51 protein-coding genes and 3 pseudogenes (1 of these 54 only partly in view) are annotated in these 52,850 nt (G+C 53.4%); 18 read left to right on the top strand and 36 right to left on the bottom strand.

Annotated elements, in window-relative coordinates:
• Window positions 1-102: 102 nt before the first annotated feature.
• Complete coding sequence (locus tag RZA33_RS05670; RefSeq protein WP_317506876.1) at window positions 103-1,071, bottom strand: esterase-like activity of phytase family protein; 969 nt, start codon at window positions 1,069-1,071, stop codon at window positions 103-105.
• A gap of 244 nt (window positions 1,072-1,315) precedes the next feature.
• On the opposite strand from RZA33_RS05670, the gene RZA33_RS05665 reads away from it, so the two are divergent.
• Window positions 1,316-1,897 carry an NAD(P)H-dependent oxidoreductase gene (locus RZA33_RS05665; RefSeq protein ID WP_317506875.1) on the top strand — a complete coding sequence of 194 codons (582 nt, stop codon included), beginning with the start codon at window positions 1,316-1,318 and terminating at the stop codon, window positions 1,895-1,897.
• Here the strand turns inward: RZA33_RS05665 and RZA33_RS05660 are convergent.
• A pseudogene (locus tag RZA33_RS05660) lies at window positions 1,894-2,454 on the bottom strand (ATP-binding protein); the annotation flags it as partial. The gene RZA33_RS05665 and the pseudogene RZA33_RS05660 sit on opposite strands and share 4 nt — an antisense overlap.
• Window positions 2,455-3,169: 715 nt before the next feature.
• Between RZA33_RS05660 and RZA33_RS05655 the strand changes: the two are divergent.
• The gene (locus tag RZA33_RS05655; RefSeq protein WP_317506874.1) at window positions 3,170-3,736 is read left to right on the top strand and encodes a hypothetical protein; all 567 of its coding nucleotides are present in this window, start codon (window positions 3,170-3,172) and stop codon (window positions 3,734-3,736) included.
• A 68-nt stretch (window positions 3,737-3,804) separates the two neighbouring features.
• On the opposite strand, the gene RZA33_RS05650 is transcribed toward RZA33_RS05655, so the two are convergent.
• The 4 genes from RZA33_RS05650 to RZA33_RS05635 all read right to left on the bottom strand — a co-directional run bounded on the left by RZA33_RS05650 (window position 3,805) and on the right by RZA33_RS05635 (window position 6,278).
• The gene (locus RZA33_RS05650) at window positions 3,805-4,128 is read right to left on the bottom strand and encodes a hypothetical protein (RefSeq protein WP_317506873.1); all 324 of its coding nucleotides are present in this window, start codon (window positions 4,126-4,128) and stop codon (window positions 3,805-3,807) included.
• Window positions 4,115-4,441 (bottom strand): helix-turn-helix transcriptional regulator, encoded by a 327-nt coding sequence (locus RZA33_RS05645; protein ID WP_317506872.1) that lies wholly within the window; start codon window positions 4,439-4,441, stop codon window positions 4,115-4,117. Before RZA33_RS05645 ends, RZA33_RS05650 begins: the two co-directional genes overlap by 14 nt.
• Before the next feature lie 87 nt (window positions 4,442-4,528).
• Entirely contained in the window at window positions 4,529-5,938 is a 1,410-nt protein-coding gene (locus tag RZA33_RS05640) for a relaxase/mobilization nuclease domain-containing protein (RefSeq protein WP_317506871.1), read from the bottom strand.
• Window positions 5,919-6,278: a plasmid mobilization protein gene (locus RZA33_RS05635; protein ID WP_317506870.1), complete on the bottom strand. Its 360-nt coding sequence runs from the start codon at window positions 6,276-6,278 to the stop codon at window positions 5,919-5,921. The genes RZA33_RS05640 and RZA33_RS05635 overlap by 20 nt, the downstream gene beginning before the upstream one ends.
• A 338-nt stretch (window positions 6,279-6,616) precedes the next feature.
• Between RZA33_RS05635 and RZA33_RS05630 the strand changes: the two genes are divergently transcribed.
• Window positions 6,617-8,011, top strand: coding sequence for an Ig-like domain-containing protein (locus RZA33_RS05630; RefSeq protein ID WP_317506869.1), 1,395 nt, complete (start codon window positions 6,617-6,619; stop codon window positions 8,009-8,011).
• Between the two features lie 42 nt (window positions 8,012-8,053).
• Here the strand turns inward: RZA33_RS05630 and RZA33_RS05625 are convergent, their stop codons facing one another.
• The 7 genes and pseudogenes from RZA33_RS05625 to RZA33_RS05595 all read right to left on the bottom strand — a co-directional run bounded on the left by RZA33_RS05625 (window position 8,054) and on the right by RZA33_RS05595 (window position 16,325).
• Window positions 8,054-9,757 (bottom strand): recombinase family protein, encoded by a 1,704-nt coding sequence (locus tag RZA33_RS05625; RefSeq protein ID WP_317506868.1) that lies wholly within the window; start codon window positions 9,755-9,757, stop codon window positions 8,054-8,056.
• Window positions 9,758-9,807: 50 nt separating this feature from the next.
• Window positions 9,808-10,773: pseudogene (locus RZA33_RS05620) on the bottom strand (YifB family Mg chelatase-like AAA ATPase); the annotation flags it as partial.
• Window positions 10,774-10,888: 115 nt separating this feature from the next.
• A complete protein-coding gene (locus RZA33_RS05615) occupies window positions 10,889-11,788 on the bottom strand; it encodes an ABC transporter substrate-binding protein (RefSeq protein ID WP_317506867.1) in 900 nt (299 codons plus the stop codon).
• 154 nt (window positions 11,789-11,942) lie between these two features.
• Window positions 11,943-14,045 carry a TonB-dependent siderophore receptor gene (locus RZA33_RS05610; RefSeq protein ID WP_317506866.1) on the bottom strand — a complete coding sequence of 701 codons (2,103 nt, stop codon included), beginning with the start codon at window positions 14,043-14,045 and terminating at the stop codon, window positions 11,943-11,945.
• Between the two features lie 159 nt (window positions 14,046-14,204).
• Complete coding sequence (locus RZA33_RS05605; RefSeq protein WP_317506865.1) at window positions 14,205-15,203, bottom strand: helix-turn-helix transcriptional regulator; 999 nt, start codon at window positions 15,201-15,203, stop codon at window positions 14,205-14,207.
• A gap of 73 nt (window positions 15,204-15,276) precedes the next feature.
• Window positions 15,277-15,759: pseudogene (locus RZA33_RS05600) on the bottom strand (TonB-dependent receptor plug domain-containing protein); the annotation flags it as partial.
• A 194-nt stretch (window positions 15,760-15,953) separates the two neighbouring features.
• On the bottom strand, window positions 15,954-16,325 hold the full coding sequence (locus RZA33_RS05595) for an accessory factor UbiK family protein (RefSeq protein ID WP_317506864.1): 372 nt from the start codon (window positions 16,323-16,325) through the stop codon (window positions 15,954-15,956).
• A gap of 357 nt (window positions 16,326-16,682) precedes the next feature.
• Between RZA33_RS05595 and RZA33_RS05590 the strand changes: the two genes are divergently transcribed.
• From RZA33_RS05590 to glnK, 3 genes are all read left to right on the top strand, one after another.
• A complete protein-coding gene (locus RZA33_RS05590) occupies window positions 16,683-17,021 on the top strand; it encodes a P-II family nitrogen regulator (RefSeq protein ID WP_146872433.1) in 339 nt (112 codons plus the stop codon).
• Window positions 17,022-17,125: 104 nt separating this feature from the next.
• Entirely contained in the window at window positions 17,126-18,373 is a 1,248-nt protein-coding gene (locus RZA33_RS05585) for an ammonium transporter (RefSeq protein WP_317506863.1), read from the top strand.
• Between the two features lie 193 nt (window positions 18,374-18,566).
• Window positions 18,567-18,905 (top strand): P-II family nitrogen regulator, encoded by a 339-nt coding sequence (gene glnK, locus RZA33_RS05580; protein ID WP_027957942.1) that lies wholly within the window; start codon window positions 18,567-18,569, stop codon window positions 18,903-18,905.
• Window positions 18,906-19,018: 113 nt separating this feature from the next.
• Here the strand turns inward: glnK and RZA33_RS05575 are convergent, their stop codons facing one another.
• Complete coding sequence (locus RZA33_RS05575; RefSeq protein ID WP_317506862.1) at window positions 19,019-19,795, bottom strand: ferredoxin--NADP reductase; 777 nt, start codon at window positions 19,793-19,795, stop codon at window positions 19,019-19,021.
• Between the two features lie 180 nt (window positions 19,796-19,975).
• Here RZA33_RS05575 and RZA33_RS05570 point away from each other — a divergent pair, with 180 nt between their 5' ends.
• Window positions 19,976-20,902, top strand: a complete 927-nt coding sequence (locus RZA33_RS05570) for a LysR family transcriptional regulator (RefSeq protein ID WP_317506861.1) — start codon at window positions 19,976-19,978, stop codon at window positions 20,900-20,902.
• 14 nt (window positions 20,903-20,916) lie between these two features.
• Here the strand turns inward: RZA33_RS05570 and RZA33_RS05565 are convergent, their stop codons facing one another.
• The 7 genes from RZA33_RS05565 to phnD all read right to left on the bottom strand — a co-directional run bounded on the left by RZA33_RS05565 (window position 20,917) and on the right by phnD (window position 29,013).
• Window positions 20,917-23,034, bottom strand: a complete 2,118-nt coding sequence (locus RZA33_RS05565) for a methyl-accepting chemotaxis protein (protein ID WP_317506860.1) — start codon at window positions 23,032-23,034, stop codon at window positions 20,917-20,919.
• Between the two features lie 11 nt (window positions 23,035-23,045).
• Window positions 23,046-24,917: a methyl-accepting chemotaxis protein gene (locus RZA33_RS05560; RefSeq protein WP_317506859.1), complete on the bottom strand. Its 1,872-nt coding sequence runs from the start codon at window positions 24,915-24,917 to the stop codon at window positions 23,046-23,048.
• A 129-nt stretch (window positions 24,918-25,046) separates the two neighbouring features.
• The gene (locus RZA33_RS05555; RefSeq protein WP_317506883.1) at window positions 25,047-25,475 is read right to left on the bottom strand and encodes a host attachment protein; all 429 of its coding nucleotides are present in this window, start codon (window positions 25,473-25,475) and stop codon (window positions 25,047-25,049) included.
• A gap of 92 nt (window positions 25,476-25,567) precedes the next feature.
• The gene (gene phnE / locus RZA33_RS05550) at window positions 25,568-26,377 is read right to left on the bottom strand and encodes a phosphonate ABC transporter, permease protein PhnE (protein ID WP_317506858.1); all 810 of its coding nucleotides are present in this window, start codon (window positions 26,375-26,377) and stop codon (window positions 25,568-25,570) included.
• Window positions 26,371-27,183 carry a phosphonate ABC transporter, permease protein PhnE gene (gene phnE / locus RZA33_RS05545; protein ID WP_317506857.1) on the bottom strand — a complete coding sequence of 271 codons (813 nt, stop codon included), beginning with the start codon at window positions 27,181-27,183 and terminating at the stop codon, window positions 26,371-26,373. The genes phnE (RZA33_RS05550) and phnE (RZA33_RS05545) overlap by 7 nt, the downstream gene beginning before the upstream one ends.
• The gene (phnC, locus tag RZA33_RS05540; RefSeq protein WP_317506856.1) at window positions 27,170-27,967 is read right to left on the bottom strand and encodes a phosphonate ABC transporter ATP-binding protein; all 798 of its coding nucleotides are present in this window, start codon (window positions 27,965-27,967) and stop codon (window positions 27,170-27,172) included. The genes phnE (RZA33_RS05545) and phnC overlap by 14 nt, the downstream gene beginning before the upstream one ends.
• Window positions 27,968-28,023: 56 nt before the next feature.
• The gene (gene phnD, locus RZA33_RS05535; RefSeq protein WP_317506855.1) at window positions 28,024-29,013 is read right to left on the bottom strand and encodes a phosphate/phosphite/phosphonate ABC transporter substrate-binding protein; all 990 of its coding nucleotides are present in this window, start codon (window positions 29,011-29,013) and stop codon (window positions 28,024-28,026) included.
• 173 nt (window positions 29,014-29,186) lie between these two features.
• Here phnD and RZA33_RS05530 point away from each other — a divergent pair, with 173 nt between their 5' ends.
• Window positions 29,187-29,786, top strand: a complete 600-nt coding sequence (locus RZA33_RS05530) for a histidine phosphatase family protein (protein ID WP_317506854.1) — start codon at window positions 29,187-29,189, stop codon at window positions 29,784-29,786.
• A complete protein-coding gene (locus tag RZA33_RS05525) occupies window positions 29,768-30,091 on the top strand; it encodes a GGDEF domain-containing protein (protein ID WP_317506853.1) in 324 nt (107 codons plus the stop codon). The genes RZA33_RS05530 and RZA33_RS05525 overlap by 19 nt, the downstream gene beginning before the upstream one ends.
• Before the next feature lie 22 nt (window positions 30,092-30,113).
• Here the strand turns inward: RZA33_RS05525 and RZA33_RS05520 are convergent, their stop codons facing one another.
• The 8 genes from RZA33_RS05520 to RZA33_RS05485 form a co-directional block, all read right to left on the bottom strand.
• On the bottom strand, window positions 30,114-30,503 hold the full coding sequence (locus RZA33_RS05520; RefSeq protein ID WP_317506882.1) for a Rid family detoxifying hydrolase: 390 nt from the start codon (window positions 30,501-30,503) through the stop codon (window positions 30,114-30,116).
• 238 nt (window positions 30,504-30,741) lie between these two features.
• On the bottom strand, window positions 30,742-31,470 hold the full coding sequence (locus RZA33_RS05515; RefSeq protein WP_416337849.1) for an amino acid ABC transporter ATP-binding protein: 729 nt from the start codon (window positions 31,468-31,470) through the stop codon (window positions 30,742-30,744).
• 84 nt (window positions 31,471-31,554) lie between these two features.
• Window positions 31,555-32,655 (bottom strand): amino acid ABC transporter permease, encoded by a 1,101-nt coding sequence (locus RZA33_RS05510; RefSeq protein ID WP_317506851.1) that lies wholly within the window; start codon window positions 32,653-32,655, stop codon window positions 31,555-31,557.
• Between the two features lie 15 nt (window positions 32,656-32,670).
• Window positions 32,671-33,861, bottom strand: a complete 1,191-nt coding sequence (locus RZA33_RS05505) for an amino acid ABC transporter permease (protein ID WP_317506850.1) — start codon at window positions 33,859-33,861, stop codon at window positions 32,671-32,673.
• 115 nt (window positions 33,862-33,976) lie between these two features.
• Window positions 33,977-35,002, bottom strand: coding sequence for an amino acid ABC transporter substrate-binding protein (locus tag RZA33_RS05500; RefSeq protein ID WP_317506849.1), 1,026 nt, complete (start codon window positions 35,000-35,002; stop codon window positions 33,977-33,979).
• A 259-nt stretch (window positions 35,003-35,261) separates the two neighbouring features.
• A complete protein-coding gene (gene speE / locus RZA33_RS05495) occupies window positions 35,262-36,131 on the bottom strand; it encodes a polyamine aminopropyltransferase (protein ID WP_317506848.1) in 870 nt (289 codons plus the stop codon).
• Complete coding sequence (gene hemE / locus RZA33_RS05490; RefSeq protein WP_317506847.1) at window positions 36,131-37,243, bottom strand: uroporphyrinogen decarboxylase; 1,113 nt, start codon at window positions 37,241-37,243, stop codon at window positions 36,131-36,133. Before hemE ends, speE begins: the two co-directional genes overlap by 1 nt.
• A complete protein-coding gene (locus RZA33_RS05485; RefSeq protein ID WP_317506846.1) occupies window positions 37,240-37,512 on the bottom strand; it encodes a hypothetical protein in 273 nt (90 codons plus the stop codon). Before RZA33_RS05485 ends, hemE begins: the two co-directional genes overlap by 4 nt.
• Between RZA33_RS05485 and ribA the strand changes: the two genes are divergently transcribed.
• The 3 genes from ribA (at window position 37,496) to cheZ (ending at window position 39,658) form a co-directional block, all read left to right on the top strand.
• A complete protein-coding gene (gene ribA / locus RZA33_RS05480) occupies window positions 37,496-38,131 on the top strand; it encodes a GTP cyclohydrolase II (RefSeq protein ID WP_317506845.1) in 636 nt (211 codons plus the stop codon). The genes RZA33_RS05485 and ribA overlap by 17 nt on opposite strands.
• A gap of 44 nt (window positions 38,132-38,175) precedes the next feature.
• A complete protein-coding gene (gene trhA, locus RZA33_RS05475) occupies window positions 38,176-38,862 on the top strand; it encodes a PAQR family membrane homeostasis protein TrhA (RefSeq protein ID WP_317506844.1) in 687 nt (228 codons plus the stop codon).
• Between the two features lie 109 nt (window positions 38,863-38,971).
• On the top strand, window positions 38,972-39,658 hold the full coding sequence (gene cheZ, locus RZA33_RS05470) for a protein phosphatase CheZ (protein ID WP_317506843.1): 687 nt from the start codon (window positions 38,972-38,974) through the stop codon (window positions 39,656-39,658).
• 142 nt (window positions 39,659-39,800) lie between these two features.
• Here the strand turns inward: cheZ and djlA are convergent, their stop codons facing one another.
• Genes djlA through RZA33_RS05450 form a run of 4 tightly spaced genes read right to left on the bottom strand, consistent with a single transcriptional unit; the run spans window position 39,801 to window position 43,720 of the window.
• Window positions 39,801-40,565 (bottom strand): co-chaperone DjlA, encoded by a 765-nt coding sequence (djlA, locus tag RZA33_RS05465; protein WP_317506842.1) that lies wholly within the window; start codon window positions 40,563-40,565, stop codon window positions 39,801-39,803.
• 49 nt (window positions 40,566-40,614) lie between these two features.
• A complete protein-coding gene (gene dxs, locus RZA33_RS05460) occupies window positions 40,615-42,540 on the bottom strand; it encodes a 1-deoxy-D-xylulose-5-phosphate synthase (RefSeq protein ID WP_317506841.1) in 1,926 nt (641 codons plus the stop codon).
• A 2-nt stretch (window positions 42,541-42,542) separates the two neighbouring features.
• Window positions 42,543-43,436 carry a (2E,6E)-farnesyl diphosphate synthase gene (gene ispA, locus RZA33_RS05455; RefSeq protein WP_317506840.1) on the bottom strand — a complete coding sequence of 298 codons (894 nt, stop codon included), beginning with the start codon at window positions 43,434-43,436 and terminating at the stop codon, window positions 42,543-42,545.
• Window positions 43,430-43,720: an exodeoxyribonuclease VII small subunit gene (locus RZA33_RS05450; protein ID WP_317506839.1), complete on the bottom strand. Its 291-nt coding sequence runs from the start codon at window positions 43,718-43,720 to the stop codon at window positions 43,430-43,432. The genes ispA and RZA33_RS05450 overlap by 7 nt, the downstream gene beginning before the upstream one ends.
• Window positions 43,721-43,956: 236 nt before the next feature.
• On the opposite strand from RZA33_RS05450, the gene serA reads away from it, so the two are divergent.
• Window positions 43,957-45,201 (top strand): phosphoglycerate dehydrogenase, encoded by a 1,245-nt coding sequence (serA, locus tag RZA33_RS05445; RefSeq protein WP_317506838.1) that lies wholly within the window; start codon window positions 43,957-43,959, stop codon window positions 45,199-45,201.
• A gap of 84 nt (window positions 45,202-45,285) precedes the next feature.
• On the opposite strand, the gene RZA33_RS05440 is transcribed toward serA, so the two are convergent.
• Window positions 45,286-45,975: a pirin family protein gene (locus RZA33_RS05440; protein WP_317506837.1), complete on the bottom strand. Its 690-nt coding sequence runs from the start codon at window positions 45,973-45,975 to the stop codon at window positions 45,286-45,288.
• A gap of 186 nt (window positions 45,976-46,161) precedes the next feature.
• On the opposite strand from RZA33_RS05440, the gene RZA33_RS05435 reads away from it, so the two are divergent.
• From RZA33_RS05435 to ybiO, 4 genes are all read left to right on the top strand, one after another.
• On the top strand, window positions 46,162-47,130 hold the full coding sequence (locus RZA33_RS05435; RefSeq protein ID WP_317506836.1) for a rhodanese-related sulfurtransferase: 969 nt from the start codon (window positions 46,162-46,164) through the stop codon (window positions 47,128-47,130).
• 170 nt (window positions 47,131-47,300) lie between these two features.
• Entirely contained in the window at window positions 47,301-48,122 is an 822-nt protein-coding gene (locus RZA33_RS05430) for an IclR family transcriptional regulator domain-containing protein (protein WP_317506835.1), read from the top strand.
• A 17-nt stretch (window positions 48,123-48,139) separates the two neighbouring features.
• A complete protein-coding gene (locus RZA33_RS05425) occupies window positions 48,140-48,571 on the top strand; it encodes a YqaA family protein (RefSeq protein ID WP_317506834.1) in 432 nt (143 codons plus the stop codon).
• A 166-nt stretch (window positions 48,572-48,737) separates the two neighbouring features.
• The gene (gene ybiO, locus RZA33_RS05420; RefSeq protein WP_317506833.1) at window positions 48,738-51,134 is read left to right on the top strand and encodes a mechanosensitive channel protein; all 2,397 of its coding nucleotides are present in this window, start codon (window positions 48,738-48,740) and stop codon (window positions 51,132-51,134) included.
• Between the two features lie 82 nt (window positions 51,135-51,216).
• On the opposite strand, the gene RZA33_RS05415 is transcribed toward ybiO, so the two are convergent.
• Complete coding sequence (locus RZA33_RS05415) at window positions 51,217-51,975, bottom strand: SDR family NAD(P)-dependent oxidoreductase (RefSeq protein ID WP_317506832.1); 759 nt, start codon at window positions 51,973-51,975, stop codon at window positions 51,217-51,219.
• 161 nt (window positions 51,976-52,136) lie between these two features.
• Between RZA33_RS05415 and folK the strand changes: the two genes are divergently transcribed.
• Entirely contained in the window at window positions 52,137-52,583 is a 447-nt protein-coding gene (folK, locus tag RZA33_RS05410; RefSeq protein ID WP_317506831.1) for a 2-amino-4-hydroxy-6-hydroxymethyldihydropteridine diphosphokinase, read from the top strand.
• A gap of 160 nt (window positions 52,584-52,743) precedes the next feature.
• Here the strand turns inward: folK and RZA33_RS05405 are convergent, their stop codons facing one another.
• Window positions 52,744-52,850, bottom strand: partial view of a BCCT family transporter gene (locus RZA33_RS05405; protein ID WP_317506830.1) — the 3' portion only. 1,447 nt of this gene lie beyond the right edge of the window; only the last 107 of its 1,554 coding nucleotides appear in the window; its start codon lies beyond the right edge, outside the window; it ends in the stop codon at window positions 52,744-52,746.

Below are 52,850 nucleotides of genomic sequence, written 5' to 3'. Positions count from 1 at the left end.
ACCAAAAGGCTTGAGTGGGATTGAGTTCACGGCTCATGATGATCTCCAAAGCAAAAGAGACCACCAGTGTGATCAGCCAACGTTAATGTGGATAGATGGGTTTTATGGCGCGCTTACGATGATTAAGCCGCGAGTTCCGCCAATTAGATTGAAATCACCAATAGCATGATCCGCAGACTCCAAGGGGTAGTAGCGGGTTGTGTCGCCCCATTCGCCGGTTTCAGCATGGAGTTCGAACATTCTTAACACCGGGGTGCCATCAATGGTTTCCGGGGCGTTGGTGTTGCTGTCCCAGATTGGCTTTTCCAATAAGGGGTAAAGGGTTGTTTGATCTTCGGAGAGCGCCATGCCCTCGTAGCCGCCGGAGCGAAACACCACCACTTCATCAGCGAGAGGTGCGCCTGGGTTCGGGGTGAGAGCAAAGGCATTGTCAGGTGAGCGCATGGGCGTGCCATCAGGGTCTGTGGCCAGCACCTGCAGCACCTCGCCCTCACTATCGACCTGGATAATCCAGGGGCCGAACTCATCGCCAATCCAGTAGTTACCGCCCACCGGCTGTATCGATTCTAGGTCGAAATCAGCACCGGTTAAAAACCGACCAGGAGTAGCTTCATTCATAATTGGGAAGGGCACCTTGCGGTTAGGATCGGATAGTTGAACGGTCTCCTCAATGATGACACGCCCGGTGCCCCAGTCAGTCTTTATGATATTAAACATCAAAATGACATCAGAGGAGTTCGCCTTGGATCCAAAGCCGTTGTCAGTCAACACTAGGAAACGGTCATCGCCAAGCGAGCGAATACCTGAAAACCCCTGCAACGGCTGGCTAGGAAAGGGTAGCGCTAAACCCGTGGCTTGCACGTTCGTATATAACTTCTCAACGCGGCCTTCTTGGTCAGTAAAACGGCCTGAGACGTTGTAGTGCTCAGCGGCACCGGAAGGAGCCGCCACAAAGGTACTGCCGGGTAGCTGGGCATGGCCGGACAATGTAGCTGGAAATACCTGTTGGGCGTGGGCAACCCCGGTAAACGCCAGGGCAAGTAGGGCGGTAGACAGTATTGGCTTTATCATCGCTATTTCACCATTTAGGGAGAGAGATTAGAAAAGTTCCAGCTTTGGCTAATCTTCACCCGCAATAGTGATGGTTGAATGACAGGGAGCAGACGTTTTAATGGCAGCAGTTGGGCATGTTGAGCCTGGTCGCTGATCCAGAAAAAACGCCTTGCTCAACAGGCGTATATGTTAAAAGGTGGGGTAGAGCAATTACGGTTTTCAACTATGGTTTTCAACTACGGTCTTCAAAGAGGAAGCAGCAATGGCGTCATCGATCGGAAAAGTTCTTGTGTTTGCGGGTAGTGCCCGTGAAGGCTCGCTTAATAAACAGCTCGCCAAGTTTGCTGCCAAGCGGATTGAGGCGCTTGGAGGGGAAGCAACCTTTATCGATTTAAAGGATTACCCCTGCCCACTGTTTGATGAAGATATTGAAGCCCAGGGTATGCCGGGGAATGTACTGCAACTACGTGAGATACTGGCAGAGCACCAAGCGTTACTGATCGCCTCGCCGGAGTACAACGGCTTTATTACGCCGCTATTGAAGAATACCTTGGATTGGCTCTCCAGACCCTACAACGATACACCAGGGCTTGGCCTATTCGCCGGGAAATGGGCCGCATTGGTGGCAGCTTCACCCGGTGGGCTGGGAGGTATCCGCGCGTTGCCGCTTGGTCAGCAGTTGCTTGCCAATCTTGGCCTGATCGTATTGCCGCAGCCGCTATCGCTGCCGGCGGCAGGCAGCGCGTTTAACGCGTCTGGTGCGTTGAACAACGCCGCTACCGGTGAAAAGCTCGACACCCTATGCCAACGGCTTGTCGGTGTAATGACCAATCATCACCGTTAGGCCCCCTTCAGCATCCGATCCAACTGACGATAACCAATCGCCTCGATCAGGTGCGGCTGGGTGGGCTTGGGTTCACCCTGAAGGTCGGCCAGGGTTAGCGCTACCCGCAGTACGCGGTGATAGGCGCGGGCGGAGAGCTTGAGCCTTTCGAGTACGCCTGCCAGCCAAGCGCGCTCTTCATCGTTGAGGGCGCAGGCGGCTTCTAGGGCTTTGCCGCTTAACTGGCTGTTCAGCGCGCCACGGGCCATTTGACGCTCCCGGGCGGCTATCACTCGCTCACGTACAGCTTCTGATGATTCGCCTTGGGTTTGTGCGGTGAGCTGTTCTGGCGGCAGCGCAGGGACTTCCACTTGCAGATCGATACGGTCTAGTAGTGGCCCGGAAAGCCGCGCTTGATAACGTTGGATTTGGCTGGGGGTACACTGGCAGCGCTGGCGTGGGTCGCCCAAGTGACCGCAGGGGCAAGGATTCATGGCGGCGACTAATTGAAAACGGGCTGGATAGCGGCGCTCATGGCTGGCGCGAGCTAAATGTATTTCGCCTGTTTCGAAGGGCTGGTCTGTTTACCAAACAAAATAAGAAAAACGACAATACACTATGCCAAGGTGTATGAGTACCTACGACATACCAGCTAGAAGCTAAAAAAACCGCATTTTTGGAAGCTTACCCCCAGTACCCTAGGCCAACGTAGCCATAGGCACTCAAAAAGCTCTATAGAGCCTTACAGGAAGCAAACTGATATGCTCGAAATAAATGATTGACAATGTGGGTATAATATGTTCAGTTCGTCGCCGTTTTGCTGAGATTTAGCAACTTCTCATGTTGGCGGACTTATGAAACCACTGATGCAGGTAAAGGAAATGAGAATCGTTCTTTAAAAATATGCGCACCCATTTTGATTCGTAAAAGCCAGAAGGCTTACGCAAAAGAAACTAATACCTCCTTTCTCAATAGCCCCAACCGAAGGGCGGGAGAAATTAAAAACAATAAAACAAGGGAGCGAAGCGAGCTTTAAGGGTTGTTTTCAACATCGGAAAACTAATATTTTGACAAAAATCTGCCCCTCTAAAAACATAATATAGAAGCAAAAAAAAATAAAAGTTATTTATTAAGCAAAAGAGCTAGAAATATGGAAAAAAGAGTTTGGATAATATCCAAAGTAATTGAGATAATATCCAAAGTGTGATATGGTTAGTGAACTTTTAAAGGCACTCGGGCAAGTGCCTTTAACAACAACAGCTAAAAAGTTTGCTTAATCAGGGAGACTAAGATATGGATTATAATAACACAAAACTTAATAAAGATCAAAAAGAAGGCTTCAAAAATAAAAACGGATTTAATAAATTTGCTTATTTAAGTTTCGATAAGGAGGGGTATGTTATGAGATTAAGAAAATATGAAACAAGCATAAGAAGAAGAATAAAGCAGCTTAGAGAAGATAAAAAATTAGTGTCTAACGAAGGCACCTTGAAATCTATAGAAAAAGAGATTAAACAGCTTAAGTCTAGGCTGTTAAATAACACTGATAATGCGGTTTTATATTATTTTATTGAACATATTGACTACAATAATAAAGTTGATATGGACAAGGTTAGAAAAACTCAAACAGGTATAGCAAATGAGCTATGCCTAGATAATGCCGAAGTATCAAGAGCATTTAAAAAGCTTAAAGAACTCAATATAATAAGCTTCACAAAATCAGGCCATGCCTTGGAAAAAGTATGGGTGTCTCCTTTTATAATTTGGAGAGGAAAAGCACAAGATCACTATGATTTAATGCGAGAATTAAAGGAACAGTTTACCGACAGGCCATTTGAAGTAAAGCTTAAAGCAGCTTAGAGAAAAAACAGGCCAGCAAATAACTGGCCTATATATTTGCTACCAATTTCCAAGCTACATTGGTGATGTTATTCTAAGCATCCAGCGATTGAGGCTTGATAGACTTCATCTGGTGTGATTTCTGGATTAGAGTAAATTACCGCCAACATGCTTTGTAAGTTTTTTTGCCTTGTTTCATTGAAACCTTCTGGATGATCTAGTTCCTCACCAATAGCGCTTGAAATGTCAGGGAGTGCATTCAAAATGGTTTCAAAAGCAACACCTTGGTTGCGTAGATTAACAAACTCTCTTGATACTTCTGAGCTTGCTATACACTCCTTATCTGGATCAATTGCATAAGATTGTTGGCTTATTAGAATAAGGCTAATAAAAATGGTTCTAGTTTTTTTCACTTTGTTTTTCCAAATTGATCATATGAAGAGATAAGTCGTCAAACAATAGCTGCGCTTCAGTATCAAGTTTTCTATATTTGAACAACTTTAAGTAAGTTTTTGAATCAAAATCATAACGGTCAAGCCAGCCAGCAGGTATTGATAGTTTTTTCTCCACCTCTCTTACTTGCTTAATTGAAAGACTTTTTTTACCTCTTGTAATAGCGCTTATATACTGTTGTGTTATTTCTGGCATATTAATTTTATTGGCAAGAGCAACTTGAGTTGTCGAAAAGAAAGATATATTTTTTTGTAAGGTCGTTTTTTTAATCATTCGAATAACCTCGTAGCTTTCTATGAATTATAGCAGATGTATATAATTAGTCTAATTGGAAATGCCAGCATTTAAGCTGGCATGGCTTTACCATTTCGGGTGATAGTCTATTCTAGGGTAATCTTTTGAGATGGTGCGTTTTAGCTTGTTAGCAATTCTTTGTGAGTCCTTTCGATGACTTTCACTCTCTCGTCCAAACTCTCGAAGTTTTTCAAGATTATCTCGTAAGACTCGGTTATCGTTCTGTAGTTTTTCTCCATAGTCTTTTGATTTTCCAAGACTTGATCTAGCAGTTTCGAAAATTCCTGAAAGGATACGTTTAAGGCTTGCTCTTTTTCTTCGTATTCTTTCGAGAAACTCTCCATAAATCGCATTATTTCTTTCTCTATTTGTGTCTGCATCGCTTTCTTTCTCCTTTTTTATAGTTGGCAAAACTTCTGGTTTTTTATTTCGTGAAACTGTTGGCACTGGACTAGGTTCCGGTAGTCGGGGTGTGTCGTTACGATTGCTTTGTTTCCTAGGTAGTGCATCGCCCCGGCGCCCAAGACTATTCCTAACGTCAATACGACTAGCAGGGCTGTAATCGGGGCGTATACGCGCCACAGGTTCAGGCTTCGCATATTTCTTCCTGTTAAGCCTTTCACGCCTTTCACATAGTTCGTTAACTCGGTTTCTAGCGATTCTAGCTCTTGCCTGAGCCTGTTCATCATATTCCTTGTTTCTTCCTTCAACAGCTTCTCTCGTATGTCTAACTGCCTCGAAATCTCGCTCCCAAAGTGAGCCTTTGAGCCTGATGTTTTGGCCTCTGTCTGGGTCTTTGATTGAGATTGATTTGTTTGTTTCACGGAATACCTCCAGGTTTAATGATTTTAATTCGTGTAAAATGCCTTCTCTAGTGGGTTCTATGTGGCCTTGCCCCATAACATGGGTCATATGCTCGGTTAGTTTTTCTACAAGCTCTTTACGGCTTTTAGGTAGGTTGCCGGGGTATATGACAGGGTTTCTATTGTTTGGAGAATTTGGGTCATGTAAACCGTATTCGACATTGATAGCATCTTTCCAAGCATCAATTCTGGTAATGTCTGCTCTGTGATAGTAGGCATTTAAACGTTTGTTTGTATACAGTTCTTCACCTGAAAACATAAAGTGAAGTTCTAGCCTTCCTTTGTCTCTGTGCCTTACCCATAAGCTGGAATACTGGTCTGGTTCAAGCCCAGGTAATAATGTCTTTTCAAAGTCATCAATTATTTTCTCCTGTGCTTCTGCATCAAGATCGCTTTCTGCAAAACTTAATACTCCGCTTGTGTAGCGCCCTGCATGGTTTCCATAGGCTACAACATCGGAAAAGCTCTCTGGATTTCCTCTGACGGTTACAGGCTTCACAGAACGCGGAGTTTTGCTTGCGTCCAGCTCGCTGAAAAGATACCCAACCGCTTGCTTTGTGGCTTTTACTGGATTGTTTGTATTTTTTCCGTATTTAAAAAACTTTACGATCATAAGTGTGAGCCTCCTTAATCTCGTTTAGTGTTTTTTCTATTCTTGATATTCCTGATAAAATCTGAAATATTTCAGGCGACTTTCCCGATTTTGAATCTTGGTTTATTTTTCGTGCAACCTGATTTAAGTTTTGCCCCAATTTGTGAAGCTCATAAATTAAATCTGGGTCTACCGGCATATACATTTTTTTTATTTTGTAAACTTCTTTGATGGTGTTGCCGAGTCCAACATTTCTCAAAAATGCACCTAACGGTTCGCCGTTTGCATTAGCTCTCAATAACTCGATTTCAGTTTCGTTGAAACGAGATTTTACGATTTTTGTTCTTTTTGCTGACTTCATTTAAGCCTCCTGAAATAAAATTTACTCTCCATTTTCCGCCGGTTTTGGGGTGGTTTTTGGTTTTGGTTTTTGGGGGTCAAGGGGGCGGAGCCCCTTTGCTAGTATCACAGGGAAAGGAGCGGAGCGAGTGCCCCCTGTGTATGCTAGCTTAGTAGTTAAAACCAAACTTTAAACATTATAGCATACTTATATATTTAATCCGGTTTTGTTTAGTTATTGAATGATTGAGTTCGTGATGCTTAAATGGCGACTTTAAAGTTTAAAATTATAATAACTAAACTTTATAATAAAAATATTGTATTATAATGAGTGGGAAAAAATAATAACGGAGAGAGTTTATGGAAATAAAAAAAATGTTAGTGATACTTGGCTTGGTTGGTTTTGCAGGGGGTTCTAGTTATGCGATGGCTCAAAGCCATGTTTTCCGTACCCCTGTTTATGGAGTTAAAGCTTCATCTATAGGTTCAGAAGAAGGTAATGCAGGTGATGTTGGCGGTGGAGAAGAAACGCCTGAAAACAATCTTACAACACCTAGTGATTTTTACTTTAGTGAAAATAACGATCAGTTATCAGGTAATGTTGGCGATGCTGGAACTGTAACCATTTATGATGAAGTTGGTAATCAGGTAGGGCAAACAACAGCAGATGAGAACGGTGATTTTACCTCTCCAATTGGTACTGAGATATCTGGTGGTGATTTGTTAGAAGTAGTAGTAACAAATGGGAATGAAACACTATCTTCAAATGTAACCGTTCCTATAAGTCTTACGGAACCTACTGATATAGTTTTCAATGAAAGTGGTGAGCAACTATCTGCCAATGTTGGTGATGATGCCCTTATTACCGTTAGAGACAATTCCGGAATTCAAATTGGTCAGACTAATTCTAATTCAGATGGTGAGTTTAGCGTATCTTTAACACCTGCCGTTTCTACAGATGATATATTAGAGTTGGATATTTCAGATGGTAGCAATACAATTACAGTAAGTATAACTGTTCCTGACAATATTGGATGGTTAGACGATACGGTTTGGAGAGAATATGGTATAGCTAATGGTTTTAATATATCTAGCCATGATAAAGAAAATAAACAAAATTCTTACTGGCATTCTCTACCATGGAATTATGCGGGATTATCAAACTTACCAACTGAACCATATCCTTTAAGAGAGATTGATAGACCAATACAACTTGGTGGTAATTATATAGAACAAATAGATGGTTTCAGAAATGTAGTCAAAGCTGATAGGTTTAATTTTGAAAATAATAGTTTAACTAATCTAAATGGTCTATCTAGCTTGATAGAAACAGGTGGTCTTCGATTATATAATAATCAAATCAGCGATATCAGTGGATTATCTTCTTTAGAAAGAGTGGTATCAAGTTTGGAATTACAAAATAACAACTTAACGAATGTGGATGCTTTAAGTAACCTTAAATCTGCATTCAAAGTTTTAATAAGTAATAATGATCTATCTAATGTAAATGGTTTATCTTCGTTAATCGAAACAAATGGCATTTCTTTAGCTGGAAACCCTAATTTGATAGATATAAGTGGTTTAAGGAATATAGAAAGTGTTCAGTATGAAGGTTTATCACTTGATATTTCAATGGAAAGCGATATAGCGCAAAGAGATGGTTTTGTCGGTATTCCCAATACATCTTGGCTATGTCAAGGAGATCCTGTAGTGGATCTAAGAGGCCCTGATTTGTCTGAAATCTGTGTTGAATAAAATTCAAATAAAATAACGCCAGCAATTAAGCTGGCGTTCTCATTATTTAACCCCTAAATCATTATAATTCTTGATCCCAAAGTCTCTCAAAAGCGGATGATGCAGTGTGAAGCTTTCGCCATTCCTGCCAACAATTTCATTATTTCGCTTAATTGCCATGTAAACGGTTCTAAAGCCTTTGTCATATTTGAAATAAAACTTATAGTCACCATCTTTAAAAAAGCGGTTAATTCGTTGCCTGCCCCGTTCTCTGTGTAGTAATTCAAGGAACTCATCAAAATGGATAATATCCAGGCTTTCAGCCTTGGTTGCCTCCATTGTGTTTAGCTCTTTTTCAAGAACTTCAACATTTTCCTCAGTCTCGCCCAGCGACTTCATAATGTGTGTGGGGATTTTTCCGCCGAAGGCTTCAACCGACTCGATAAGATTAGCAAGCTTTGATTTAGCCTGTGCTAGCTCACGCTGTTTATTTTCCACTTCTGAGACGTTTCCAGTCTCTACCCTTCTCATCATATCAAGAAACAGCCCATCGGCCTTCTGTAAGCTTTCAGGGGGTGTCTGAGTGGGTAAATTCTGTTCAAGTATCCTCGTGTTTTCATCAGAAGGTAAATGGTCGGTATTGCCAAGGCTCGGCGCATACTCCAAACCTTCAAGATGTTGGTAATACATTCCACGTAGGTATTTCAGCAATGTGCCAACGGCATAATCAAAACGGAAAACCTGTTCTTTGCATTTCTGGCTTCCAAACTCTTTTTTTGTTTCACAAGCAACATAGGCAAACTGCTTGCCTTGTGAGTTTTTACCGCGATAAAACCTCATTGATTGACCGCATTTGTCGCATTTTATGCAGTGCTTGAATATGTTCAGGCTTCCAGTGCTTTCGTTCCCATAATGGGTTTTACTAGCCCGCTTTTTCATGGCTCCTACGGCTTCGTAGTAGTCCTTAGCACTGATTATTTCAGGGTAATAGCCCTCGATGTTCTCCTCGAAAACCTTCTTCCCATTTTCACGGCGCTGGGAGCGATAAACCCCGATGACATATTTGCTTTCTAGCATCATATGGACGGTTCGATTGGCCCATTTTCGCTTAGAATACTTATTCACTTCGCGGATTGTGGTTAATACCCCTTGGTATTTCAGTCGGTCGAATATGTCGCGGATTTCCTTAGCTTCTTCCTCCACGATTTCAAACTTACCGTCTACAACCCGCAAACCATAGGGGGTGTTGTTCGATGTGTTGAAAATCTTATTGTCTTCCTTGACCGCCCGTTTTGCTCGACGCCAAGCCGATTTGCGACGACGGCTTTTCATCTCGCTTTCTTCGTTGGCTCGTTTCGCAATCAAGCCAATCATCATGTAATTTTCTAAGTCTTTTTTCTTATCCTTAATCGAATATAACCGCTCATCTGCGGTGGTATATATGTTGATTCCCTTCTTGAGAATTTCGTAAAGCTGTGTCGCTGTCTCGTCCATCTGCTGGCGCGAGATCCGGTCAATGCTCTCGATTACCAGAAAACTGCCTGGCCTAATTTCTCCGCTCTCAATCATTTCGAGTATGTCGCGGAATCGGCCACGCTTGATGTTGTCGCCTTTGAAGCTGGAAACCCCTTCATCAATGAAGGTCTGGGCAATTTCTACGCCGAAACGCTTTGTGAATAGGGCTAGAGGTGTGGTCTGTCGTTCAATGCTGTCGCCATCAGCCTGAATGGCGGATGAATACCGAACGTAAGCATAAGCTGTAGGCATGGGCTTGGTTCCTAAGCCAATGAGCTAGTAAAAGTTTGGCAATCATATCACCCATTCTCTAGCGGTTGGCGAAGGACCTCTAACACGCTACGGGAAAACTCCGGCAGCTCATCCAAAAACAACACACCGCGGTGAGCCAGTGAAATTTCGCCTGGTTTGGGTTTTGAGCCGCCGCCTACCAAAGCCGCGGCACTGGCGCTGTGGTGGGGTTGCCTAAATGGCCGCTTACCCCAGTCAGCTTCCAGCGGTAAGCCGCAAACCGAGCGCACGGCAGCGACTTCCAGGGCATCTTCTTCGGAAAGCGGTGGCAGAATGCCCGGCAGGCGACTGGCCAGCATGGTTTTGCCGGTGCCAGGCGGGCCTGCAAACAACAGGTTATGGCCCCCAGCCGCAGCGACTTCCAGCGCGCGCCGCGCCTGCTGCTGGCCGCGTACATCGGCAAGATCATCCATCGGGGCGGTGGCTTTTGCTGAGGCGCTAAGCTTGTGCGGCGGAATCTTTTCCTGGTCGAGCAGGTGGGCGACAACTTGCCAGAGGGTGTCGGCAGGCAGTACCGGCAGGTTACCCGCCAGAGCGGCTTCATCGGCACACTCGCGGGGGATAATCAGCGCTTTTTTCGCCCGCCGAGTCGCCAATGCAAAAGGAAGTATGCCCGGCACCGCGCGGAGCTTGCCATCCAGGGCCAGCTCGCCAGCACACTCCATGCCTTCTAACGCTTCCACCGGGATTTGCCCCGAGGCGGCGAGAATACCCAGGGCAATGGGTAGATCGAAACGGCCGCCCTCCTTAGGGAGATCGGCAGGGGCAAGGTTTAAGGTAATGCGTCGCGTATTGGGGAAATCAAAGCCCGCATTGACTAGCGCACTGCGAACCCGTTCACGGCTCTCTTTTACCGCCGTTTCCGGCAGGCCCACCAGCGTTAGGCCCGGCAAGCCGTTAGCCAGATGCACCTCAACATGCACCGCCGGTGCATCTAAGCCTACGCCTGCGCGCGTGGCGACAATGGCTAACGTCATTGCATTCCCTCGCTGTCGTTTGCTAAAAGCCCTAACCTTAATGTAAGCGAACCCTACTTTATCTTAAGTGCTTAACCTATCGTAATTAACAACACTTTGGTAGTTCCACGTTATTCTACTTATGGCCCCGATGGCTAACCGCTGGCGCTGCTTCTATCGCCGTCGTCAGCTTCTGGGCAAAACGTTGGGCGGAGGGGAGTGCGCCGAAGCTCCATACCGGTGGTAGGTGAATTATCCTGTCGTGCTTCACGCTGGGGAGCTGCTGCCACAGGCCGCTTTTAGCAAGCTGCTCTTCGACGCCGGCAGGCAGAGGCTCGATAATCACCAACGTTGCGTCTGGGTAGCGCGCTAGCGCTTCAACCCCCTCCAGCGAAAATCCCCAAGCATTCGTGGGTTGATCCCAGGCATTGGGCAACTCAAGTTGCTCTAGCACGGCATTGTATAAGCTGTTATCGCCAAACACCCGAACGTGGCGGGCATCCATGAATTGCACCATCAGTAGCGGCGCGTTTTCTGACGGCGAGAGGGGCTGTGATTCGCGCAGAGTGGTCATCAAGGCTTGGGTGTCTTCAATAAGCTGCTCGGCCTGAGGCTGGTGCCCGGTTAACTCGCCCAGTTCACGGGTCAGGGTGTGCATCTCCTGCCAGGTATCGGTGTCGGGTGAGTAGAGCGAGAACGACGTGACGGGCGCTATACGTTCTAGGCGCGGTGTTAAGCCAGCGAACATCGGCGAGATGAGTATCTTTTCAGGCGGCACCTGGGCCAGCAGTTCTAGATTGGGCTGGGTGCGCAGGCCCATATCGGTGACGCTATCGGGGATGCTGGGTTCGCCCACCCAGTCGTGGTAGGCGTTTTGCTGGGCAACGCTGCTAACAGGAGCGTCAATGGCTAGCAGGGTTTCAGCGATAGTCCAGTCCACGGTAGCCCACTGCGCCTGGGCAGTAGAAAAAGCCATTAGGCAAATGGCAAACAGCCCACAGCGAGCAAACAAAGAGAGCAAGGTGGTGTGGCGCATGATGAAGAGAGGACATCCGGAAAAATAAGAGGTGTATTTAAACGATAATATTTATTGTTTGCAAACATGTGGGCAGGTAAAAAAGCCCAGGCGGGTTGACCTGGGCTTTGTCTATCGCTTCTTCATGCCAAAACAGGGGCTTGGGCGTGGGGGCCTAGAAACGGTAGTGAACACTGGCGGTGACGCCGCGCTCGGCACCGAAGTAGCAGTATTCAAGCGAATTACAGGATGCCACATAGTCCTTGTCGAGCAGGTTATTCACGTTTAAGCGTGTTTCGACCCCGTCAACACCCACATGGCTGAGGTCGTAGCCAATAGTGGCATCGACCAGGGTGTAGTCGGGCACGGTTTCGGTGTTGGCGCGGTCAGCGGCGATGTCCGCGTAGTGGCGAACGCCGACCCCCATATCCACGCCGTTTAGCCAGCCGTCATTAGCCTTGTAGTGGCCCCAGAGCTGCACTTGATGCCGGGGGGAGTAAATGGCGTTATTGCCTTGGTTGCCGTCATCGCTTTTAGCGTAGGTGATGTCGGTGAAGCTATAGCCTGCCTGAACCGAGAGGGTATCCGTTAGCTGGGCTTGTGCTTCCAGTTCCACCCCTTGGGATTCGATCTCCCCTACAGCGCGGTATGGGTCGGTGGGCTGCTCTTTAGTGGCGACGTTTTCCTGGCTGATGTGGAACAGTGCCGCGCTGTACTGGCTGGCGCTGCCGTTAGGCTGGAATTTGACGCCGGTTTCCCACTGTTCGCCTTCCATCGGTTGAAGCAGATCGCCACTCTCATCCACGAAGCTGGTGGGGGTGAAGGCGGTGGAGTAGCTCAGGTAGGGCGCTACGCCGTTATCGAACAGGTAGACCACCCCGGCGCGGCCGCTAAGCTGGGTATCGCTGAGGGAGCTGGTATCACCGCTATCGCGGTTCGCATTGTCGATATTCACCCAGTCGTAGCGGGCACCCAGGGTGAAGCGCCAGTTATTGAGGGCGATCTGGTCTTGCAGGTAAACCCCGGTTTGGTCGATCTCATGGCGCTCACGTACCGGGGCGTAAAACTCGATGGGGTCGCTGCCATACACCGGGTCAAACGCATTGAGCGGCGGGAAATACCCCGAAGGCCAAGACACGTCGTTTTCCCGCTGCTGGTAATCAACCCCGACAAGCAGTGTGTGATCCATAAAGCCGCTGCTGATGGTGGCTTCTAACTGGTTGTCGAGTGTCCAGGCTTCCAGCGATTCATCGCTACCGGAGTAGTAGCGGGTGAGCTCGTCAGAATCCGGCGACGTCCAGCCATAGCCGTAGACCTGATTGAGTACCACATCAGAATTGAGGTAGCGCATCAACTGGCGACCAGTCACCCGGTCGTTAAAGCGGTGCTCCAGGGCGTAGCCGAACATGCGCTGGGTGCGCTCGTAGGCATCGTAATCCTCTTCACCATCAAAGAAGTTGTTGCTGATCTTGCGGCCATTATGGGCGACCACGGCCCCTTCATAGGGTACGCCGGAGTGGTAGCCGCCTTCGGGTTCATCCTGTAGGTAGGCTTCTACGGTGAGGCTGGTGTCATCGGTGATATCCCAAGTGAGCCGGGGTGCAATGGCGTAGCGCTCCTCTTCCGCCGGGCCAAACTGGGTATCCGCGGCGCTGGCAATGCCAGTCAGGCGAAAGGCCACCCGCTGCTCTGCGCCGATCGGCCCCGTGAGGTCAAAAGCGGCGCTGCGTTGGTTGTTATTGCCCACCCGGAAACGCAGCTCACCGCCCTGTTCAAATTCTGGCCGCTTGCTGTTCAGGGCGACCACGCCGCCAGGGGAAGCGCGGCCATAGAGCACCGAGGCGGGCCCGCGCACCACTTCAATGCTTTCCAGAAACCATGGGTCAATGCGCATACTGCTATGGGAGTTGGCATCACCCATTACTTTCAGGCCATCCAGGAAGGTATTGCTCAAGCTGCCGTCAGAAAACCCGCGTAGTACCAGGTAATCAAAACGGTTGGAGGCGCCAATCTGGTTACTGTAAACACCGGGCGTGTAGTCGGTGGCGCGCTGTACGGTACTTACCCCACGGTTATCCATCTGTTCGCGGGTAATCGTGGAAACGCTCTGGGGTATTTCGATCGTCGGCGTTTCCACTTTGGTGGCAGCCTGCTGGGCAGTCACCGTGACAGTGGCTAACTCGGTGCTTTCTTGAGCGTGTGCCGGGGAAAAAGCCAATGCCGAGAGAAAGGCGGCGCTAAGCGGAGCGCGTAGAAAGCGGTGAGGCGTAAAAAGCATGGGGAGTACCTGCAATAAGAAGCAATTAATTCGTTAATGAGAATTATTGCGCTTAATCGCTTCTAAAAGGTATGCGCAATGACAAAGGGAGTATGTGTAGTGCCAAAAAACGCCCAACAAAGGAACTTCCCGCTCCAAAAACAACCCTGCGGCTTTTAATTAATGGCGAGGGTGTACTTCATGGGGCGCAATGCCAAAAGCCCGCTTAAAGGCGGTGGCAAAGTTGGTGGCGTGGCGGTAGCCGCAGGCGTGAGCGGTTTGCTGCACGCTATAACCTTTGCGTAAGTACGCTTGAGCTTGGGTCAGGCGACAACGTCGTAGGTAGTCGAATATCGAGCAGCCGTAACAGCGGTGAAACTTGCTGCGTAGGCTACTCGGGCTCATCGCAGCGTTGCGGGCCAACTGCTCAAGCCGATAATCCTGGTTGGGGGAGTGTTCGAGCTGCTGACGCAAGCGCTCCAGGCGTTGGTGATCGCGCTGGGTTAGACCCGACGGCAGGCTGACTGCTTTTCCTTCATCGCTGGACTCAAGGGGGGCGGCAGGCAGCCCATGAGCTAACAACTGGAGCGCGAGCCCCTGCCATAGCAGGCGCTGGCGTTCTACTGACCAGTTCGAAGCCAGCGCTGCCTCCAGGCTATGAATAAGGAACTGCGGCACCTGCCAAGTATGCAGTACGGGCGTTGACGGAGGGGCAACATCGATAGGCGAACAGTTAATGGACGAGAAAGAGGGCAGCTCTGTGCAAGCCAGAAGCGATACGTTGAGGATGCGCAGACGCTGTGGCGCGGGCTGGAAGACCTCAAGCCCGGTCTGCTCGTTGAAATGCGCGCTGAAAGCGTCGCCAGCCTGCAACTGAAACGACTGGTGCCCTAGAGCGACTTGAATGTGGCCCTCGAGTATCACGCTGAGAAACCACGGCGCGGCACGCCGGGAAGTGGAGGCGTAAGCGTGCAGGATATCAAGATCCGAGTGTGTCACGCGCAGTGTGGGGTCTATCTCGACGTCCATCACTCGCCCACGGGCAACACAAGGGGCTGGCTGGGAGCGGTCAAGCGCTTCGGGAAAGCGGTAGTCGATCCCGAAGCGCTGACCAATAGCCAGCAGGTCATGGGTGGTGAGTGGTACGCAAGATGGCGTTATTGAGCCGAGTGTCGCCATCCCCGTTACCTCACCCTTGAGCGGTTGTCAGCAAGTACTGAACCCGCACTCAGTACGCCACCGACCAGTTCAGGCCTTCCTCGCCTTTGCGGGTAATGATATTGATCAGGCCCCCCGTAGCACCGCCCCCATACAGGCTGCTGGCGCCGGAAAGCACTTCCACACGCTCAATATTGAAGGGATCAATGGCATCGAATTGACGGGAAAGCCCACGCGAACTGTTCAGCGATACGCCGTCAATGAGTACCTGTACGCCCCGTCCGCGCATGTTCTGCCCATAATTGGTGCGCCCTTGCGGCGCCAAATCCAGCCCTGGCACCAGGCGCCCCAACGCCGTCTTAAGGTCTGCACCATTGCGGGTCTGTTGTTGCAGCATCGCTTTGTCAATCACCCAAACAGCGCCGGGAATTTGGCTGATCTGGGTGGGGGTGCGCGACCCAACAACGACCATGGCGTCGTCAGTGCTCGCGCTTGAGGCGGCTTCAGACGCGTTGTCTTGGGCCAAAACGCCGTTGGAGAAACTCAGTAATAGACCCGTGCCAATAAGCCCAGACATGGCAAAAGTCGGTTTTGAAGAAGACAGGGCGTACATGGTGAGCAATCCGCAAACAGTTGGAAATGAGAAAGCGGACAATACCACTGTTAAACATAAAGTCAACGATAGTGATTCGTATTTATTATTTGCGAATTATGGTCATTGAATGCAGCAACGAGCCATCGCCCGATTGCTGCTATTCACAAAGCGGGGCATTAAGTGGGCTTATGGTTCTCTTCTTCAGAGTCTGTGCTGGCGTCAGCGTCGGAATCTAGCTCCGGCTCATGCTCGGCGGGTACCGGCGGTACTTCTGCTTCCATCGGTGTGGCTGCTGGCGCAGTAGACGTTTCAACAGCGGCTTCAAGATTGGCGACTTGACGTTCTAATGCTTCTACTCGTGAGCGAGTGCGCTGCAATACGTCCATTAAAATATCGAAATCTTCGCGTGAGACAAGTTCAAGTCGGTCAAAGGCGCCGCGTACGACCTGCTGCACGCCCTTTTGAATATCTTCCGGTGCTTGGGAAGCGTTTTGTAAACGGTCGCCAATCTGTTGGGCCAGTCGGCTGATGCGGTCTTGAGGCGCCATGGCTGCTCTCTCCTTATAACTCGCTAAATGAACATCTATAAAAATTGCTTACCGGTAAGGATACGCAACAGTTGGCGAATTCGCATGTATCGCGTGCTTTTACTGCTTAGCCCAAGGTGTGCATCGAAATGGAGCAGGCAACTTTTGCTTACGCTCTTTTTTGGTGCATAGGCCGTGATGTGAAGGTGATTTTGCCCAGAACCCTTGTTATTTAATTGCGCTTTATGAAGTTACCTATTTGAATTTTAAGTAAAAAAATACAGCTGGCACAGTATGCGCATTAACGGTTCAGGTGCTTATTTCGGCGACAATGTCGCTACCAATCTAGCAGGACTTATCCATCAGGGGAGATCCGGGATGAAACTCATCACCGCTATCATCAAGCCATTCAAGCTCGACGACGTCCGTGAGGCACTCGCTGATAACGGCGTGCAGGGGATTACGGTTACCGAAGTGAAAGGCTTTGGTCGCCAGAAAGGGCATACAGAGCTATACCGTGGCGCGGAATACGTGGTCGACTTCCTACCCAAGGTGAAAGTCGAAGTTGCCGTCGACGATACTCGCTTAGAGAGCGTATTGGATGCGATTTGTAATGCTGCCAACAGCGGCAAGATCGGCGACGGTAAAGTATTTGTGACACCGCTGGAAGACGTGATCCGTATCCGCACCGGTGAGCGCGGCGCTGACGCCGTGTAGCTGCTGCCATGTTACCGGTGGCATGTAGTATTCAGGCTAGCCGAGCAGCCTGTCACCTATAACGTCTTACGTATAACTTCTATGGGTATAACGGGGAACACCTTATGAATGAGTTAGCTGATTTGAGCTATGCGCTCGATACGTTCTACTTTCTAATCTGTGGCGTGCTTGTTATGTGGATGGCCGCAGGCTTCTCCATGTTAGAAGCGGGCTTAGTGCGCTCCAAAAACACCGCAGAAATCCTGACCAAGAATATTGCGCTGTTTGCGATTGCCTGCACCATGTACCTGCTGGTGGGTTACTACATTATGTACTCCAGCAGTGCGGGCGGTTTCATGCCCAGCCTGGGCTTCTTGATTGGCGCTGAAAACAGCGTGGATGCGGTGACCGCTGGCGGTGATGGCGCGCCTTACTACTCCATGCGTTCTGATTTCTTCTTCCAGGTCGTGTTCGTGGCAACTGCCATGTCGATTGTGTCGGGCGCCGTGGCTGAACGTATGAAACTGTGGGCATTCCTGGCCTTTGCTGTTGTGATGACTGCGTTTATTTACCCGGTGTCTGGCTACTGGACGTGGGGCGGCGGCTGGTTGTCTGAAGTCGGCTACTCTGACTACGCGGGCTCAGGCATTGTGCACCTTGCCGGTGCCGCCGCTGCGCTAGCGGGTGTGATCGTGCTAGGCCCACGTAAAGGCAAATACGGTAAAGACGGTTCTATCCATGCGATTCCGGGTGCCAACATGCCCCTGGCCACGCTGGGTACGTTTATTCTGTGGATGGGCTGGTTTGGCTTCAACGGCGGCTCTGAGCTGAAAATGTCGGATATCGGTTCCGCTAACAACGTGGCTCAAGTATTTGTCAATACGAATGCCGCCGCTGCAGGTGGCGTTATCGCGGCGCTGATCCTGGCCAAGCTATGGTTCCGTAAAGCAGACCTGACTATGGCGCTAAACGGTGCGCTGGCGGGCTTGGTCGCCATTACCGCTGATCCGCTTTCACCTTCTGCACTAGGCGCCACCATTATCGGCGCGATCGGCGGCATCATCGTTGTGGCCGCTATCGTCACCCTCGATAAAGTGAAACTGGATGATCCGGTCGGTGCGATCTCGGTTCACGGTGTTGTCGGTATCTGGGGCGTGCTGGCGGTGCCGCTGAACAACGACGGTGCGTCTTTTGGTGCTCAGATTATCGGTATCGCTGGTATCTTCGGTTGGGTCTTCCTGGCGAGCCTGGTGGTATGGCTAATCTTGAAAGCCATCATGGGTGTTCGGGTTAGTGAAGAAGACGAGTATGAAGGCGTTGATATCGCTGAGTGCGGTCTTGAAGCCTACCCTGAATTTGGTATTAAGAAATAATTGGCGGTATCAAAAAGTAATGTAGAAAGTAATTTGATGCTGTCCTAGCGAGCTACTTCTGGCCTTCCCTTCGGGGGAGGCTTTTTTATTCTCTGCCAATAGCGGTGTATGCTGATGGGCAGCGGTCCTCGGTTGCGACAGTTAGCGTTGTAACCCGACCCCCATCACAGCCACCCCGTTAGAGGATATCGCCATGAAATTAATTACCGCTATTATCAAGCCGTTTAAGCTCGACGATGTGCGCGAGTCACTGTCCGATATCGGCGTACAGGGGATTACGGTGACAGAAGTGAAAGGCTTTGGACGCCAGAAAGGCCACACCGAGCTGTACCGCGGCGCTGAATACGTCGTGGATTTTTTGCCCAAGGTGAAGCTGGAAGTGGCCGTTGACGACGATATGGTCGAGCAGGTCATTGATGCCATTACCCAGGTGGCTAACACGGGCAAAATTGGCGATGGCAAAATCTTCGTGATGCCGTTGGAGCAGGTGATCCGTATCCGTACCGGCGAAACCGGCAAAGACGCGGTTTAACGGCGCCATTAAATAAAACCCCCGTTCGCCGATTTTATATCCTCAAATCGGTTAACGGGGGTTTTTAGCGGCTAGCTTTTAGCGCAGGTTAGCGCATGCGCTTATGGTTTAACTTACTTCTCGACGAAAGCACGTTCGATGACGTAGTCGCCCGGCTCACCCATGCGCGGCGAAATGTTCAACCCTAGATCGTCTAGCAGGGCGCTGGTGTCGTCAAGCATGGCAGGGCTGCCGCAGATCATCGCGCGGTCTTGGCGCGGGTCAATGGGCGGCAGGCCGGTGTCTTCGAACAGCTTGCCTGACCGGATATGGTCGGTCAGGCGGCCCATGGTGTGAAACTCTTCACGGGTAACAGTGGGGTAGTAAACCAGCTTTTCAGCGATGTCTTCGCCCAAGTACTCATGGGCTGGCAGCTCTTTGGTGATGAAGTCGGCGTAGGCTAGCTCAGAGACCTCCCGCACACCGTGCACCAGCACGACTTTCTCAAAGCGCTCGTACACTTCAGGATCCTGGATCAAACTCATAAACGGCGCCAAGCCGGTACCGGTTGAGAGCATGTACAGGTTGCGGCCAGGCAGCAGGTCATCGCATACCAGCGTGCCGGTGGGCTTACGGCTGACCATGATCTGATCGCCCACTTTCAGGTGTTGAAGGCGCGAAGTGAGCGGGCCATCGGGCACCTTGATACTGAAAAACTCAAGGTGGTCTTCATAGTTAGGGCTGGCAATCGAGTAAGCGCGCATCAGCGGCTTGCCATTCACTTCCAAACCAATCATCACAAACTGACCGGTTTTGAAGCGCAGGCTGCGCTCGCGAGTGGTACGGAAGCTGAACAGGGTATCGTTCCAGTGGTGAACGCTAAGCACTTCTTCCAGAGCAAACTTACTCATGCTATTTCTCCCATTAGACGACGCTGGCGTTAGTCAGCATCGTGCATATTATTAAAAAGAATAAAAAAAGGTAAATATGTTGCCGACAAGTCTAAGCAAAGGGTGGTATATCTGTTAAGCGAATTATATTGATAACGGTTATCTGAAAAATAGATATAGATCAAATACAGGTCAGACTCTATGCACTACACCCTGCGTCAATTGGAAGTCTTTGTGGCGGTTGCCCAGCATGAGAGCGTTTCCCAGGCGGCGCGGGCGTTGGCCATGTCGCAGTCGGCGACCAGCACGGCGCTGGCCGAGTTAGAGCGGCAGTTTGACTGCCAACTGCTGGACCGGATTGGGAAGCGCTTAAAACTCAATGCATTGGGTTTTCAGCTGTTGCCCAAAGCGGTGGCCCTGCTGGATCGTGGTGAAGAGATTGAAGAGCTTCTGCGCGGGCAGCAGGGGGTTGGGTCGTTAGATGTGGGCGCCACGCTGACCATTGGTAACTATCTGGCCACGCTGCTCATCAGTGACTTTATGCAGCTTCACCCTGGCAGCCGGGTGCGCTTGGCGGTGCGCAATACGCGCCATATTATTGAAGGCGTGCGCCAGCATTCACTGGATCTAGGCCTGATTGAGGGGCTGTGCGACGACGATATGATCATCAGCCAGCCGTGGGTGGAAGATGAGCTGTGCGTGTTTTGCTCGCCGCGCCACCCGTTGGCTGGCCGTGAGCACCTAGAGCTTGAACAACTACTGCGCGAAGACTGGATTATGCGCGAAGAGGGCTCTGGCACGCGGATGACCCTTGAACACGCCGCCCGCCACCGCCGCAGTCGGTTTAATACCCTGCTGGAGCTTGAGCACACAGAGGGTATTAAGCGCACTGTGGAATCAGGGGTGGGAATTGGCTGTGTCTCACGTCTGGCTCTGCGCGATGCGTTCCGGCGCGGCAGCTTAGTGCCGCTACCCACGCCGGAATTGGATTTGAAGCGTCAGTTCACCTTTATCTGGCACCGGCACAAGTACCTCACTACCGGCGTACGCGAGTTTTTGCGCCTATGCCGTGAAATGACCGACGGTGCCAAACGCAGCGATGAGATCCCGCTACCGCCGATTCCTTAGCGGATGCCCGAGTATTAGCCGCGTATGCGTACTGGTGCCTCAAGCGCGGGCGCCGCAGCAACATAGCTGCCATTAGTGGCTTCCAGTGTGAAGCCGCCTACCAGGGCGTCCAGCCGCTCCGCCTGATCTTTTAACTGCTCGGCGGCGGTGGTTGACTCTTCCACCAGCGCGGCATTTTGCTGGGTCATTTGGTCTAAGTCTGACACTGCAATGCTCACTTGGCCGATACCATCGCTTTGTTCGCTCGCCGCGGTGCTGATATCGCCCAGCATCTGGGTCACTCGGGTGACGCTATCAGCTAGTTCACGCATTGCCGTTTCGGCATCACGAACGATGTTGGTGCCGCTTTCTACTTTGCTGGCCGATGCTTCAATTCGCAGGCGAATGTCTTTCGCCGCTTCACTGCTGCGCGAGGCAAGCTTACGAACTTCATCGGCCACAACCGCGAAGCCTCGACCATGCTCGCCCGCACGTGCCGCTTCCACGGAGGCATTGAGCGCGAGCAGGTTGGTTTGAAACGCGATGCCGTCAATGACCGTCACAATGGTTTGAATCTCGCTGGAGGTATCGCGAATATCGTCCATAGTGGCCACTACCTGCACAAACGCGCTGTTGGTTCGCGAGGCGAGCTGCGAGGCGGTTTGAGAAAGCCCGCTGGCTTCTTGTGAGGCCTGTGTAGTGTGGCTGACAGTGCTGCTGATTTCTTCCATCGCCGAGGAGGTTTGCTGCAGGCTGGCAGCGGCTTGTTCGGTACGCCGTGAGAGGTCGTGCCCACCTTGGGTAATCTCATTGGCGGCATGATTCACCGCTTCGCTGCTGCGACGAACGTCGAGCAAGACGGCCTGGATTTTGGTGGCAAAAGCATTGAACTGTTCAGCCACTGCAGCGCTTTCATCGCGTCCGTGTACCGGCAAACGTTGGGTAAGGTCACCATCGCCGGAGGCGATTTCTTCCATACGACTGGCGAGCCGCTTGAGGGGGCCTGCGATACGTCCACCGATGAACCATAGCGCGATAATGCCCATCGCCGCGAGAAGCAGCCCGACCAGCGTCATGCCCAGCGCGTTTTGCTGGCGCTGCTCGCTGAGGACGTCTTGCAGAGCGTTCAACTCCGCTAACGCGACCTCTTCAGGGAGTTGGAGAACCAGCACCCAAGGGTCGCGGGTATCGCCAATTGTAAGCGGCTGATAGCGCTGCAGCAGGCCGTCATTAGCGCTGCTTTGCAAACTGCCTTGTGCTGAGGCGTCGCGGATGCCAGCCAGGGTGGTATCGCTCAGCGACTCACTGGCGGGTAAGCCCAGGTTCTCTTGACCAGCCGTGTCCGCGACCAGCCCACCGCTTCCCGCGACCAGCGCCATGCGTCCCGCTCCGTCGTATAGCCCTTGATTGGCCTCACTTAGCAGGGTTTGGATAAAGTTAAGCGCGAGGTCGACCCCCGCGACCCCACGAAACTCGCCATTCACCAGGATGGGGGCATTAAACGACGTCACCAGCTGCGTTTCGCCGTCATAATCATAAGCTGCGGGATCAATAATGCAGGGAGCCAGGGTTTCACGCGGGCACAGGTAGTACTCGCCTTCCCGCACGCCGCTGGGCAGACGCGTCTCACTTTCCATGGTGTCGCCCAGCGGCAGAACGGCGAGGGAGCCATCTTCACTGCGGTACCACCAGGGCATAAAACGCCCGCTGCCGTCGTGGCCGTAGCGCTCCTCGTCTGCATAGCGCGTATCGTCGCCAAACGCATCTGGCTCCCAGCCGATAAAGGCATCCAACAGCGTGGGGTTTTCGGCTACCGTTTGGCGCACTAAATTAGACAGCTCGCGGCGGTTAAGGTAAAGCGAGCGGCGCCCCTCCTCGTCCTCCATACCCATTAGCGCGTTGGTGGTCGCCAGCTGGTTCGCTATGGTCATGGCGTTGTCGAGCTCACGCTGAATACGCCCGCCCTCTGCCTCGGCGATGGCGTTCAAGCGCGCCCCCAGAGCGCCTTCCATCAATTCACCGGTGTGTTCATTCACCGTTTGCTGGGTACGAGCCGCAGCGACCAGGTTGTAGATCACTAGCGCCGCCACGATAGCTAGCAAGCAAGGTCCTGCAAGCGCCACGACGAAAGAACGTAACGAGCGAAAATGCATAGATTTTCCCCTTAGGTGATGTGGTGACGGCGGTTGTCGTGGGCCTGATAGGGCACTTGCAAGGCAGGTGCTGCGGCATGAGAAAGCTTAAAGCTACTGATAGTGCCAGCCAGATGATCGGCCTGCTCTTTAAGCTGCTCGGCCGCCGTTGTGGACTCCTCCACCATGGCCGCATTCTCCTGGGTCATGCGATCCAGCTCTGCAACCGCGATGTTGACTTGATTAATCCCATCGCTCTGCTCGCTGGTGGCCGCATTGATCTCCTCCAAGACATCAGTCACACGGGTAATGTGCGCAACAATATCCTGCATAGTGGTTCCGGCATTACGCACCAAGTTGGTGCCGTTATTCACCTGGCTTTGTGAATCTTCGATTAGTTTCTGGATATCGTTGGCCGCCTCGCTGCTGCGCCCGGCCAGCTTGCGCACCTCGTCGGCCACCACGGCAAAACCACGGCCATGCTCACCCGCCCTGGCGGCTTCTACCGAGGCGTTAAGCGCCAGTAAGTTGGTCTGGAAAGAGATGCTGTTCATCAACGTGACGATTTCACCGATTTTATCGGAGGCGTGGGTAATGTCTTCCATGGTGGTAACCACATTCGCCACCACCTTGCCGCCTTCGTTAGCCACCTCTGAGGCGGTTTGAGAGAGCTTGTTGGCTTCCTGAGCTGAGGCAGCCGTGTGCTGCACGGTGCTGGTGATTTCCTCTATCGATGCAGAGGTCTGCTGCAGGCTAGCCGCCGCGTTCTCAGTGCGGCGCGATAAATCTTGGCCGCCCGTGGCAATTTCGTTAGCCGCATGGTGAACGGATTCGCTGCTGGTGCGCACATCAATTAATACGGCTTCCATTTTGCTCACAAAGCGGTTGAAGGCGCCGGCAATCTGGGTCACTTCATCGTTGCCATCTTCGGGCAGGCGTTGGGTTAAGTCACCGTCGCCTGAGGCGATGCTGTCCATCGCGTCACGGGCAACCAATAAGCGGCGCAGCAACAGTGACAGTAGCAAGCCGAAGACTACCGCCGTCACTGCGGCCACAACCAGCAGCGTGACTATTGACGTAGTGGCGATGGCACGTAGGCCTGCGGTGGCTTCAGCCTCATCCATGGCAACAACTAACTGCCAGCCGCTATCACCGCCAACGTGGCTACTCATGAGTAGCTTGTCGCTATTCTGCAACGACATTGCTTGGGGCTCATTTGCTTGGGTGATTTGGTTAAGACGCGTATGGGTCAGGTCATCGCTTAACCGCGTGGAAGGTTCAAGCGTTAATTGCGCGTCGGGGTGGGCAACCAGGGTGCCGTCGTCCGTAGTGAGAAAGCCAAAGCTTGACTCTGTAGGGGCGATACTACTGACTATCTCAATAACATCAGTGATCGCAATGTCAGCCCCGACGACGGCGGCTAGCTGTCCATTACGATAAAAGGGCCGTGCAAAGGTAACGATCAATCCGCCTGATTGAGCATCGACATAAGGTGCCGTGATAACCGTATCCTGCGCCTCATTCGCGCTTTTGTACCAGGGTCGCTGACGAGGGTCGTAATCACTGGGGGGCTGCCATCCATCGGAAAAAATAGCGTCTGACGTTGAGGGGTAGGCAATGTAGGTGCTCATGAAATTGCCTGAGGCCGCTAGTTGGCGCAGCGCAGCAAGAGGAACGTCGCTATTAACCGCATCCTCCATGCTGGACAGCATCGTATAACGTGCGCTAAACCACTCGTTGATAGCTTGCGTATTACCTTTAACCACGGCGCTAAGATTGCGCGTTATTTGCTGGCTATTATGATGTTTGACGGTGGTGTAACTGGCAATGCCGTTAATCACCAGAGCGAGGATAATCGTCACTAGTGCGGCTAACAAAATGCGGGCTCTTAAGGATGCAAACATGGTCGCTCTCTGAGTCGAAGGACGTATCAGTGCACAAAACAGCGCGCACTGGGTAAGGGAGATCCCGTTCGATATCGGCGAGAGCGACCCGGCCTTTAATTGCGATAACTATAAACAGCGTTGAACGCGTTAACGCAAATCACTGACCGCTTGCTGTATGACGTCTTTAGAGGCTTTGCTTAGGTCCTTTGACAGAGAATGAATGACTAGTTTTTGCGTGGCCACGTCGAGTTTATCGCGCAGCAGACCCAAGAATTTGGGGGGAGCCACCATGATTAGCTTATTCATGCTGTTCTCTACGCGGGCACTGTATAAACGGTTGGCGACCTCTTTGGCAAATAGCTCGCTCTCGTGCTTTGAGGCGACCCCCTCCTCGCCCGATGAGCGTGCCGTACTGGACATCGACTCGTGTACATCGCCGCGACGGTCGGTGATCAAGTCACCTTCGTGCAACCGACCTTCAGCGTGAACCAAGCTTTCTTTCTCCGCTAACGTTAAGGCATCACGGGTAAAAATACGGGCGCGAGCGGCATCGGCTACCACAATATAGGTGGTCATCGTCATACTTACTCCTTGTCGTCAATCGTCACTTAAACATGGCAAGCGTTTGGCGCTAGGTCAAACGCTTGCCATGCCTTAAACGAACGGAGCTAAAGCACCTTGCTACGCAGCAAGCTGGTGACGGCTTCACCAATCAACACCAGCACAATAATGGCAATCAAAATGGTTGCTACGGTAGGCCAGGCGAAGGTATCAATCGCCCCCTGCAGAATGACCCCTATACCACCGGCTCCCACCAGCCCTAGTACCGTCGATTCGCGAATATTGATATCCCAACGCAGGATCACAATGGCAAAAAAGGCTGGCATTACTTGAGGCACAATCGCATAGGCGACCACTTTGGCTTTGGAAGCACCGGTGGCTTCCATGGCTTCGACCGGTCGCCGGTCAATTTCCTCTATCGCTTCACCCATTAGCTTGCCGATAAAACCAATGGAACGAAACACGATAGCGAGAATGCCCGCAAGTACGCCAGGGCCAAAAATTGCCACGAAAAGCAGTGCCCAGATAATGGTATTTACCGAACGGCTGGAGACCAGAATGAAACGCCCCAGCCACAGACAGGCGCGGTTAGGCGTGGTGTTCTGTGCGGCAATGTAGGCCACCGGTAGCGCCAAAAAGATGGTTAAGAAAGTGGCCAGCGTAGCAATATGCACAGTCTCGATCAGCGCTGCGATAATGCCATTGAGCCCAGCTGGACTGGGTGGCCACATGCGTGCCCCAAGTGCTGAGATTTGATTCGGCGCGTCCCATACCCAAGGCCAGAAAATATCAATATCGCGCACCGCCCATACCACCACTATCAAGGTGGCTAAGAGTACGGCATAACGGATAAGGCGCTGTTTGCGGTCGTAGCGCTGCCAAACCCGGTCGGCAAGCTGCTGTGCGTGATCTACCATATTTTTTTCCTTACCCAGCCGCTGACACCTTCGCTGAGCAAAATGACCGCGATGATAATGAGCAAAATCGCAAAGGCGAAGTCGTAATCGTAGCGTCCAAAGGCATTCATCAGCGTGCCGCCAATACCGCCTGCACCGACAATCCCAACCACCGCCGAGGCACGAAGATTACTATCTAGTTGGTACATTGAAAGTCCAACTTGGCGTGGCAGTATCTGCGGGAAAACGGCATAAAACAGAATAGCCACATAGCCCGCGCCAGCGGCTTTCATTGCCTCTACCTGGCCCCAGTCAATCTCTTCTATCTCTTCGGCAAGTAACTTACCTACGAAGCCGATGGAATAGAGCGTTAAGGTCAAAATCCCCGCGAGCGGTCCAAACCCAACGGCGGCCACAAATAGAATGGCGACAATCACTGGGTGAAAGCTGCGCGAGACAATGATCACTGCCCGGCCAATGATATAGATGGGCATTGGGGCGATATTGCGCGCCGCCATCACGGCAAACGGAATCGACAGGAAAACCCCTAGCAGGGTAGCCAGAGTGGCGATTTGAAAGCTCTCTTTAAAACCCGTTAACAGTAACTCATAGCGTTCCAAGTTAGGTGGAAACCCACCGCTAAAAATACGCGCTGCGCGGGGCAGCCCTTCAGAGATGCGTGCCCAGTTAAACGGCAGCGAGCCGAATGCCCAGACCAAATAGACGACCGCGATGATGATCAGTCCATAACGCACCAGCGGATTGGCGATAAACGGCGGCTTTCTCCAGGTGCGAGGCGTTGTTGACGGGGCTTCAGGCGGAGTCATGGGAGCGCTCCTCCACGGGCGTATCCGTAATTGCATCGTCCGGTGCTTCAATGCCGCCATAGATGGCGTCTAGAGCGTCTTTGTTGAAATCGGTAGGTACGCCATCAAAGATCATCTTGCCGTGGCGTAAACCCACAATACGCTCGGTGTAGGTTTTAGCCTGAGCGACGTTATGGATGTTAATCAGCACCGGCAGCGACAGCTCGCTGGCCAGGCTTTGCAGTAAAATCATAATCTGCTCGGAGGTGCGCGGGTCGAGAGAGGCGGTAGGCTCATCGGCCAACAGAACTTCAGGTTCCTGCATCAATGCACGCACTACGCCTACCCGTTGGCGCTCGCCCCCGGAAAGTTCATCCGCACGCTTATTGGCGTAGTGAGCGATCCCAACGCGCTCCATTAGCACAAACGCACGCTCTATATCGGCCTGAGGATAGCGGCGCGATATCGCTTGATAGAGATTGACGTAACCCAGCCGCCCGGCCAGCACGTTCTCCATCACGGTTAAACGATCAAGCAGGTTAAAGCCTTGAAACACCATGCCGATTTTGCGACGCGCACGGCGCAATTCAGCGCCTTTGAGGTTTACCAGTTCATGTCCGTTGAGTTTGATAGAGCCGGATGTTGGCTCGACCAAACGATTAATACATCTCAGCATGGTACTTTTGCCCGCACCTGAGGCGCCTACGATAGAGATAACGCTGTTTCCCTCTACCTTGAGGTCAAGCCCTTTAAGCACAGCTTCATCGTGACCATAACGTTTGACCAGATTGGTAATTTCCAGCATGTGTTCGCGCCCATCGTCGAGAAAATAAACGCACCGCCGATGGCGGTGCGTTACGTTTACTCCAAGTTTTCTGGCGTGTAGCTCACGTCATTAGCGTCTTGGATGGTACGAATCACTTTCCAGTTATCCTGGTAGTTGATGGGGATAAATTTCTCGACGCCCTCAAACTCTTCACCAAGCTCGGTGCCGACAAAATCAAAGCTGAAAAAGGCTTCTTCAATTTTTTCGACCAAATCTGGATGCAGGTTGTGCGCGTAGTTATAAGACGTGGTGGGGAAACGGTCAGACTCAAAAATCAGCCGTACATCTTCCTCGTTATAAAGGCCGCGGGCGGCCATTCGCTCAACCACTTCAGAGGCTACTGGGGCGGCATCATAATCCTTGGCCACGACGCCCAGCATTGATTGGTCGTGGCTGCCCGAGTAGACCACTTCATAATCTTCATCGGGGGTAATGCCGAGTTCCGGTAGCAGGGCACGGGGGGCTAGGTTACCCGAGTTGGAGGTGGGAGAAGTGTGGGCAACGCGTTTGCCTTTGAGATCCTCTACTTCATGAATATCGGAGTCAACATGGGTAAACAGCTGCAGGGTATAGCCAAATTGGCCGTCGTCCGATCCCATTAACGCAAACGGCACCGCACCGGCTAAATTCACCGCAAACGGGGTAGGGCCGGTGGAGAAACCGGCGATATGCAAGCGTCCGCTGCGCATGGCTTCCACTTGTGCTGCGTTGGACTGCACCGCGAAGAAGCGCACATCCCGCTCGGTGACGTCTGCCAAGTGATCGATAAACGGCTGCCAGATGTCTGAATAAATAGCCGGGTCTTCTACCGGTGTGTAGGCAAAAATCAGCGTATCTGGGTTAGCCCATTCAGATTCATCAGTCGGGCGATCAGCGACCATATCGCCGTCTTCGTCGCAATAAATCGTATCCAAGTCGCCGCGTTCACACTCGGCGAAAGCAGGGGTTGTTAGCAGGGCGAGCGGAAGGAGTGATGCTGCGGTAAGCATCGCAAGCGGGCGCTTGCGAAAGAGCGAAGTTGCCATGGTATGCCTCATTTGTTCGTTCTTGTTGTGTTCTTCTGTAGGTAAAACTGTTTTGCTCTTCACTGCGCGTTGCCATTATTGAAAACGGAAAATGTTCTGTAAGTAGACATTCCGCGTGAAGAATGATTATTTTCGAAAGTAGACACCTTCAATCTAGGGTTTGTGACGAACTTATGTCAAATACTTTACAACCGCACTCCGACTATTGGCGAAACCGCTATCTACTAATGCGCCACGGCCATAGCCAAGCTAACGCAGCAGGGTTGATTATTAGTTCGCCCGAGCGCGGCGTAGAGAACTTCGGGCTTTCCGAGTATGGCGAACAACAGCTTGCCGAGCGAATGACTAGTTGGCGGTGGCCAGTGCCGACCCGCGTGGTGCATTCAGATTTTTTGCGTACCACTCAAACCGCTGCCCGAGTGGCCGCCGCGTTTGGGTTAGTTCCAAGCGTGGATACGCGCTTAAGAGAGCGCTATTTTGGTGAGTTGGAGGGGCAGGGTGACGAACTCTATCCCCGCATATGGGCACTAGACGCGCAAAATGCCGAACATCAGCATCATGGTGTGGAAGCAGTAAGTGCGGTAGCGAATCGAATGCGGGTGGTGATAGAGTTATTCGAGCAGCGGACCAGCGGTGAAACGATTGTTCTGGTGAGCCACGGTGACCCGTTGCAAATCCTACTCACGTCTTTGGCGGGCAGACCGCTGACCACACATCGCGAGCAGTCGCCGCTGGCACCTGCTAGCGTTACCCTGTGCGGGATCGGTGGGTAGCCTCGTGTCTGGCGAGGCTAGGCGGTGAAGAGTTTGCCGTTACGGTGGGTAACGTATCGCGCCAACAGGTGGTCCAGTTGGGTGAACGTATCCGCGAACGAATAGCCCAGCAGCCGTTTTACCTGACGTCTGAGGAGTCGCAAACGCCGATGATGGTGACACTGACCGTTAGCGTGGGGATTGCACCTCTGGTGATGTCGAATAACGTGGACCACAGTCACGCCGTGGCTGTTGCTCAAGCCGACCAAGCGCTTTATGCAGCCAAAGAAGGGGGACGCAACCGCGTCATGGCGTACTGGTGGTAGCCCTGAGCCGTTACTTGAGCCTTTACGCCTGGGTTGGCGGAATCCAGGCAATCATATCGACTTCCACGTCGGCGCCACCGGCTAAGCCGGTTACGCCAATGCAGGTGCGAGTGGGCAACGGTTGTGGGAAGTAGCTGGCGTAAACTTTATTTACTTCGTCGAAGTGGCCCATATTGGTAATAAATACGCGGGACTGCACCACGTGCTCGAAGTCACTGCCGACTTCTTCCAATACGATCGCGAGGTTCTGCATCACCCGATGAGTCTGTTCGGTGAAGGTGCCCAACAGCATCTCGTTGGTCTCGGGTACCGTTGGCATCTGCCCGGTAATAAACACTAAGTCCCCCACGCGGCAGGCGTGGGAAAACGGCGCAATAGGCTGCGGGGCGCGGTCTATGAATAGCTTTTCCATCATGCTTTTATCCTTTTTTTGACGGATGTCGTTGCGAGGAGCGGAGCGACGAAGCAATCTTGTTAGTCGTAGCATAATACCGAGATTGCTTCGCTTCACTCGCAAGGACTCATAGTGTGGGTCGCAATGACAAGTGTGTGGTTGACTGTTTTGTTAATGGTTTTAACACATCATGGGCCTCAAGTGAGGCCCATGATGACGTACATATCCACAGCTCGTTCATTACTAGGGCTGTGTATTAATGCCCAAGTATCTGGCTTAAGAACAGCTGGGTACGCTCAGACTGCGGGTTATTAAAGAACGGCTCAGGCGCGTTTTCTTCAATGATTTGCCCCTGATCCATAAAGATGACGCGGTCGGCGACGGTTTTGGCGAACCCCATTTCGTGGGTGACGCAGATCATGGTCATGCCTTCTTCCGCCAATTCCACCATGACGTCCAGCACCTCTTTGATCATTTCGGGATCAAGGGCGGAGGTGGGCTCGTCAAACAGCATCACGTCAGGGTGCATGCACAGCGAACGGGCAATCGCCACGCGCTGCTGCTGACCGCCCGAAAGCTGCCCTGGGTACTTGTTCGCCTGCTCGGCAATGCGCACCCGCTGAAGATACTCCATCGCTAGTGCTTCGGCCTCTTTACGTGGCTTCTTTTGCACCCACATTGGTGCGATACAGCAATTTTCCAGCACCGATAAATGCGGGAACAAATTGAAGTGTTGAAACACCATGCCGACACTGCGGCGAATTTGTTCAATACGCTTAACGTCTTGGGTCAGCGGTACGCCGCCCACCACAATCTCACCTTTTTGGTGCTCTTCAAGGTGATTGATGCAGCGAATCAGCGTTGATTTACCCGAACCCGAAGGGCCGCAAACCACGATACGTTCGCCGCGTTTTACTTCAAGGTAGATGTCCCGCAGTACGTGAAAATCGCCGTACCACTTATTAACGTTGCGCATCTCGACCATCAGGTCAGAAGTACTGGTGTCAGCGGTGTTGGTGGCTGCTTGTGTCATGTTGATATCCTACTTAAAACGTAATGAGATGCGGCGTCAGTGCTTATGGCCGGTGTTTAGCTTGCGCTCTAAGTACTGGCTGTAGCGCGACATGCTGAAACAGAAAATCCAGAACACGAACGCGGCAAATACATAGCCCTCTATCGAGAAGCCCAACCAGCGCGAGTCGGAAAGCGCCGCTTGCACAATACCCAACAGGTCAAACAGCCCGATAATCATGACCAGCGTGGTGTCTTTAAACAGTGAGATAAACGTATTGACGATGCCGGGAATCATCATTTTTAACGCCTGCGGCATCACGATCAGCCCCATGCGCTTCCAATACGTCATCCCTAATGCTGCCGCCGCTTCATCCTGGCCTTTGGGAATGGCCTGTAAACCACCGCGAATGACCTCGGCCATATAAGCACTTTGAAACAGCGTCAGGCCGATTAGTGCGCGTATCAGGCGATCTACGCTGAGCTCAGAAGGCAGGAACAGCGGCAGCATCACTGAGGCCATAAACAAAATGGTGATGAGCGGCACGCCGCGCCAGAACTCGATGAAAATCACGCAGAAGGTTTTAACGATGGGCATGTTCGAGCGTCGCCCAAGGGCGAGTACGATGCCAATCGGCAGTGCGCCCACCATGCCTACCGTGGCCAAAAGCAGGGTCAGCATTAAGCCGCCCCAGCGGTGAGTGGAAACACGTGGTAGGTCAAAATAGCCGCCGTGTAAAAGCACATAAGCGATGACAGGGAAAACCAGTAGAGCAAAGAGTGTCATCCAGCGCTTCAGCGGTAGGCGGGGGATCACCATCCAGGCAATAATGCCCGCGAACATGGCAAACACGATATTGGCGCGCCAGTACTCCTCACTGGGATAGAGGCCGTACATGAACTGGGAAAAACGTGCGTTGACGAATACCCAGCAGGCGCCGACCCGTGAACAGTCTTCACGGCTATCGCCCACCCAGTCGGCATCGATAAACGCCCACTGAATCGTTGGCACCACCAGTAGGTAGAGCACATACAGACCCAGCAGCGTGAAGATGCTATTGATTGGGCCGTTAAACAGATTGCCACGTAGCCAGGCAACCGGACCAATCGTGCCTTTAGGGGCCGGGCGCTGAGGTATGGTGTCTTTGTTGTGAATCATGGGGTCGCCTCCGGCCTAGCGTTCGACCAGTGCAACGCGAGCGTTGAACCAGTTCATGAACATGGACACCAGCAAGCTGATGATCAGATAAACCGCCATGGTCATGGCAATCACTTCGATTGCTTGACCGGTCTGGTTGAGCGTGGTGCCAGCAAAAACCGACACTAAGTCGGGGTAGCCGATGGCGGTGGCCAGTGACGAGTTTTTAATCAGGTTAAGATATTGGCTGGTGAGTGGTGGAATGATGACGCGCATGGCCTGCGGAATCACCACCAGGCGTAGCACCAGTTTGCGCGGTAAGCTGAGTGCCTGTGCAGCTTCTGTTTGGCCATGGGGAATGGCCTGGATGCCTGAGCGCACAATCTCTGCAATGAAGGACGCGGTATAGATAGACAGCGCCAGCCACAGGGCCAAAAATTCAGGGATAATGGTAATACCCCCGCCGAAGTTAAAGCCCCTCAGTACCGGCATTTCCCAGGTCACCGGAACGCCGGTCGCCACCAGTATCAGCAGTGGTAGGCCAAAGATAATGACCAGCGACATCCAGAAAACCGGCAGGCGCTTGCCAGTGGCTTCATGGCGACGCTTATTCCAGATAACCAGCGCAATACTGGCAATGATCGCGACTACAAAAGTAGCAGGGATCAATCCAAAGCCTGATTCAAACAGCGGTTGCGGCAGGTAAAGCCCGCGCACATTGAGGAAAATGGCTTCGCCAAACGCCATGCTCTCTCTAGCGCTGGGTAAGGTACGCAGTACCGCAAAGTACCAGAAGAATATCTGCAGCAGCAGCGGGATATTGCGGAAGGTTTCGATATAAGCGTTGGCTAGCTTGGCGATCAGCCAATTGGGCGATAGCCGCGCAATACCGACAATAAAACCGATAATCGAGGCGGCTAACACCCCCAATCCACCCACCAACAGCGTGTTGAGCAAGCCAATCACAAAGGTACGGGCGTAGGTGCTTTGAGAAGAGTACTCAATTAAGGTTTGACCAATACCAAAGCCGGCTGTATTGCCCAAAAAGCTAAAGCCTGTGGTGATGCCGCGGGCGTTCAGGTTGGCTTGGGTATTGCCGACAATATAGATCAGGAAAGCCGCCACGACGGCGACCAAAATTATTTGAAAGATAAGTGCCCGCTTAGCGCGGTCTCGCCAAAACGGCGGCTTGTGGCCGGCGGGGCGAACAATGGGTCTTACAGACATGGATGGCGTCTCCGCGATACGGAAGGTCAATCAGATGGCCCGCCACGATCTTGAAACAGGTCCTTTGAACACATACCTGTGGTAAAGGGTGGCGGGCCGGGGTCAAGCGAGACGCTTAGCGAATCGGGGGAGCGTACTGGAAGCCACCGTCGTTCCACAGGGCGTTAACACCGCGTTCTATTTCCAGCGGCGAGCCCATGCCCACGTTGCGGTCAAAGCTTTCTGCGTAGTTACCCACTTGGCTAATGATGTTGTAGGCCCAGTCGGCTTCGAGGCCCATGCCTTCACCGTAGTTGCCGTCCTGGCCCAGCAGGCGAGCAACGTTGGGATTGTCAGAGTTCAGCATTTCTTCAGCGTTATCGCGGCTAACGCCATATTCTTCAGCGTTAATCATCGCAAACAGTGACCATTTCACAATATTGAACCAAGTATCATCGCCTTGACGAACAACCGGTCCCAGCGGCTCTTTGGAGATAACGTCAGACAGGATCATTGAGCCTTCAGGGTCATCTAGCTGAATACGTAGCGCCGCCAGCTGAGAGGTGTCAGACGTTAGTACGTCACAGCGGCCGGCCTGGTAGCCCCCCACGGTTTGCTCAGAGGTATCAAATACAATCGGGTTGAATTCCATGCCGTTGGCACGGAAGTAGTCGGCCAGGTTCAGCTCGGTAGTGGTGCCCGATTGGATACAGATGGACGCCCCGTCAAGCTCATCAGCGCCGGTAATTCCCAAATCTCGGGCGACCATGAAACCCTGACCATCGTAAAAGTTAACGCCGGCGAAGTTAAGGCCCAGGGTGGTATCGCGGGTAGTCGTCCAGGTGGTGTTGCGTGACAGTATATCAACCTCACCAGACTGCAGGGCGGTGAAGCGTTCAACGGCGTTCAATGAAATGTAGTTAACCGCCTCCGCATCGCCAATAACCGCTGCCGCTACTGCGCGGCAAATATCAACGTCCAGACCCTGCCAGTTACCCTCGTCATCCGGTGCCGAGAAACCCGGTAGACCATCGCTAACGCCACAGCGAACGGCGCCACGCTCAAGGGTATCTTCCAGGGTGTCGGCTTGAGCCGTTGCCACTGCTGCTAGGCTAAGCGAGCCCGCGGATGCCAGCAGCACCAGGTGTTTTTTATTGAACATTCAGTTTCCCTCGAAGTTATTGAAATCAGTTATTGAAATCAGTTATTGCAATCATTGTGCATGCCGTAGCATGTGACTAAACCTAGCAAGGAAGATGCCAACAAGGGTACAGGCGTGAATTCAGCGCTTTTCAACGCTACTCAACGAATTCGAGACGAAGGTCTAGGTGCAAATACGGCAACCGCTGACCTCGCTTTGCACCTTTATGGAGCAATCTGAGGTAAGCGGTCACTAAAAGGTAGGCAAAACGAGTGTGCGTTTACTCGGCCGCAAAAGCCTTGCGCATAAATGGCGGCAGGGCGAGCGCGCCACGGTGGGCTTCAAAGCTGTAGTACTCAAGCGGCAGGTCGTGGCTGGCGGCCGCCTGCTCGCGGAACGTACTGACGTCGGTGGCTTTACCCGCCAGCGTCACGCTCCACCAGCCCGATGGGTAAACCGGCTGGGGGAAGGGAAGGGTGGCGACGCTGTCAAAGCCCGCTTTGCGCATATCGTTACGCAGCTCGCGGATAATCGAGCCACTGTGATAAAGCGGTGATTCGCTCTGCTGCACCATTACGCCGCCGCTTTTCAAAATGCGGTGGCAGCGCTTTAGAAAGTCGGTTTTAAACAGCCCTTCGGCAGGTCCAACCGGGTCGGTGGAGTCGATGATTAAAACATCGATGCTCTCATCCGGTGCATCGTCTACCCACTTCACGCCATCGGCGAACAGCAGTTCGGCGCGAGGGTCGTTATTTGACTCTACCAATGATGGGAAGAAACGCTCGGATGCCTTGGTGACTTCTTCGTCGATATCAATTTGGGTGACTTTCTCGACGCCAGGATGACGCAGCACTTCTTTCAATGTGCCGCAGTCGCCGCCACCGATGATCACCACCCGCTTGGGGTCTTGATGGGTGAATAGCGCCGGATGTGCGATCATCTCGTGGTAGAGGAAGTTATCACGATCGGTCAGCATCACGCAGCCATCCAACACCATCAGGTTGCCGAAGGTCTCGGTGGCGTAAACTTCTAGGTGTTGGTAGTCGCTTTGCACATCCAGCAGCTTTTCAGAGATCTTCAATGAGAAGGCGCTGCCATGGCTATCAAAGACTTCGGTAAACCATTGGTCGTCGGCGCGTAAATCGCTCATCAATTGGCTCCTGAGTGCTGTGCATTGGTGTGCGTTGGAATATCCCGATGATACTGCGGGCTTAAATCGTGCAGCGCTTCCATAAAGGCGGTGACGTTATCCGGGTTGGTGAATTGGCTGATGCCGTGGCCCAGGTTAAACACGTGACCAGGGCCGTGGCCGTAGCTTTCCAACACACGAGCGACTTCGGCGCGAATGGCCGAGGGGCGGGCAAAGAGAACGTTGGGGTCCAGGTTGCCCTGCAACGCCACTTTATGGCCCACTCGCGCACGGGCATCGGACAGCTCAGTAGACCAATCGATACCTAGCGCATCAGCACCGGCACAGGCGATATGCTCAAGCCACTGGCCACCGTTTTTGGTGAAGAGAATCACCGGTACGCGGCGGCCGTCGTGCTCGCGGATGAGTCCCGAGACGATCTGCTCCATGTAGCGCAGCGAGAACTCAAGGTAGGCGGGGGTAGACAGCGCACCGCCCCAGGTATCAAAAATCTGCACCGCCTGGGCGCCAGCGCGAATTTGCGCGTTCAGGTAGTCGGTCACCGCATGTGCTAGCGTATCCAGCAGCTGGTGCATGGTGTCTGGTGTGTCGTAGAGCATGGTTTTCAGATGGCGGAAATCTTTGCTGGAGCTCCCCTCGACCATGTAGGTGGCCAGCGTCCAAGGGCTGCCCGAGAAGCCGATCAGCGGCATGCGGCCATTCAGCTCGCGGCGAATGGTCGACACCGCGCGCATCACGTAATCCAAATCGCGTTCGGCATCGGGTACGGTTAGTGCAGCGACTTCTTCTTGTGTACGCACGGTTTTGCGGAATTTTGGGCCTTCGCCGGTTTCAAAATAGAGTCCCAAGCCCATAGCATCTGGAATGGTCAAAATATCTGAAAACAGAATGGCCGCATCCAGCGGAAAGCGTTCCAGTGGCTGTAGGGTGACTTCGCAAGCCAAGTCATGGTTGCGGCACAGATCCATAAAGCTGCCCGCATCGGCTCGTCTGGCACGGTATTCCGGCAGATACCGGCCGGCTTGACGCATCATCCACACGGGCGTGCGGTCGACAGGCTGACGCGCCAGTGCGCGAAGGAAACGATCATTTTGCAACGGTGTGGTGGTCATAGATACTTGCTCTTAAGAAATTTGCCCGCATCATCGAGGAGCGCGTAGACGGAATTGTATGCGGCCAATTGTACTTGAAAATAGCGGGTAGGGCGGCGCCCTGAGTGGCAAATTTCGTTGCACTCGACGAATTTTTCTCCTTTATTTAGCCGCTTTGCCAGCGTGAGGCGGGCGCTGCTTCCTGATAGAATAGCAGCCCATTTTGCCAACACTGGTGTGGTTAACTGGTTTGGTCCATCAGCGAGGTAACCTGTGACCATTCGCTTCATTGCCGCTTCCCGGCTGCCCACCCCTTGGGCGACATTTACCATGCATGGCTTCGAAGATGAGGCCACTGGCAAGGACCATATTGCCCTCACGCTGGGCGATGTTACCGGTGACGAGCCGGTGTTGGGGCGGGTCCACTCCGAGTGTCTAACCGGCGATGCGATGTTCTCAATGCGCTGCGACTGCGGCTATCAACTGCAGGAGGCGCTCAAGCGCATTGCTGAAGAGGGTCGTGGCGTGCTGTTTTATCTGCGTCAAGAGGGCCGTGGCATTGGCCTGTTAAACAAAATTCGCGCCTATCATCTGCAGGACCAGGGCGCTGACACGGTTGAAGCCAACGAGCAGCTTGGCTTCGGTGCCGATATGCGCCGCTATGACCTGTGCGTGCCGATGCTTAACCATTTGGGGATTACATCGTTACGGCTAATGACCAACAACCCGCGCAAGGTGGATGCCCTCACTCGCGACGGTGTGAATATCGTTGAACGCCTGCCGATCACCACCGGTTTGAACTCTCATAACGAACAGTACCTTGCCACCAAAGCGGGCAAGCTCGGCCACATGATGGCCCTGGATGACTTTACCCAAGCTAGCGACGTGGATATCGAGCGCAAGGGGTGACAGAGGGAAAGTATTGAACAGGGCCCGAGCGTAAGGAGCGCCCTATGAAACAAACAATGCGCAACAGACCAGCCAATATCAGTGAATTCAGCGTCGTCGAAGAGTACCTGAACAGTATTACCCATGGCATCGGTGCGGTGCTCAGCCTGGTGGGGATGGTGGTGCTGCTAATCGCGGCTAGCTTAGCCGCTCATGTCGACCCGTGGAAAATTGTCAGCCTGAGCCTGTACGGCAGCACGTTAGTCCTGCTTTATACCGCTTCGACCCTTTATCACAGTATTCCTCATCGACGCTGGAAGCAGCGCTTTCAGTTACTTGATCACTGTGCGATTTATCTACTCATCGCAGGTACTTACACGCCCTTTTTACTGGTCAATATGCGCGGCACCACGGGCTGGGTATTATTTGCCGCCGTGTGGTCGCTGGCGCTAGTGGGCATTGCCTGCATATTGCTATGGCCCCAGCGTTTTTCGATATTGCGCGTGGCGATTTATTTACTCATGGGCTGGATGATCGTGCTGGCATCAGGCGAGATGGCGGCCAGCTTATCGAAAACGGGCATCGTCCTGCTGGCGGCCGGCGGGATCACCTATACACTCGGGGTTATCTTCTACGCCGTGCGCGCTATCCCCTATAATCATGCCATTTGGCATCTTTTTGTAATCGCCGGTAGCGTTTGCCACTACTTTGCCGTTTATAGCGCCGTTCTGCCCCATACCTCGCCTGCATAATGCTAGCATTGTCTCATTAAATTGTATTACTTCCTTGAGGTATGCAGCGTTAGTTGGCAAGATCAAAAAAAAGAGAAGCTCAACGAGCTTTTCCATCCAGAGGATTAGCATGAGTTCTACTAATAACGCCCACGATACGACAATGCCGTCAGTGCTCGGGAAGCAAGACCAATCTGACGACATGATTCATCGCATCGGCCACTTAACCCGCCTGCTGCGGGACAGTATGAAAGAGCTGGGGTTGGATCAGCAGATTTCCCAGGCGGCGCAAGCCATTCCTGATGCCAATGACCGGCTAAACTATGTCGCCTCGATGACCGAGCAGGCCGCGGAACGAGCGTTAAACGCCGTTGAACGCGCCCAGCCCTTACAAGATGACCTTGAAAGTGAGGGCGCCGCCCTGGACAAGCGCTGGCAGGCGGCGATGGCTAAGCAAGTGGAGGTAGAGAGCGACCCGGCGCTAGTGGCCGATACGCAGCATTATTTGAGTAATACGCTTCCCAAAGCGACCGGCGATACGCAAAAAGAGCTGCTTGAAATTATGATGGCTCAAGACTTCCAGGATCTCACTGGTCAGGTGATCAAGAAGATGACGGAGGTGATTAAGTTAATCGAAGAGCAGCTGGTACAAGTGCTGGTCGATAATGTCCCCAATGTTACCGACGGCGTTAAGCACGAAGATAACCGCGATGAGCATGCCAAGCTGCGTAATGGGCCGCAGGTCGGCAAAGACAAAACCGATGTGGCCACAGGGCAAGACCAAGTCGATGATCTGCTTGACGATCTTGGCTTTTAACTGACGCTCCGCCGCCGCCCCGCCAAACCCGCGTAGAGCACCGTTGCCGATTTGTCTGCAACGGTTCTCGTCAGCTGCTAAAAGCTTCTTAGCGAGGATTTGCGACGCTGTATTCTATATGCGCCATTCTTAACTACTGTTCTTAAGCGCTACCCCGCGCCTCGCGAATCCGCTCGTAGGCATTGCCGATTTCGCTGGTGCGCGCTTGGGCGACATCGCGCATGCTGTCCGGCAGGCCTTTGCCGGCCAGTTTGTCGGGGTGATTTTGGCTCATCAGGCGGCGGTAGGCCTTCTTGATATCGGCGTCGCTGGTGTCTTCTGAAACGCCCAATACCCGATAAGCGTCTTTGAGAGCTTCTTTGCTGGCGCCCTGGGAATTGGCGGCGGCGCCATGCAGCATGGCTTCGATCTGCTGTACTTCGGTTTCACTGCAGCCCACGCCGCGGGCAACACGCAGAATCATCTCGTGTTCGGCGTCGTGGAGCACGCCGTCGGCCGCAATAGCGCTGAGTTGAACCTGAATAAACACCTGGCGTAAAACCGGCTGGCGTTGGGTCAAGCGGTAAACCGCCGCCAGCTCGGCATCAAGGTCAAAATCATCGGCACGGCCGCGTTCGAAAGCGGCGCGTGCTTTGGCGCGCTGTTCGCCCTGTAAGTGCATCTGGTCAAATAGCTTTTCGGCGACGTCGAGTTCGCCATCGGTCACTTTGCCGTCGGCTTGGCACAGGCAACCCATGACGGAAAAGATCGATTCCAGAAAGCCTTCCTGGATACGCATGCGGGCAAGGTTCAGGCGACGGCTCAGGCGCCGCCCCAGCCACCAGCCCAAACCGCCGCCAATAAGTAGCCCCACCGGGCCGCCAAATGCAAGGCCGATCAGGGCGAAGATGATAATCAAAAATAGCATGGCAATCTCAAAAGTGGTGGAAAGTTAAAAGTCATTGAAAGCTAAAGGCTTAAGGCAACCGAGCGCGAATAGCGCGTTCGATGCCTTCGATATCCAGCTGGCAGTCGGCAAGCAGCTCTGCAGGGGTGCCGTGTTCGACAAAGGCGTCGGGTAAGCCGAGGTTGAGTACTTCCACCTGCACACCCTCAGCGTTGAGCAGCTCATTGACAGCGCTGCCTGCGCCGCCGGCAACCACGTTCTCTTCCAGGGTCACCAGTAGTTCGTGTTCATCGGCGGCGTGTAACAGCGCGTCGCGGTCCAGGGGTTTAATTGAGCGCATATTGATGTGGGTGGCATTGAGCCGTTCGGCCACTTCCGCCGCCGCGCTGTTGAGGCTGCCAAAGGCCAGCAGTGCAATGCGCACGCCGTCGTTGGCGGCGTGGCGGCGTACGTCCGCTTTGCCAATAGCCAGTGGCTCAAGGTGCGCGGGGATCTCAACGCCTGGCCCTGTGCCGCGGGGGTAGCGCACCGCAGCGGGGCCGGGGTGGTGATAGGCCGCACTGAGCATGGCGCGGCACTCGGCTTCGTCGGCCGGGGCTAGAATCACCATGCCGGGCACGCAGCGTAAAAACGACAGGTCCATGCTGCCGTGGTGCGTGGGGCCGTCTTCGCCCACTAAGCCCGCGCGATCAATCGCAAAAGTGACATCGAGGCTCTGCACCGCCACATCGTGGATGAGCTGATCGTAGCCGCGTTGCAGAAAAGTGGAATAGATGGCGACCACTGGCTTCATACCTTCGCAGGCCATGCCTGCCGCGAGCGTTACCGCATGCTGCTCGGCAATCGCCACATCGAAATAGCGCTGAGGGTACTCTTTTGAAAAGCGAATCAGGTCGGAGCCTTCGCGCATGGCAGGGGTGATCCCCATCAAGCGTGGATCCGCCGCGGCCATATCGCACAGCCAGTCGCCAAAAACGTTGCAGTATTTTTTCTTGGGCGGTGGTGGTGCCACCATCGGTTTCCTGACCGTCGTGGCTGTGGCCGAGGTGCCGGGTTTTTCTAACTTGGTAATCGCATGGTAGCCAATCTGGTCCGCCTCGGCGGGCAGGAAGCCTTTGCCCTTGACCGTTTTGATATGCAGAAACTGCGGGCCTTCAAGGTCGCGCAGGTTTTCCAGCGTCTCGGTTAACGCGTCGAGGTCGTGGCCATCAATGGGGCCAACGTAGTTAAAGCCCATTTCTTCAAACAGTGTGGCGGGGCTGACCATGCCTTTCATGTGTTCTTCGGTGCGACGGGCAATTTCTAGCGCGCCGGGCAGGTGAGAGAGCACTTTTTTGCCCTCTTCGCGTATTTTCAAGTAGGGCTTGCTGGAGAGTACCCGGGCGAGATACGTCGCCATGCCGCCGACATTCTCGGAAATCGACATCTCGTTGTCGTTGAGCACTACCAGCAAGTTGGCATTCACATGACCCGCATGAGCGAGGGCCTCAAAGGCCATGCCCGCAGAGAGCGCGCCGTCGCCAATAATCGCGCACACATGGCGCTTTTCGCCTTGGGCTTTGGCCGCCAGCGCCATCCCCAACGCCGATGAAATTGACGTGCTGGAATGGCCCACGCCGAAGGTGTCGTACTCGGATTCGGCGCGGCGCGGAAAGGCGGCCAAGCCGCCGTGCTGACGAATGCTCAGCATGGTTTCTCGGCGGCCGGTCAGAATTTTGTGCGGATAAGCCTGATGACCAACGTCCCACACCAAGCGGTCTTGGGGGGTGTTAAAGACGTGGTGCAGAACAACGCTCAACTCGACAACGCCGAGCCCTGCGCCAAAATGACCGCCTGAAACGCCCACGCTATATAATAGGTAGGCGCGTAGTTCATCGGCCAATTGGGCGAGCTGACGGGCATTCATGGCCCGCAGCGCAGCGGGATGGTCAAAGGAGTCGAGCAGCGGCGTCGTTGGGCGCTCGCGGGGGATTTCGTCGAACAGCTTCATGGGCATCTTTAGTGGTCGCGCTCGATCATATAGTGGGCTAATTCGGCCAGCGGTGCGGCTCCTTCGCCCAGCGGGGCGAGGGCGGCAATGGCCTCGTCGATCAGGCTTTGCGCTTTGCGCTCTGCGCCCTCAAGCCCCAGCAGGCTGGGGTAAGTGGGCTTGGCACGGGCGGCATCGGCGCCTGACGTTTTGCCTAGGGTAACGGTGTCGCCAGTCACGTCCAGGATGTCGTCGTGAATCTGGAAGGCTAGTCCAATGGCGCGGGCGTAGCGAGTCAGCGCGGTCAAACGGGGGTCATCTTCAGCGACTGCGACTAGGCCGCCCATGCGCACCGCGGCGACAATCAGGGCGCCAGTTTTGTGGGCGTGCATATGGGCCAGGGCGTCGACATCCGGATGGCCGCCGACGGCGTCTAAATCCAGCGCTTGGCCCGCTACCATACCATCGCGGCCGGACGCCGAGGCCAGCGTGTGGACTAAGTGACTCAGCCGCGGGTGAGCGGTGCTGGCCAGTACCTCAAAGGCCAGTGCCTGCAGGGCATCACCGGCTAAAATCGCACTGGCTTCATCAAAGGCTTTATGCACCGTGGGTTGACCACGGCGCAGGTCGTCGTCATCCATGGCGGGTAAATCATCATGAATCAGCGAGTAGGCGTGGATGAGTTCAATGGCGGCGGCCGGCGCGTCTAACGCTTTAGCGTCGGCACCCAGCGCTTTCCCGGCCAAGTACACCAGCAGCGGGCGCAGGCGTTTGCCCCCCCCCAGCAAACCATGGCGCATGGCGGCTTCAAGCCTGGGCGCCACCGCCGGGCGGCTGTTGAAAAGAGCCGCTAGCGTGGCGTCTACGCGGGTATTGCTGGTTTGGCGCAGAGTGGCAAGCGGGCTTTGCTGCGTCGCTACCATGGGGGCGTCTCCTTGCTGTCTTCCTCGACGGTGTCCTTGGGGTCGTCGGGGCCGGCAAAGGGCGCCACGTTTAAACGCCCTTCACTGTCTTCGCTGAGCGCACGAACTTTAAGCTCGGCGCTATCCAGGCGCTGCTGGGCATCGCGGGTTAGCCGCACGCCCTGTTCAAACGCGGTCAGTGCATCTTCCAATGAGAGCTCGCCTGACTCAAGGCGTTCAACGATGGTTTCGAGTTGCTCAACCGTCGCAGCAAAATCCTGCGGGGGTGGTGTTGTATCGCTCATTGGGAGGTGCCTGCAAACCGGTATTTTGAAAATAGCCCATAGTATACACCGACGTCTGGGGGTGGCGTCTGCCTTTCAGCCTACGCCAATGGTGGCGACTTGCGATCCATTCATCGTCAGTACGCAGACTTTTCATCATCTTGAACCGGTCTGAAGCGGGTGGGCTGTGCTACGATACGTGCCTCCTGTAAACCGATACACGGCGCTTGCCGCCGACTATAGAGGTTGATTCAGCCATGGCCAAAACGTCCCTGGACAAGAGCAAGATCAAGATCCTGCTACTCGAGGGCGTCCACCAAAGCGCGGTGGACAATTTTCACACGTCAGGTTACGCCAATATTGAGCACCTGCCGACATCGCTTGATGAGGAAGCGCTGATCGACAAGATCCGCGACGTTCACTTCATCGGGATTCGTTCCCGCACCCAGTTGACGGAGCGTGTGTTCGCAGCGGCAGAGAAGCTGGTCGGCGTTGGCTGTTTCTGTATCGGCACTAATCAGGTCGATTTGACCGCTGCCCTAACTCGCGGTATTGCGGTGTTTAACGCGCCTTACTCCAATACCCGTTCGGTGGCTGAGCTGGTGCTGGCGGAAGCCATTATGCTGCTGCGCGGTATCCCTGAGAAAAACGCCCGCGCCCACCAAGGCGGCTGGCTGAAGTCGGCCAAGAACTCCCACGAAGCGCGCGGTAAAACGCTGGGCATCGTTGGCTACGGCAGCATCGGCGCCCAGCTTTCGGTACTGGCTGAGTCGCTGGGCTTTAACGTTATTTATTACGATGTGATTGCCAAGCTGGGCATGGGCAATGCCAATCAAGTAGGCAGCCTTGAAGAGCTGCTGGGGCGTTCTGATGTGATCAGTTTGCACGTGCCTGATCTTGCCTCAACTCGCTGGATGATCGGCGCCAAAGAGATCGCCGCCATGAAACCCGGCGCGATCTTTATTAACGCCTCCCGCGGTAGCGTGGTTGAAATCGAGCCGCTGGCCGAGGCGCTGAAAGCAGGCAATCTCAACGGTGCGGCGATTGATGTCTTCCCGGTCGAGCCGAAAGGCAACGAAGAGGAGTTTGAAAGCCCGCTGCGTGGCCTGGAGAACGTCATCCTCACGCCGCATATCGGTGGTTCTACGCTGGAAGCCCAGGAAAATATCGGTATCGAGGTGTCGGAAAAACTGATCACCTATTCCGATAACGGCACCACCGTGACCTCGGTCAACTTTCCCGAAGTCGCGCTGCCCGCTCACCCGGACAAGCACCGTTTGCTGCATATCCACGACAACGTACCGGGCGTGCTGTCGCAGATTAACCGCGTACTGTCTGAAAACGGCATCAATATCTCGGGTCAGTATCTGCAGACCAACGAGAAAGTCGGCTATGTGGTCATCGATGTGGATAAAGCCTACGGTCCCCAGGCGCTGGAAGCCTTGAAGCAGGTGGATCACACGCTGAAAATCCGTGCGCTCTACTCGTCACAAAACAGCTAACGCATTGAGTTAAAAGTTGGCTGAAAAAAACGGCGCCTCTTGCGAGGCGCCGTTTTGGTTAGTGCCATTTAGCCGGCTTGGTCTCTAAGCCAAATCAAACAGCAGCACTTCGCCTGCTTCTTTACTGGTGAGGCTGATCGTTTCTTCCGGCGTAAACGCCGCCGCATCGCCTGCACCCAGCGTCTCGCCGTTAATGTCCATTTCGCCATTCACCACGTGCAGCCAGCCATGGCGCGAAGGCGGCGCTGTTGCCTGTTCGCCAGGGTTGAACAGGCCCGCGTAGAGGTTCACATCCTGATTGATGCTCACAGATCCGTCGCGGCCCTCCTGAGAGGCCACTAGGCGCCATTGGCCTTGCCGCTCGGCTGTTGGAAAGGCTTTTTGCTCGTAGCTGGGCTTAACGCCTAGCTGCTTGGGTTCAATCCATATTTGCAGAAAATGCAGCTCGTTCTCTTTAGAGTGATTGAACTCACTGTGCAGCACCCCGGTGCCCGCTGACATGCGCTGCACATCGCCCGGACGCATTACCTCGCCGTTGCCCATGTTGTCTTTGTGCTCCATTTCGCCTTCCAGCACATAAGAGATAATCTCCATATTCCGATGAGGGTGAGCGCCAAAGCCGTGGTCGCCCGCCACTCGATCCTCGTTGATCACGCGCAGGGCACGAAAACCCATATGGTTGGGGTCAACGTAGTTGGCAAACGAAAATGTATGGTACGAGCGAAGCCAGCCGTGGTTGGCGTAGCCCCGCTCGTTTGAACGACGAATAATCATGGTGTGCTCCGCAGGTTGTGTGAAAGTGAATAGTGACAATATACGCCTCGTTGGCGCCATGTGGCGTGAAGCTTTCAGTACGTTTCTGTCGAATAAATCGACGTTTTCAGCGCCAGATTGCGCTAGAATATGCGCGTCTTAATAACCCGGTCCGTCCTTTACGAGGATGACTACCTGGAGCTTTGCATGTCTGTAACCACTGCTATGCCTAACCCAATGCCGCCCATTGTGGTCGCGGCGCTGTATAAATTTGTCACCCTCAATGACTTCAAAGCGCTGCGCGAACCGCTTCACCAAACCATGCTCGATAACGGCGTAAAGGGCACGCTGCTGCTCGCCAAAGAGGGCATCAACGGCACGGTGGCGGGCAGCCGCGAGGGCGTTGACGCTCTGCTGGCTTGGCTGACCGCCGACCCGCGCCTAGCCGATATCGATCACAAAGAGTCCTATTGCGACGAAGCGCCGTTCTACCGTACCAAGGTCAAACTCAAAAAAGAGATCGTTACCCTTGGCGTGCCCGATATCGACCCTAACGATACCGTGGGCACCTACGTTGAGCCGGAGAACTGGAACGACATCATTGCCGACCCGGAAGTGCTGGTGATCGATACCCGCAACGATTACGAGGTGGCGATTGGCAGCTTTGAACGGGCGATCGACCCTAAAACCACCACGTTTCGCGAATTTCCCGAGTACGTGCGCGAGCACTACGACCCGGAAAAACATAAGAAAGTCGCCATGTTCTGCACCGGTGGTATCCGCTGCGAAAAAGCCTCCAGTTTTATGCTCAAAGAGGGCTTTGACGAGGTCTATCACCTAAAGGGCGGCGTGCTGAACTACCTGGAAAAAGTCCCCGAAGAGCAATCGTTATGGCGCGGTGAGTGTTTCGTGTTCGATAACCGCGTCACGGTTCGCCACGACCTAAGCAAAGGCGAGTTCGAGCAGTGCCACGCCTGCCGCATGCCGATATCCGCCGAGGATATGCAGTCATCTGCGTATGAGCCGGGAATAAGCTGCCCCCACTGCATCGACTCGCTGCCGGAGAAAACCCGCAACGCTGCGCGTGAGCGCCAGCGCCAGATAGACCTCGCCAAAGCGCGCGGCGAGCCGCACCCTCTGGGCCGCGATACCCGCAAAATGAAAGCCCATGGCTGAAAACATAGCCGATAGCATCGTTGCAAGCAGCGCTGAGTGAGTGGAATTCGTTTCCGTAAACGCGACAGCGGCGGCATTGGCGCGTTATCCTGATGTTCTTTTGTATCCAAGCGAGGCGTCTTTAGGCAGCTTGCCTTGACGCCTTCAGGAGAGGCTTTTAGGAGAATCAGGTGAGTGACGCCAAGCGCAGGACGGTCGGCCGTCCGGCGAATACTGCCAAAGCCAGCGGTGGGCACAGCCAGTCTCTGGTACGTGGCTTAACGCTGCTGGAATACCTCGCGGCCAGCCCGCTGGGGCTGGCCCTTTCAGACTTGGCGGAGATGGCCGAGTTAGCGCCGTCTACGACCCATCGCCTGTTACAAGCCTTGCAGAGCCAGGGCTTTGTGACCCAGGAAAACGAGCAAGGCCTGTGGCGAGTCGATGTCAAAACCTTTCGTATCGGCAATAGCTTTCTTGAAGCCCGCGACGTGGTGGCGACCAGCAGGCCCTTTCTGCGCCGCTTAACCGCGGAAACCGGTGAAACCGCTAACCTAGGTATTCGCGATGAGGCCACTGCGGTGTTCTTGGCTCAGCACGAATCCCCGCAAATGATGCGCATGATCACCCGCTTGGGTTCCCGCGCGCCGTTGCACGCCTCTGGCGTAGGCAAAGCGCTGCTGGCGTGGATGCCCGACGACGAGCGTACTCAATTGTTGGCAAATCGTGAGTTGGTGCGAGTGACCGCCAATACACTCTACGAGCCCGATACCGTGCAGGCTGAGATGGCGCAGATTCGCGCCCAGGGCTTTGCCTGCGACCGTGAAGAGCATGCCGTAGGCCTGCACTGCGTGGCCGCCTGCGTGTTTGATGAGTACGGCGCGCCGCTGGCAGCGATCTCTGTGTCTGGCCCTATGGCACGTATCCCGGAAGCCCGCTTGCTGACACTGGGGGCGCTGGTGCGTCAGACAGCCGCCGAGATTACTCAGCAGTTGGGTGGGCAGTTGCCGCGCTAGCGGGCGCTGCTAACGCTATGCTAAGCCTGTTTTGGGTCGCCTTGGGCAGCGCCACGTTATTGCCTGGTGGTTCGGAGGTGTGGCTGGCGCGGCTGTGGTGTGTTGGCGAACCGCCGCTGGCACTTTGGTGGGTAGCCACGCTGGGCAATACCCTGGGCAGCATGATCAACGTCGCGCTAGGCCGCTACGCACGCCAGTTTCAAGACCGCCGCTGGTTCCCTGCATCGCCACGTGGCCTGGCCCGAGCGGAAGGCTGGTACCACCGCTTTGGCGAGCTAAGCCTGTTGATATCCTGGGCGCCGGTGATTGGTGACCCGCTTACCGTACTGGCCGGTGTGTTTCGGCTACCCTGGTGGCGAGCGCTAGCGTGGATTTTGGTCGCCAAGGGCACCCGCTACGCGGTGGTATTGCTACTAGCACATTATTGGCTTGCGCCGCTGTGTCAGTGAAACGGCTTTAAGTCATGTTACCCTGTTCGACTTTTTAAAAAGCAACACGCTATATTCAACACACTATCGTGGCAACATGGTCAAAAATGACTGCATAGAATCTAGTGGTGCAACGACAGGCAGCCGTTAGAGTGAACAAAATACTCATCCAAAAGGAGGTTCAGGCGTGAAGCCACTTCGTTTATTACCCTGGCTAGGTGTCTGGCTATTGGCAATGGTTGCCTTATTGGCCACGCCAGCAATGGCGCAGAGCACGTCAAGCGAATCAGCCGACGCCGATGGTGGCGCATCGTCTGAAGAGGCGGCACCAACATCTTACCAAGCGTTAGCAGACCTCCTGGAAGACGAGCAGTCGCGACAAGAATTGATTGAGATGTTGCGCAATCAAGCCGCGTCGCTGCCCGGTAGTCTCGGCAACCAAGGCTCGCTGGAAGCCGCAGCCCAGGGCAGCGATATTGCGCCGGAAGATGTTTCGCTGCCGCGTCAGTTGGCTGAACTTACCAGTAGTGTGGTTAGCGATGTGGGAGGGCAGTTTGAACAAGTGGTTAGCCTGGTGAGCGGGCTATTCACGGGTCAAGAGGAAGACAGCGTCTTTGATATGGCCGCGTTCATCAGTGCAGCGATTAATTTGGGCATTGTGATTGCCGCTACCTTCGTCATGTTTGCGCTTTTCCGGCGAATGGTGAAACCGCTATTTACTAAAATCAGCGGCTGGTCGTTAAATGGCCATAACCTGACGCCTGTGTTGCGCCTGATTGCCTGTGTGGCGATTGCGGCGGTTATTGATGTGCTGCTGGTCAGTTTGTCTTATGTGGGCGGTAACCTGGTAGCTACCTTTGCGGTCGGTGAAACCGGTGAGCTGTCGACACGTGCCTCGCTATTTTTAAATGCGTTCTTAATTATCGAACTGCTTAAAGCGGGTGTACGGATGTTGTTCTCTTCGCGTTACGAAGGGCTGCGTCTGCTACCTATTTCTGCCCAAGAAGCTTCTTACTGGAACCGCTGGTTAGCCCGCTTGATCGGCATGGTCGGTTACGGTCTGATGGTCGTGGTGCCACTGGTTAATTTCTATTTGGCAGCGTCGCTGGGTCAGGCATTAGGCACGCTGATTACGCTGTTGGCGTTTATCTACGCGGTGGTTGTGGTACTTAAAAACCGTAAACGTCTGCGCGATAACCTCAACGAGATGGCGGCAAAATCTACCTTAACCGCCAGCCGTGTCTCGCTGCAGCTATTTGCGCGTACCTGGCACCTGTTCGCGTTGCTGTATTTCTTGATCGTGTTTGTGCTGACGTTAACCCGCCCCGGCGATGCGCTGCCGTTTGTGATGTACGCCACCCTGAAGTCATTGGCCGCTATTGTCGTTGGGCTGTTGGTGTCATCGTTCCTTACCCAGACCATTGGCCGCCGCATTAAGCTATCTGACGACTTGCGCCGCAAACTGCCGCTGCTTGAAAAACGCTTGAACAGCTATGTGCCCAATGCGCTACGGGTGCTGCGTACGATTATTCTGATTGTGGTCATCATGGTGGTGCTGAATGCCTGGGGTGCCTTTGATCTAGCCGCTTGGTATGCCTCTGAAGGCGGCGCCAATCTGATCGGCAACCTTTCCAGCGTGACAGTGATCTTGATTGTATCACTCGCCATCTGGCTGGGTCTGGCGAGCCTGATTGAGCACAAGCTCAATCCTGAAACCGGCTATGGCGAACCCTCGGCTAGGGCGAAAACCCTGCTTAGCCTGTTCCGCAATGCGCTGGCGATTGCCATGGTCACCATTACCGGCATGATTGTGCTGTCGGAAATAGGCATTAATATCGGCCCGCTCATTGCCGGTGCGGGTGTGCTGGGTCTGGCGATTGGTTTCGGCGCTCAGAAGCTGGTGCAAGACGTTATTACCGGGGTGTTTATCCAGATAGAAAACGCCATGAATACCGGCGATGTGGTCACAGTGGGTGGCGTGACAGGCACCGCCGAACGGTTGAGTATCCGCTCAGTCGGTATCCGTGACTTATCGGGTACTTACCATATCGTACCGTTCTCCAGTGTCGACACTGTGTCTAACTACATGCGTGAGTATGGTAACCATGTGGGTGAATACGGTATTGGCTACAGCGAGAGCATTGACGAGGCGATTGAACAGCTCAAGCTGGCCTTTGAAGATCTCAAGGCGAGTGAAGAGCACGGCAGTAAGCTATTGGACGACTTGACCGTGGCAGGCGTTACTGCGCTCGCGGATAGCTCCGTGAATATCCGAGTTGTTATTAAAACCACCCCGGGCGATCAGTGGGGTGTTGGTCGCGCCTACAATCGCCTGGTTAAGCTGCGCTTTGATGAAGCGGGTATAGAAATTCCCTTCCCGCACACCACGCTTTACTTTGGCGATAACAAAAACGGCAATCCGCCGCCTGCACACGTGCGGGTACTGGAGTCGACCGCCAAAGAAAAGAAGGTGGAAGAGGCGCCTATAGATCGAGACGATACCCATCAGGATGTGCAGCAAACGTCGGACTCCGATCATATCAAGCCCGACCACGATGACGTCGACGCCCCTGACGGGCGCTAAACGGCGCATCGCCAAAAGTAAAAGGGGCTGCCTATCGGGCAGCCCCTTTTGTTTGCTGGCTGAGCACTAATGTGAATACTTGCTAACCAGGATAGTTTTCCGAGTGGCGGCCTTCCACATTGATTGACTCACCGCCATCCACAAACAGAATCTGTCCCGCGACAAAGTCGTTTTTGAGCAGATAATGCAAGGCTTGGACCAGATGATCGGGGTTGCCTTGATGCTGGACGGGAATGCCGTCGATTCGCCAGTCAATGTAGTCGCTGGAGCGTTGAGAGGCAGGCAGTACTACGCCGGGGGCAATGCCGTTGATCCGAATGCGTGGGGCGAACTCCAGCGCCGCCATGCGGGTCATCTCTGCTAAGCTATTTTTTGACAGCAGATACGCTGCGTAAGGGTATTGGTGATAGGCTACTTTATTATCAATGATGTTGATCACTTGACCGTCTTCGACGGTCTGGGCGAAGTAGCGTGTGAGCAGCAGCGGGGTAAACAGATTAACCCGAAACTGGGTCTCCAACATCGGAAGCTCGGTTGCGCCAATCGGCGCCGGTTCATAGGCCGAAGCGCTATTAAGCAGAAGCGCCAGGCCTGGAAAGCGCTGCTTTACCGCGTTGAGTAACTCACTGAGTTCCGTGCTTAGCGCATCGCTTAAAAAATCGCAGTAAAATATTTCACATTCTCGACCCTGGGCACGAATGCTTCGGGCGACCTCTTCCGCCTCATCTCGGGAGCGGTTAGCGTGCAGGGCAATGTCGTAACCCGCTTCGGCCAAGGCTTCCGCAAAGTAGCGTCCTAAGCGGGTGGCACCGCCGGTAATCAATGCTGCGTTTTGATGCATACAACGGTTCCTGTGCATTTTGGCATCGTAAACTTTCTGCGTGAGCGTAGCGTTTGTCAATATCTTGTACATGAATTGCACGTGAGGTTAGCATTGAAACCAATCTGCATCGCCCAAATCGGGTGTGCGCTTGCCAGTGCCACATTGAACAGGATGTCGCTATGCCACCAATGACGTTGCCTACCGAGCAGAACGCTACTCGTCATGAGTGTTTAATTTCACTGGGGAGTAATATCGATCCTGACCACTATTTTACTCAAGCACTGACCATCCTTAGTCATGAATGCGAGTTGCTGGCCCGGTCAAAAGCGATTCGCACAACGCCGGTGGGTTACCAGCAGCAGCCCGACTTCCTGAACGCTGCACTTTTGGTGAGCACTTCTCTTGAGTTTGAGGCGTTCCGTGGCTACCTCAAGGAGGTAGAGGACCGCTTAGGCCGCGTGCGCGGGGCAATTAAATCGGGGCCACGTACCATGGATCTGGATATTGTGGCCTGGGATGGCGAGGTGGTCGATGACGGTTACTACCAACACGAATATGTGAAAAAGCCTGTCGACGAAGTATTGGTTAGCAGTGGCCGCCGCCTTGAACCGCAAAAATGCTCATGATGTTTTATAGCCGCCAGAGTTTTGAGGCTAATCTTCCCCAGGGCAGGCGATAGCCAACCGCATGAAGGTACAAATCAGAGGCATTACCCAGGCCAACCAGCAGCCGCAAATGATTCTGCGCCTGCTGGAAGGGCTATAGGATGACGATAGGGGAACGCACTCAGTCAATAATGCCCTGTTCACGGGCCATGGCGTAGGCTGCCTGAGGGCCGTTCCACAGCGATGGCAGTAGGATAAATGACACCGGAATCGCAGTAATCACAATGA

Origin of the sequence: Halovibrio sp. HP20-59 (assembly GCF_033052795.2) — a bacterium.
GTDB lineage: Bacteria > Pseudomonadota > Gammaproteobacteria > Pseudomonadales > Halomonadaceae > Vreelandella.
Note: the sequence above shows the minus strand (reverse complement) of the source record. Positions and strands in the feature narration are given on the sequence as shown.

What these genes read in the sequence shown, in the direction of transcription:
- RZA33_RS05670 (WP_317506876.1), bottom strand. Translation starts at nt 1,071, where the DNA reads ATGATAAAGCCAATACTGTCTACCGCCCTACTTGCCCTGGCGTTTACC.
- RZA33_RS05665 (WP_317506875.1), top strand. Translation starts at nt 1,316, where the DNA reads ATGGCGTCATCGATCGGAAAAGTTCTTGTGTTTGCGGGTAGTGCCCGT.
- RZA33_RS05655 (WP_317506874.1), top strand. Translation starts at nt 3,170, where the DNA reads ATGGATTATAATAACACAAAACTTAATAAAGATCAAAAAGAAGGCTTC.
- RZA33_RS05645 (WP_317506872.1), bottom strand. Translation starts at nt 4,441, where the DNA reads ATGATTAAAAAAACGACCTTACAAAAAAATATATCTTTCTTTTCGACA.
- RZA33_RS05640 (WP_317506871.1), bottom strand. Translation starts at nt 5,938, where the DNA reads ATGATCGTAAAGTTTTTTAAATACGGAAAAAATACAAACAATCCAGTA.
- RZA33_RS05635 (WP_317506870.1), bottom strand. Translation starts at nt 6,278, where the DNA reads ATGAAGTCAGCAAAAAGAACAAAAATCGTAAAATCTCGTTTCAACGAA.
- RZA33_RS05630 (WP_317506869.1), top strand. Translation starts at nt 6,617, where the DNA reads ATGGAAATAAAAAAAATGTTAGTGATACTTGGCTTGGTTGGTTTTGCA.
- RZA33_RS05625 (WP_317506868.1), bottom strand. Translation starts at nt 9,757, where the DNA reads ATGCCTACAGCTTATGCTTACGTTCGGTATTCATCCGCCATTCAGGCT.
- RZA33_RS05615 (WP_317506867.1), bottom strand. Translation starts at nt 11,788, where the DNA reads ATGCGCCACACCACCTTGCTCTCTTTGTTTGCTCGCTGTGGGCTGTTT.
- RZA33_RS05610 (WP_317506866.1), bottom strand. Translation starts at nt 14,045, where the DNA reads ATGCTTTTTACGCCTCACCGCTTTCTACGCGCTCCGCTTAGCGCCGCC.
- RZA33_RS05605 (WP_317506865.1), bottom strand. Translation starts at nt 15,203, where the DNA reads ATGGCGACACTCGGCTCAATAACGCCATCTTGCGTACCACTCACCACC.
- RZA33_RS05595 (WP_317506864.1), bottom strand. Translation starts at nt 16,325, where the DNA reads ATGGCGCCTCAAGACCGCATCAGCCGACTGGCCCAACAGATTGGCGAC.
- RZA33_RS05590 (WP_146872433.1), top strand. Translation starts at nt 16,683, where the DNA reads ATGAAACTCATCACCGCTATCATCAAGCCATTCAAGCTCGACGACGTC.
- RZA33_RS05585 (WP_317506863.1), top strand. Translation starts at nt 17,126, where the DNA reads ATGAATGAGTTAGCTGATTTGAGCTATGCGCTCGATACGTTCTACTTT.
- glnK (WP_027957942.1), top strand. Translation starts at nt 18,567, where the DNA reads ATGAAATTAATTACCGCTATTATCAAGCCGTTTAAGCTCGACGATGTG.
- RZA33_RS05575 (WP_317506862.1), bottom strand. Translation starts at nt 19,795, where the DNA reads ATGAGTAAGTTTGCTCTGGAAGAAGTGCTTAGCGTTCACCACTGGAAC.
- RZA33_RS05570 (WP_317506861.1), top strand. Translation starts at nt 19,976, where the DNA reads ATGCACTACACCCTGCGTCAATTGGAAGTCTTTGTGGCGGTTGCCCAG.
- RZA33_RS05565 (WP_317506860.1), bottom strand. Translation starts at nt 23,034, where the DNA reads ATGCATTTTCGCTCGTTACGTTCTTTCGTCGTGGCGCTTGCAGGACCT.
- RZA33_RS05560 (WP_317506859.1), bottom strand. Translation starts at nt 24,917, where the DNA reads ATGTTTGCATCCTTAAGAGCCCGCATTTTGTTAGCCGCACTAGTGACG.
- RZA33_RS05555 (WP_317506883.1), bottom strand. Translation starts at nt 25,475, where the DNA reads ATGACCACCTATATTGTGGTAGCCGATGCCGCTCGCGCCCGTATTTTT.
- phnE (WP_317506858.1), bottom strand. Translation starts at nt 26,377, where the DNA reads ATGGTAGATCACGCACAGCAGCTTGCCGACCGGGTTTGGCAGCGCTAC.
- phnE (WP_317506857.1), bottom strand. Translation starts at nt 27,183, where the DNA reads ATGACTCCGCCTGAAGCCCCGTCAACAACGCCTCGCACCTGGAGAAAG.
- phnC (WP_317506856.1), bottom strand. Translation starts at nt 27,967, where the DNA reads ATGCTGGAAATTACCAATCTGGTCAAACGTTATGGTCACGATGAAGCT.
- phnD (WP_317506855.1), bottom strand. Translation starts at nt 29,013, where the DNA reads ATGGCAACTTCGCTCTTTCGCAAGCGCCCGCTTGCGATGCTTACCGCA.
- RZA33_RS05530 (WP_317506854.1), top strand. Translation starts at nt 29,187, where the DNA reads ATGTCAAATACTTTACAACCGCACTCCGACTATTGGCGAAACCGCTAT.
- RZA33_RS05520 (WP_317506882.1), bottom strand. Translation starts at nt 30,503, where the DNA reads ATGGAAAAGCTATTCATAGACCGCGCCCCGCAGCCTATTGCGCCGTTT.
- RZA33_RS05515 (WP_416337849.1), bottom strand. Translation starts at nt 31,470, where the DNA reads ATGGTCGAGATGCGCAACGTTAATAAGTGGTACGGCGATTTTCACGTA.
- RZA33_RS05510 (WP_317506851.1), bottom strand. Translation starts at nt 32,655, where the DNA reads ATGATTCACAACAAAGACACCATACCTCAGCGCCCGGCCCCTAAAGGC.
- RZA33_RS05505 (WP_317506850.1), bottom strand. Translation starts at nt 33,861, where the DNA reads ATGTCTGTAAGACCCATTGTTCGCCCCGCCGGCCACAAGCCGCCGTTT.
- RZA33_RS05500 (WP_317506849.1), bottom strand. Translation starts at nt 35,002, where the DNA reads ATGTTCAATAAAAAACACCTGGTGCTGCTGGCATCCGCGGGCTCGCTT.
- speE (WP_317506848.1), bottom strand. Translation starts at nt 36,131, where the DNA reads ATGAGCGATTTACGCGCCGACGACCAATGGTTTACCGAAGTCTTTGAT.
- hemE (WP_317506847.1), bottom strand. Translation starts at nt 37,243, where the DNA reads ATGACCACCACACCGTTGCAAAATGATCGTTTCCTTCGCGCACTGGCG.
- RZA33_RS05485 (WP_317506846.1), bottom strand. Translation starts at nt 37,512, where the DNA reads ATGAAGCGAATGGTCACAGGTTACCTCGCTGATGGACCAAACCAGTTA.
- trhA (WP_317506844.1), top strand. Translation starts at nt 38,176, where the DNA reads ATGAAACAAACAATGCGCAACAGACCAGCCAATATCAGTGAATTCAGC.
- cheZ (WP_317506843.1), top strand. Translation starts at nt 38,972, where the DNA reads ATGAGTTCTACTAATAACGCCCACGATACGACAATGCCGTCAGTGCTC.
- djlA (WP_317506842.1), bottom strand. Translation starts at nt 40,565, where the DNA reads ATGCTATTTTTGATTATCATCTTCGCCCTGATCGGCCTTGCATTTGGC.
- dxs (WP_317506841.1), bottom strand. Translation starts at nt 42,540, where the DNA reads ATGCCCATGAAGCTGTTCGACGAAATCCCCCGCGAGCGCCCAACGACG.
- ispA (WP_317506840.1), bottom strand. Translation starts at nt 43,436, where the DNA reads ATGGTAGCGACGCAGCAAAGCCCGCTTGCCACTCTGCGCCAAACCAGC.
- RZA33_RS05450 (WP_317506839.1), bottom strand. Translation starts at nt 43,720, where the DNA reads ATGAGCGATACAACACCACCCCCGCAGGATTTTGCTGCGACGGTTGAG.
- serA (WP_317506838.1), top strand. Translation starts at nt 43,957, where the DNA reads ATGGCCAAAACGTCCCTGGACAAGAGCAAGATCAAGATCCTGCTACTC.
- RZA33_RS05440 (WP_317506837.1), bottom strand. Translation starts at nt 45,975, where the DNA reads ATGATTATTCGTCGTTCAAACGAGCGGGGCTACGCCAACCACGGCTGG.
- RZA33_RS05435 (WP_317506836.1), top strand. Translation starts at nt 46,162, where the DNA reads ATGTCTGTAACCACTGCTATGCCTAACCCAATGCCGCCCATTGTGGTC.
- RZA33_RS05425 (WP_317506834.1), top strand. Translation starts at nt 48,140, where the DNA reads ATGCTAAGCCTGTTTTGGGTCGCCTTGGGCAGCGCCACGTTATTGCCT.
- RZA33_RS05415 (WP_317506832.1), bottom strand. Translation starts at nt 51,975, where the DNA reads ATGCATCAAAACGCAGCATTGATTACCGGCGGTGCCACCCGCTTAGGA.
- folK (WP_317506831.1), top strand. Translation starts at nt 52,137, where the DNA reads ATGCCACCAATGACGTTGCCTACCGAGCAGAACGCTACTCGTCATGAG.